The sequence below is a fragment of the Bradyrhizobium ivorense genome, assembly GCF_900696085.1.
GTDB classification, from domain to species: domain Bacteria; phylum Pseudomonadota; class Alphaproteobacteria; order Rhizobiales; family Xanthobacteraceae; genus Bradyrhizobium; species Bradyrhizobium ivorense.
This window is the reverse complement of record NZ_CAADFC020000022.1, coordinates 55842-112499: the sequence shown is the minus strand read 5'-3', so window position 1 is coordinate 112499 and position 56658 is coordinate 55842. Positions and strand designations below refer to the sequence as shown.

53 protein-coding genes (2 of these 53 running past the window's edge) are annotated in these 56658 nt (G+C 65.2%); 12 read left to right on the top strand and 41 right to left on the bottom strand.

Going from position 1 to position 56658, the window contains the following annotated elements:
* A protein-coding gene (locus CI41S_RS28215) for an MFS transporter (RefSeq protein ID WP_139483825.1) crosses the window boundary here: on the top strand, window positions 1-400 show its end. Its footprint begins 929 nt before the window's first position; only the last 400 of its 1329 coding nucleotides appear in the window; its start codon lies off the left edge, out of view; it ends in the stop codon at window positions 398-400.
* A 239-nt stretch (window positions 401-639) separates the two neighbouring features.
* Here CI41S_RS28215 and CI41S_RS28210 read toward each other — a convergent pair whose 3' ends face one another.
* The gene (locus CI41S_RS28210; RefSeq protein WP_172626937.1) at window positions 640-1002 is read right to left on the bottom strand and encodes an SPW repeat domain-containing protein; all 363 of its coding nucleotides are present in this window, start codon (window positions 1000-1002) and stop codon (window positions 640-642) included.
* A gap of 249 nt (window positions 1003-1251) precedes the next feature.
* Between CI41S_RS28210 and CI41S_RS28205 the strand changes: the two genes are divergently transcribed.
* Together CI41S_RS28205 and glnA are read left to right on the top strand one after the other, a co-directional pair.
* Window positions 1252-1434: a hypothetical protein gene (locus tag CI41S_RS28205; protein ID WP_139483827.1), complete on the top strand. Its 183-nt coding sequence runs from the start codon at window positions 1252-1254 to the stop codon at window positions 1432-1434.
* Window positions 1435-1550: 116 nt separating this feature from the next.
* Window positions 1551-2981: a type I glutamate--ammonia ligase gene (gene glnA, locus CI41S_RS28200; RefSeq protein ID WP_139862557.1), complete on the top strand. Its 1431-nt coding sequence runs from the start codon at window positions 1551-1553 to the stop codon at window positions 2979-2981.
* Here the strand turns inward: glnA and CI41S_RS28195 are convergent.
* From CI41S_RS28195 to CI41S_RS28185, 3 genes are all read right to left on the bottom strand, one after another.
* Window positions 2978-3364, bottom strand: a complete 387-nt coding sequence (locus tag CI41S_RS28195; protein ID WP_139862556.1) for a YybH family protein — start codon at window positions 3362-3364, stop codon at window positions 2978-2980. The two genes, glnA and CI41S_RS28195, sit on opposite strands and share 4 nt — an antisense overlap.
* Window positions 3365-3395: 31 nt before the next feature.
* On the bottom strand, window positions 3396-5078 hold the full coding sequence (locus CI41S_RS28190) for a glutamine--tRNA ligase/YqeY domain fusion protein (protein ID WP_139862555.1): 1683 nt from the start codon (window positions 5076-5078) through the stop codon (window positions 3396-3398).
* A 73-nt stretch (window positions 5079-5151) separates the two neighbouring features.
* On the bottom strand, window positions 5152-5739 hold the full coding sequence (locus CI41S_RS28185; protein ID WP_139862554.1) for an NAD(P)H-dependent oxidoreductase: 588 nt from the start codon (window positions 5737-5739) through the stop codon (window positions 5152-5154).
* A gap of 67 nt (window positions 5740-5806) precedes the next feature.
* On the opposite strand from CI41S_RS28185, the gene gltX reads away from it, so the two are divergent.
* Window positions 5807-7231, top strand: coding sequence for a glutamate--tRNA ligase (gene gltX, locus CI41S_RS28180; RefSeq protein WP_139862553.1), 1425 nt, complete (start codon window positions 5807-5809; stop codon window positions 7229-7231).
* Between the two features lie 159 nt (window positions 7232-7390).
* Complete coding sequence (gltA, locus tag CI41S_RS28175; RefSeq protein WP_139862552.1) at window positions 7391-8692, top strand: citrate synthase; 1302 nt, start codon at window positions 7391-7393, stop codon at window positions 8690-8692.
* 33 nt (window positions 8693-8725) lie between these two features.
* Here gltA and CI41S_RS28170 read toward each other — a convergent pair whose 3' ends face one another.
* The 5 genes from CI41S_RS28170 to lpxA form a co-directional block, all read right to left on the bottom strand.
* Window positions 8726-9061 carry an ArsR/SmtB family transcription factor gene (locus CI41S_RS28170; protein WP_139862551.1) on the bottom strand — a complete coding sequence of 112 codons (336 nt, stop codon included), beginning with the start codon at window positions 9059-9061 and terminating at the stop codon, window positions 8726-8728.
* A 6-nt stretch (window positions 9062-9067) separates the two neighbouring features.
* Entirely contained in the window at window positions 9068-9724 is a 657-nt protein-coding gene (locus tag CI41S_RS28165; RefSeq protein ID WP_139862550.1) for an SRPBCC family protein, read from the bottom strand.
* Window positions 9725-10022: 298 nt separating this feature from the next.
* Window positions 10023-11201 carry a lipid-A-disaccharide synthase gene (lpxB, locus tag CI41S_RS28160; RefSeq protein WP_139862549.1) on the bottom strand — a complete coding sequence of 393 codons (1179 nt, stop codon included), beginning with the start codon at window positions 11199-11201 and terminating at the stop codon, window positions 10023-10025.
* Entirely contained in the window at window positions 11201-12058 is an 858-nt protein-coding gene (locus tag CI41S_RS28155) for an LpxI family protein (protein WP_172628218.1), read from the bottom strand. Before CI41S_RS28155 ends, lpxB begins: the two co-directional genes overlap by 1 nt.
* A gap of 19 nt (window positions 12059-12077) precedes the next feature.
* A complete protein-coding gene (gene lpxA, locus CI41S_RS28150; protein WP_139862547.1) occupies window positions 12078-12872 on the bottom strand; it encodes an acyl-ACP--UDP-N-acetylglucosamine O-acyltransferase in 795 nt (264 codons plus the stop codon).
* A 149-nt stretch (window positions 12873-13021) separates the two neighbouring features.
* Here lpxA and CI41S_RS28145 point away from each other — a divergent pair, with 149 nt between their 5' ends.
* Complete coding sequence (locus CI41S_RS28145) at window positions 13022-13345, top strand: KTSC domain-containing protein (protein WP_139483838.1); 324 nt, start codon at window positions 13022-13024, stop codon at window positions 13343-13345.
* 61 nt (window positions 13346-13406) lie between these two features.
* Here the strand turns inward: CI41S_RS28145 and fabZ are convergent, their stop codons facing one another.
* The 13 genes from fabZ to CI41S_RS28080 all read right to left on the bottom strand — a co-directional run bounded on the left by fabZ (window position 13407) and on the right by CI41S_RS28080 (window position 30231).
* The gene (fabZ, locus tag CI41S_RS28140) at window positions 13407-13865 is read right to left on the bottom strand and encodes a 3-hydroxyacyl-ACP dehydratase FabZ (RefSeq protein ID WP_139483839.1); all 459 of its coding nucleotides are present in this window, start codon (window positions 13863-13865) and stop codon (window positions 13407-13409) included.
* Entirely contained in the window at window positions 13865-14926 is a 1062-nt protein-coding gene (gene lpxD / locus CI41S_RS28135; RefSeq protein WP_139862546.1) for a UDP-3-O-(3-hydroxymyristoyl)glucosamine N-acyltransferase, read from the bottom strand. The genes fabZ and lpxD overlap by 1 nt, the downstream gene beginning before the upstream one ends.
* 32 nt (window positions 14927-14958) lie before the next feature.
* Window positions 14959-17499: an outer membrane protein assembly factor BamA gene (bamA, locus tag CI41S_RS28130; protein ID WP_139862544.1), complete on the bottom strand. Its 2541-nt coding sequence runs from the start codon at window positions 17497-17499 to the stop codon at window positions 14959-14961.
* 175 nt (window positions 17500-17674) lie between these two features.
* Window positions 17675-18826 (bottom strand): RIP metalloprotease RseP, encoded by a 1152-nt coding sequence (rseP, locus tag CI41S_RS28125; protein WP_139483842.1) that lies wholly within the window; start codon window positions 18824-18826, stop codon window positions 17675-17677.
* Between the two features lie 43 nt (window positions 18827-18869).
* Entirely contained in the window at window positions 18870-20093 is a 1224-nt protein-coding gene (gene dxr, locus CI41S_RS28120) for a 1-deoxy-D-xylulose-5-phosphate reductoisomerase (RefSeq protein WP_139483843.1), read from the bottom strand.
* Between the two features lie 4 nt (window positions 20094-20097).
* On the bottom strand, window positions 20098-20988 hold the full coding sequence (locus CI41S_RS28115) for a phosphatidate cytidylyltransferase (protein ID WP_244626720.1): 891 nt from the start codon (window positions 20986-20988) through the stop codon (window positions 20098-20100).
* Window positions 20985-21743, bottom strand: a complete 759-nt coding sequence (locus CI41S_RS28110) for an isoprenyl transferase (RefSeq protein WP_139483844.1) — start codon at window positions 21741-21743, stop codon at window positions 20985-20987. The genes CI41S_RS28115 and CI41S_RS28110 overlap by 4 nt, the downstream gene beginning before the upstream one ends.
* A 70-nt stretch (window positions 21744-21813) precedes the next feature.
* Window positions 21814-22377: a ribosome recycling factor gene (gene frr / locus CI41S_RS28105; RefSeq protein ID WP_139483845.1), complete on the bottom strand. Its 564-nt coding sequence runs from the start codon at window positions 22375-22377 to the stop codon at window positions 21814-21816.
* A gap of 51 nt (window positions 22378-22428) precedes the next feature.
* A complete protein-coding gene (gene pyrH, locus CI41S_RS28100; protein WP_139483846.1) occupies window positions 22429-23145 on the bottom strand; it encodes a UMP kinase in 717 nt (238 codons plus the stop codon).
* 71 nt (window positions 23146-23216) lie between these two features.
* Complete coding sequence (gene tsf / locus CI41S_RS28095; protein WP_139862542.1) at window positions 23217-24140, bottom strand: translation elongation factor Ts; 924 nt, start codon at window positions 24138-24140, stop codon at window positions 23217-23219.
* A 127-nt stretch (window positions 24141-24267) separates the two neighbouring features.
* Window positions 24268-25260: a 30S ribosomal protein S2 gene (locus CI41S_RS28090; RefSeq protein WP_139483848.1), complete on the bottom strand. Its 993-nt coding sequence runs from the start codon at window positions 25258-25260 to the stop codon at window positions 24268-24270.
* Between the two features lie 211 nt (window positions 25261-25471).
* The gene (gene dnaE, locus CI41S_RS28085) at window positions 25472-29002 is read right to left on the bottom strand and encodes a DNA polymerase III subunit alpha (RefSeq protein ID WP_139862541.1); all 3531 of its coding nucleotides are present in this window, start codon (window positions 29000-29002) and stop codon (window positions 25472-25474) included.
* Window positions 29003-29484: 482 nt separating this feature from the next.
* Window positions 29485-30231, bottom strand: a complete 747-nt coding sequence (locus CI41S_RS28080) for an outer membrane protein (protein ID WP_139483850.1) — start codon at window positions 30229-30231, stop codon at window positions 29485-29487.
* Between the two features lie 290 nt (window positions 30232-30521).
* Between CI41S_RS28080 and CI41S_RS28075 the strand changes: the two genes are divergently transcribed.
* Entirely contained in the window at window positions 30522-30830 is a 309-nt protein-coding gene (locus CI41S_RS28075; protein ID WP_229178352.1) for a DUF3551 domain-containing protein, read from the top strand.
* 72 nt (window positions 30831-30902) lie between these two features.
* The gene (locus CI41S_RS28070; RefSeq protein WP_139862537.1) at window positions 30903-31169 is read left to right on the top strand and encodes a DUF3551 domain-containing protein; all 267 of its coding nucleotides are present in this window, start codon (window positions 30903-30905) and stop codon (window positions 31167-31169) included.
* Between the two features lie 55 nt (window positions 31170-31224).
* On the opposite strand, the gene CI41S_RS28065 is transcribed toward CI41S_RS28070, so the two are convergent.
* From CI41S_RS28065 to CI41S_RS28020, 10 genes are all read right to left on the bottom strand, one after another.
* Entirely contained in the window at window positions 31225-31926 is a 702-nt protein-coding gene (locus CI41S_RS28065) for an ABC transporter ATP-binding protein (RefSeq protein ID WP_139862535.1), read from the bottom strand.
* Window positions 31927-31935: 9 nt separating this feature from the next.
* Window positions 31936-33216: a lipoprotein-releasing ABC transporter permease subunit gene (locus tag CI41S_RS28060; protein WP_139483853.1), complete on the bottom strand. Its 1281-nt coding sequence runs from the start codon at window positions 33214-33216 to the stop codon at window positions 31936-31938.
* A gap of 73 nt (window positions 33217-33289) precedes the next feature.
* Complete coding sequence (proS, locus tag CI41S_RS28055) at window positions 33290-34609, bottom strand: proline--tRNA ligase (RefSeq protein ID WP_139862533.1); 1320 nt, start codon at window positions 34607-34609, stop codon at window positions 33290-33292.
* 167 nt (window positions 34610-34776) lie between these two features.
* The gene (locus CI41S_RS28050) at window positions 34777-36339 is read right to left on the bottom strand and encodes a copper resistance CopC/CopD family protein (RefSeq protein ID WP_139862531.1); all 1563 of its coding nucleotides are present in this window, start codon (window positions 36337-36339) and stop codon (window positions 34777-34779) included.
* A 4-nt stretch (window positions 36340-36343) separates the two neighbouring features.
* Window positions 36344-36871, bottom strand: a complete 528-nt coding sequence (locus CI41S_RS28045; protein ID WP_139862529.1) for a YcnI family copper-binding membrane protein — start codon at window positions 36869-36871, stop codon at window positions 36344-36346.
* An 8-nt stretch (window positions 36872-36879) separates the two neighbouring features.
* A complete protein-coding gene (locus CI41S_RS28040; RefSeq protein ID WP_139862527.1) occupies window positions 36880-37374 on the bottom strand; it encodes a copper chaperone PCu(A)C in 495 nt (164 codons plus the stop codon).
* A 28-nt stretch (window positions 37375-37402) separates the two neighbouring features.
* Window positions 37403-37873 (bottom strand): TlpA family protein disulfide reductase, encoded by a 471-nt coding sequence (locus CI41S_RS28035; protein ID WP_244626719.1) that lies wholly within the window; start codon window positions 37871-37873, stop codon window positions 37403-37405.
* Window positions 37874-37896: 23 nt separating this feature from the next.
* A complete protein-coding gene (locus CI41S_RS28030) occupies window positions 37897-39123 on the bottom strand; it encodes a sialidase family protein (protein WP_139862524.1) in 1227 nt (408 codons plus the stop codon).
* 11 nt (window positions 39124-39134) lie between these two features.
* Entirely contained in the window at window positions 39135-41549 is a 2415-nt protein-coding gene (locus CI41S_RS28025) for a TonB-dependent receptor family protein (RefSeq protein ID WP_139862522.1), read from the bottom strand.
* Window positions 41550-41635: 86 nt separating this feature from the next.
* Window positions 41636-42007, bottom strand: a complete 372-nt coding sequence (locus tag CI41S_RS28020) for a DUF2946 family protein (protein WP_139862520.1) — start codon at window positions 42005-42007, stop codon at window positions 41636-41638.
* Between the two features lie 458 nt (window positions 42008-42465).
* Here CI41S_RS28020 and CI41S_RS28015 point away from each other — a divergent pair, with 458 nt between their 5' ends.
* The 4 genes from CI41S_RS28015 (at window position 42466) to CI41S_RS28000 (ending at window position 46647) form a co-directional block, all read left to right on the top strand.
* Window positions 42466-42891 carry a globin gene (locus CI41S_RS28015; protein ID WP_139483880.1) on the top strand — a complete coding sequence of 142 codons (426 nt, stop codon included), beginning with the start codon at window positions 42466-42468 and terminating at the stop codon, window positions 42889-42891.
* A gap of 99 nt (window positions 42892-42990) precedes the next feature.
* Window positions 42991-43998, top strand: coding sequence for a sugar ABC transporter substrate-binding protein (locus CI41S_RS28010; protein WP_371815118.1), 1008 nt, complete (start codon window positions 42991-42993; stop codon window positions 43996-43998).
* A 9-nt stretch (window positions 43999-44007) separates the two neighbouring features.
* A complete protein-coding gene (locus CI41S_RS28005) occupies window positions 44008-45510 on the top strand; it encodes a sugar ABC transporter ATP-binding protein (protein ID WP_139483882.1) in 1503 nt (500 codons plus the stop codon).
* A gap of 102 nt (window positions 45511-45612) precedes the next feature.
* Window positions 45613-46647, top strand: coding sequence for an ABC transporter permease (locus CI41S_RS28000; protein WP_139862518.1), 1035 nt, complete (start codon window positions 45613-45615; stop codon window positions 46645-46647).
* A 381-nt stretch (window positions 46648-47028) separates the two neighbouring features.
* On the opposite strand, the gene mtnK is transcribed toward CI41S_RS28000, so the two are convergent.
* The 9 genes from mtnK to nuoL all read right to left on the bottom strand — a co-directional run.
* Window positions 47029-48333, bottom strand: coding sequence for an S-methyl-5-thioribose kinase (gene mtnK, locus CI41S_RS27995; protein WP_139862517.1), 1305 nt, complete (start codon window positions 48331-48333; stop codon window positions 47029-47031).
* Between the two features lie 38 nt (window positions 48334-48371).
* On the bottom strand, window positions 48372-48719 hold the full coding sequence (locus CI41S_RS27990; protein ID WP_139862516.1) for a hypothetical protein: 348 nt from the start codon (window positions 48717-48719) through the stop codon (window positions 48372-48374).
* A 124-nt stretch (window positions 48720-48843) separates the two neighbouring features.
* On the bottom strand, window positions 48844-49122 hold the full coding sequence (locus tag CI41S_RS27985) for a DUF1467 family protein (protein WP_139862515.1): 279 nt from the start codon (window positions 49120-49122) through the stop codon (window positions 48844-48846).
* Window positions 49123-49127: 5 nt separating this feature from the next.
* Window positions 49128-49532: a methylmalonyl-CoA epimerase gene (gene mce, locus CI41S_RS27980; RefSeq protein WP_139862514.1), complete on the bottom strand. Its 405-nt coding sequence runs from the start codon at window positions 49530-49532 to the stop codon at window positions 49128-49130.
* Between the two features lie 161 nt (window positions 49533-49693).
* Complete coding sequence (locus CI41S_RS27975) at window positions 49694-51364, bottom strand: ribonuclease J (RefSeq protein WP_139862513.1); 1671 nt, start codon at window positions 51362-51364, stop codon at window positions 49694-49696.
* Window positions 51364-52170: a biotin--[acetyl-CoA-carboxylase] ligase gene (locus CI41S_RS27970; protein WP_139483889.1), complete on the bottom strand. Its 807-nt coding sequence runs from the start codon at window positions 52168-52170 to the stop codon at window positions 51364-51366. Before CI41S_RS27970 ends, CI41S_RS27975 begins: the two co-directional genes overlap by 1 nt.
* A 52-nt stretch (window positions 52171-52222) precedes the next feature.
* Entirely contained in the window at window positions 52223-53659 is a 1437-nt protein-coding gene (gene nuoN, locus CI41S_RS27965) for an NADH-quinone oxidoreductase subunit NuoN (protein WP_139862512.1), read from the bottom strand.
* 11 nt (window positions 53660-53670) lie between these two features.
* A complete protein-coding gene (locus CI41S_RS27960) occupies window positions 53671-55182 on the bottom strand; it encodes an NADH-quinone oxidoreductase subunit M (protein ID WP_139862511.1) in 1512 nt (503 codons plus the stop codon).
* 4 nt (window positions 55183-55186) lie between these two features.
* Window positions 55187-56658, bottom strand: partial view of an NADH-quinone oxidoreductase subunit L gene (gene nuoL / locus CI41S_RS27955; protein WP_139862510.1) — the 3' portion only. It continues 610 nt past the right edge of the window; only the last 1472 of its 2082 coding nucleotides appear in the window; the start codon falls outside the window, past its right edge; the stop codon is at window positions 55187-55189.

The following is a 56658-nucleotide window of genomic DNA, read 5'->3' as shown; positions in this document are numbered from 1 at the left end:
GCTGCTTGCCGCGATCACCTACTATCCGCTGTATCTGTGGCTCGGCACGGTCACGCAGCCGGGACACATCAACTATCCGGTCGCCATCCTCATCGTCTTCATCCTCGTCTGCTACGTCGGGATGGTGTACGGGCCGGTCGGTGCATTCCTGGCGGAGTTCTTCCCGGCCAGGATCAGGTACACCTCGGTCTCGGTGCCGTATCACATCGGCAACGGTTGGGGCGGCGGATTGGTGCCGTTCATCACATCAGCTGCCTTCGCAGCGACCGGCAGCATAGGCTACGCGCTGATCTACCCGATCGCCGTTCCCGCGGTGTGCTTCATAATCGCGCTCTTCATCATGCCGGAGACACGCGAGACCAAAATTTGGGAGCAGATCGAGGCGCGAACCGCGCCGTGACGGAGTGACCTTGCTGCGGCACAGCTAACCCCGCAGCAAGGTTCATGATCGGCGTTCCACCACGTGCGGGGCGAGGCTTCCGGATCGTCCCGCACTCGCCGTCGCTCGGGCGTGATTTCCTTGCAGAACCGGCATCCGCGATGCGTCAACGCAGCCGGAGGGGATGCAGCGCCAGGCAAATTCAAGCTCTCCGGCCGCCAGTCGCTGGCGGTCAGGCCAACAACCCGGTTCGCTTCCCCTCAGCCAGCTCGGTGATGCCAGCGATCGTGCCACCAGGTGGCGAAATCACGATCTGTCGTCAGCTCCCAGCAAGCGAGCGCGATCACCACGATTCCGCCGAGCACGCTGCTCGTGGTGACCGGTCCCTGTTCGTAGCCGAACGTCCAGGGTGCCAACACCAGAGCCGCTCCCATCAGCATCTCGCCCCACTCCTCCAGATAGGACGGAATGATGAATGCCTCCAAGGCAAACAGCACGACGCCCAATCCGAGTGCGATGGAGATCCAGAGAGCTGCCCCGGAGAAGCCCAGTGCAAACGGCGACGCAATCAGCCAGACTCCCACCAACAGGCTGGCAGCATCCTGCCAGTGTTGAATGCGCATAATCCTCACCTCCCTCTTCCCCGGATATGGTGCGGCGGGAGCAAAAAGCATCTAGCCGGACCTGCGATCTGTTGCCGCTGCTGATCCGTAGCCGACGTCCACCCGGGCGTCCCCGCTACCCGGAAAGGGCTCTTGCAATCGCGCCGCAGCAAGATGCACACTGCGTGCGCTTGACCAGGTGTCAACGTCTGCGGTTCGCGGCCCGACCGGTGTTTACGGTTGCGCTCAGGACGAGAGGAGTATGACGCCATGCGAGAAATCGACATCCACAGCTATGCGCGGCAGTTGCTCGAGGCACATGGCGCCAAGGCCATTGCGGAAGCTGCCCAAAACGCCATCGAGCTTGAAGCAAAAGGCGAGGCCGAGCTGGCCAGAACCTGGCGGCATATCGAAGACGCCATGAAGCTGATGCGCGGGCCGCACCAAAGCTGAGGCCGCCCGCGAGCTGCGCAGAACCTGGAGCGGGATCAGTCTCAAGCTGCCCTATGGCGGCTTGAGAACGGCAGCACAATCTCATCGACGCGGCTCTCCATGACAGGAGCGAAGCCATGTTTCCAAAGTGCGCAACAGCCGAAGATATCGTGAAGGCGATCAAGGACGAGAAAGTGCAGATGATCGATCTGCGTTTCACCGATTTGCCGGGGGTATGGCAACATTTTTCCGTCCCGCCGAGCGCCGCGAGCGTCGAGGCTCTCGGAGAGGGAATTGGCTTCGACGGCTCATCGATCCGCGGCTTTCAGGAAATCCAGGAAAGCGACATGCTGGTCGTTCCGGATCCGACCACGGCCTTTCTCGACCCGTATTCCCCTGCATCCACCCTGGTATTGATCTGCAACATCCGCGACCCCACGACCGGTCAATCCTATAGCCGTGATGCCCGCTACATCGCCCAGAAAGCCGAAACCCACCTGAAGGCCACGGGCCACGCCGATATCAGCTACTTCGGTCCGGAGGCGGAATTCTTCGTGTTCGACAGCGTGCGCTACGGACAGGGCATCAATTACGCTTTCCACGAAATCGATTCCAGTGAGGGCAGCTGGAACACCGGCTCGGAGGAAGCGCCCAATCTGGGACACAAGCCGCGCCCGAAAGAGGGATACTTTCCGGTGCCCCCGACGGACAGCATGCAGGCGCTCCGCACCGAAATGGTGCTGACCATGGAGCAGCTGGGCATCCAGATCGAAGCCCATCACCATGAAGTCGCGACCGGTGGGCAGAACGAAATCGACATGCGCTTCACCACGCTCACGCGCATGGCGGACAATCTGATGATCTACAAATACGTGGTGAAGAACACCGCTCGCCGGAACGGCATGACCGCAACGTTCATGCCGAAACCGTTGTTCGAGGACAACGCGTCTGGAATGCATGTTCATCAGTCGCTGTGGAAAGGCGAGACCAACCTGTTCTACGACAGGGGCGACTATGCCGAACTGAGCCAGCTCGCCCGCCACTATATCGGCGGCCTGCTGACCCACGCCTGGGCGTTGTGCGGGCTTTGCGCCCCGACCACGAACTCCTATCGGCGTCTGGTGCCGGGCTATGAGGCTCCGATCAACCTGGTCTATTCCCAGCGCAACCGGTCAGCCTGCTGCCGCATTCCGATGTATTCGCCGAACCCGAAGGCCAAGCGTGTCGAATTTCGCTCGCCGGATCCTTCCTGCAATCCCTATCTGGCTTTTGCCGCAATGCTGATGGCCGGTCTCGACGGCATCCGCAACAAGATCGACCCGGGTAGCCCGATCGACAAGAACCTCTACGACCTGCCGCCGGCCGAGGCGAAGGACGTGAAGTCGACGCCGGGGTCACTGGACCAGGCGCTGGACGCGCTCGAACGCGATCACGCATTCCTGCTGCGCAACGATGTCTTCACCGCCGACGTGATCGAAACATGGCTCGACTACAAGCGGAAGAAGGAGGTCGATCCCATCAGATTGCGACCTCATCCCTACGAGTTCCATTTGTACTACGACATCTAGATCAACGGCGTCTGCGAGGAGACGTGATGGCAGGCGATCTTCCAGTCGCCGTCCTCGCGCGCAATCACCCAGGTGATCTTGACGGCGAGCGACGGCGCATCGCTGTCGAGGAAGAAGGATGCGATGCCGGCCACGTTGACGAGATCGGGATTCACCCGCTCGCTGCTGACATTGCTGAACTGGACGCGCGGCGCACGCCAGCGCGGCAGGCCTTCAAAATAGGCTTTGACGCCGTCGCGGCCGCGATAGAGGGTCGGGTTCGAGCCGAAGAAGAACGCGCTCCTGGAATAGAGCGCGGCGAGCGTCTCCGCATCGAGCTTGCTGAACGCAGCCGACCATCTGGCGATGATGGCGGAGGCGATCTCGTCGGTCTCGCTTGGCATCGATCGCCTCCGCTTCCGCTTGCCGGACGGCCTAACCCTTGCCGCCGACTTCCTTGGCAAAGGTGTCGCGCAGGCCGATGGTGCGGTTGAACACCAGCTTGTCCGGCGTCGAGTCCGGATCGCGCACGAAGTAGCCCTGCCGCTCGAACTGCATCGCATCCGGCGAATTGCTCTCGGCAATAGCAGGCTCGACGCGCGCGTCCGTCAGCACTTCCAGCGACTGCGGATTGAGGTCGCCGGCGAAATTGCCTGCGTCCGGGCTCGGGTTGGCGAACAGCTGGTTGTAGATTCGGATCTCCGCGGGCTTGGACTGCGCCGCGGAAAGCCAGTGCATCGTCGCCTTCACCTTGCGGCCGTCGGGCGCGTTGCCGCCCTTGGTCGCGGGGTCATAGGTGCAGCGCAGCTCGACGATTTCGCCGGCATCGTTCTTCACCACGCTCGTGCACTTGACGAAGTAGGCGTAGCGCAGCCGCACCTCGTTGCCCGGCGACAAACGGAAAAACTTCTTCGGCGGGTTCTCCATGAAGTCGTCTTGCTCGATATAGAGCTCGCGGCCGAACGCGATCTTGCGGGTGCCGGCCTCCGGATTGTCGGGATGGTTGATCGCTTCGAGCTCCTCGACCTGGCCTTCCGGATAGTTCTCGATCACCACCTTGAGCGGCCGCAGCACCGCCATGCGGCGCAGCGCGGTGCGGTTCAGCTCCTCGCGGATGCAGAATTCGAGCATGCCGACGTCGACCACGCTGTTGGCCTTGGCGACGCCGATGCGCCTGATGAACTCGCGGACCGCCGCCGGCGGCACGCCGCGCCGCTTCAGCCCGGCGATGGTCGGCATCCGCGGGTCGTCCCAGCCCGAGACGTGGCCGTCGCGCACGAGCTGGGTCAGCACGCGCTTCGACAGCAGCGTGTAGGTCAGGTTGAGCCGCGCCATTTCATACTGGTGCGGCTTCGAGGGCACCGGCAGCTTGTCGAGCAGCCACTCATAGAGCGGCCGGTGATCCTCGAACTCCAGCGTGCAGATCGAATGGGTGATGCCCTCGATCGCGTCCGACTGGCCGTGCGCGTAGTCGTAGCTCGGGTAGATCGACCATGTGTCGCCGGTACGCGGATGATGGGCGTGCAGGATGCGGTACAGCACGGGGTCGCGCAGATTGATGTTGCCGGACGCCATGTCGATCTTGGCGCGCAGCACGCGGGCGCCGTTCGGAAACTCGCCGGCCTTCATGCGGCGGAACAAATCGAGGTTCTCCTCGACCGGGCGGTCGCGGAACGGCGAGTTCTTGCCTGGCTCGGTCAGGGTGCCGCGGGAGGTGCGGATCTCCTCCTGCGACTGGTCGTCGACATAGGCATAGCCGGCCTTGATCAGGCCCTCGGCCCAGTCGTAGAGGCGCTCGAAATAGTCCGAGGCAAAAAAGAGATTGTTGCCCCAGTCGTAGCCGAGCCAGTGCACGTCGGCCTGGATGGAGTCGATATACTCCTGTTCCTCCTTGGTCGGATTGGTGTCGTCGAAGCGCAGATTGCACTGGCCGCCGAACTCCTGGGCGATGCCGAAGTTGAGCGCGATCGATTTGGCGTGGCCGATATGCAGGTAGCCGTTCGGCTCCGGCGGGAAGCGCGTCACGATCCGGCTGTGCTTGTGGGAGGAGAGATCGGCCTGGACGATGTCGCGGATGAAATCGCGCCCTGCCTCTGCCGTCGCCGTGTCAGTCGTCATCAAAGGGTTCCCATTGGATTGAAGTGCCTTCTGCCAAATTCGCGCGGTCCGGCCAAGCCCTGCGCGGCGCCAATCATAGCGCGGAGACCCTCGCCCGTACCCGCTCGATGAACGCCGTCCGGGAGGCCGGCGTGGAGCGGTCCATGTCGTAATGGGCCATATAGAACGATTGGGCGCCCGCGCCACACATCGGCTTCAGGGCGCGGAACAGCACCTTGCGGCCTGGATCCTGCATCACGATCCGGGTCAGCCACCAGGGCGAGCCATAGGTCGTCACCACCCCGAACAGGCGGATGTTGGTCAGCAGCGGCTTGATGCGCCCGCCGGCCAGATCATGGGCAAACGCGGTTCCCGGCGCCCAGACCCGGTCGAAATAGCCCTTGAGCATCGCCGGCATGGAAAACCACCAGTGCGGAAAGCAGAAGATGATGCCGTCCGCCCGGCGGAGGTCGCCGATCAGGCGCGACACCGCCTCCTCCGCATGGGGGCCCTGAAAATAGCTCCGCCGCTCCGCCTCGGTCATCACCGGCGAGAACCGCTCGCGGTCGAGATCGGTCGCGATCACCTCATGCCGGCGCCGCAATGTCCCGACGATGGTCTGAAACAGCGCGTGGTCATAGCTGTCCTCGAGCGGATGGCTATGAACGACCTGGATAAGCATTGGCTAAGTCTCCCCCGGCTATGATACACGGTCGCCCGGCTCACTCATTGGGTACCCCATTCTCGAAATGACCTCGTCTTCGATCGTCACGCGCTTCGCTCCGTCGCCGACCGGCTTCCTCCATATCGGAGGCGGCCGCACCGCCCTGTTCAACTGGCTCTATGCCAAGAAGCACGGCGGCAAGATGCTGCTGCGAATCGAGGACACCGACCGCGAGCGCTCCACCAAGGAGGCGATCGACGCCATCCTGGACGGCTTGCGCTGGCTCGAGCTCGATTGGGATGGCGACGTCATCTACCAGTTCAGCCGCGCCGCCCGCCACCGCGAGGTCGCCGAGAGCCTGCTCGCCGCAGGCCGCGCCTATTACTGCTACGCCTCGCCGGAGGAGCTCACCGCGATGCGCGAGAAGGCGCGCGCCGAGGGCCGTACCCGCCTCTATGACGGCATGTGGCGCGACCGCGATCCGTCGACCGCGCCCGCCGGCATCAAGCCGACCATCCGCCTGAGGGCGCCGCAGACCGGCGAGACCGTGATCGAGGACCAGGTCCAGGGCCGCGTGGTCTGGCAGAACGAGAACCTCGACGACCTCGTCCTGCTGCGCGGCGACGGTACCCCGACCTACATGCTCGCGGTCGTGGTCGACGACCACGACATGGGCGTCACCCACATCATTCGCGGCGACGATCACCTGATCAACGCCGCGCGGCAGAAGCAGATCTACGACGCGCTGGAGTGGGAGCTGCCCAGCATGTCCCACATTCCGCTGATCCATGGTCCCGACGGCTCGAAACTGTCGAAGCGCCATGGCGCGCTCGGCGTCGACGCTTATCGCGCGCTGGGCTACCTGCCGGCGGCGCTGCGCAACTATCTGGTCCGGCTCGGCTGGAGCCATGGCGATCAGGAGATCTTCTCGACCGAGGAGATGATCGCCGCGTTCGACCTCTCCGGCGTCGGCCGCTCGGCCGCGCGGTTCGACTTCGCCAAGCTGGAGAACCTCAACGGTCACTATATCCGCCAGAGCGACGATCAATCCCTCGTGACCCAGTTCGAGAGCGTGCTGGATTATGTTCCTGAAGGCGCGGCCCTGAAGCCGAAGCTCAACGACACCACGCGGGCGCAATTGCTGCGCGCGATGCCGAGCCTGAAGGAGCGCGCCAAGACGTTGATCGAGCTGATCGCCGGCGCCTACTTCATCTTCGCCGACCGCCCGCTCGAACTCGATCCAAAGGCGGCGGCGCTGCTGACGCCGGAAACCCGCGCGCTGATCGGCAGGCTGCGCACGGCGCTCGAAGCCGTCAACGACTGGACCGCGGAGACGACGGAGTCCGCGATGCGGAATTTCGCCGAGCAGAACAATTTGAAGCTCGGCGCCGTCGCCCAGCCGCTGCGGGTGGCGCTGACCGGCCGCACCACATCGCCGGGCATCTTCGACGTGCTGGCGGTCCTAGGACGCCAGGAGTGTATTGCCCGTCTCGCCGATCAGGCGGCGTGATCCTGCATGGACCCTGCCAGGGTCCATCTTGCAGCGCACATGGCAATGAGCTACCCATCCTCGGACGCTTTCTCCACAAGCCGTCCCACCCCGCCACGGGTCGTCAATTAGCGACTGGGCAAGGGCGGTTTTCGCAACGATTTCATCGGGGATATCACGATGGACGCAAAATCCAGCAAGACAGCCACACTCACCATCGGCAACAAGACCTACGATTTCCCGATCCTCAGTGGCACGGTTGGGCCTGATGTCATCGACATCGCCAAGCTCTACGGCCAGGCCGGGGTGTTCACCTACGATCCCGGTTTCACCTCGACCGGCAGCTGCCAGTCCAAGATCACCTATATCGACGGCGACGCCGGCGTGCTCGAGTACCGTGGCTACCCGATCGAGCAGCTCGCCGAGCACGGCGACTTCCTCGAGACCTGCTACCTGCTGCTGTACGGGGAGCTTCCGACCCCGAAGCAGAAGCAGGACTTCGACTACACCGTCACGCACCACACCATGGTGCATGAGCAGATGGCCCGCTTCTTCCAGGGCTTCCGCCGCGACGCCCATCCGATGGCGATCATGGTCGCGGCCGTCGGCGCGCTCGCCGCGTTCTATCACGACTCCACCGACATCAATGACCCGAAGCAGCGGATGATCGCCTCGATCCGGATGATCGCGAAGATCCCGACGCTGGCGGCGATGGCCTACAAGTACACGGTCGGCCAGCCCTTCGTGTATCCGAAGAACTCGCTGTCGTTTGCCGAGAACTTCCTCAACATGTGCTTCGCGGTGCCCTGCGAGGAGTACAAGATCAATCCGGTGCTCGCCGACGCGCTGGACAAGATCCTGATCCTGCACGCCGACCACGAGCAGAACGCCTCGACCTCGACGGTGCGCATCGCCGGCTCCTCGGGCGCCAACCCGTTCGCCTGCATCGCGGCCGGCATCGCCTGCCTGTGGGGCCCGGCGCATGGCGGCGCCAATGAGGCCGCGCTCAACATGCTCTACGGCATCGGCAAGGTCGAAAACATTCCGGACTTCATCGCCAAGGTGAAGGACAAGAACAGCGAAGTCCGCCTGATGGGCTTCGGCCACCGCGTCTACAAGAACTACGACCCGCGCGCCAAGATCATGCAGAAGATGTGTCACGCGGTGCTCAAGGAGACCGGCCACGGCGACGATCCGATGCTCAAGGTCGCGCTGGAGCTCGAGAAGATCGCGCTCAACGACCCCTACTTCATCGACCGCAAGCTCTACCCGAACGTCGACTTCTATTCGGGCATCACGCTGAAGGCGATGGGCCTGCCGGTGTCGATGTTCACCGTGCTGTTCGCGGTCGCCCGCACCGTCGGCTGGATCAGCCAGTGGAGCGAGATGATCGAGGATCCGCAGCAGAAGATCGGCCGTCCGCGCCAGCTCTACACCGGCGTCGCCCGCCGCGACTACGTGCCGATCGACAAGCGCAAGTAAGCGGCACGCATCAAGCGATCCGGAACGGCGCCATCACTCCTGATGGCGCCGTTTTCGTTTGCCGCGGGCGACTTCGGTGGCGAGTGCATCCAGCTTCGGCAGCCAGAACGCCCGGAAGCGGTCGAGCCAGTCATCGACCTCGCGCAACCGAGCGGGTTCCACTGCATAGATGCGGCGCGTGCCGTCGGCGCGCACCGAGGCAAATCCGGCGTCGCGCAGGATCCGCAGCTGCTGTGACACCGCCGACTGGGTGATGCCGAATTCGCGCTGCACGACGGTGACGATGTCGCCCGAACTGTGCTCGCCGGTCGCGAGCAGTTCCAGGATGCGCCGCCGGACCGGATCGCCGAGGATATCGAAGGCGTGCACGGTGAGTTAGCTCCCGCCCGGCTCCGGCTCGCCGCAATAGAACGCCGTGGTGTTCGCCGCTGCCCTGCGCGCCGCCGCCTCCTCCGTCCCCGCCGCAATCGAGGCGCGGCACCAATCTGCGCTGCTGCGGCGGATGAAGTCCTTGCCGTCGTCGGAGGCAGGCCATGCCGAGGCGGCGGCGCGGTCGAATTCCTGGCCCGCGGGCGTGGCGAGATAGAGGGCGAGCCCGAGCAACGCGAGATCCCAGCCGACGCCGACCGCTCCGGGTCCGAAGCGATCCCAGAAGTCGCCCTCGACGATCGCCACATGCTCCAATTCCAGACGCGTGCCGCCGGAGCGATCCTCCGCCAGCGTCACGGTCACCCAACTGACGGCGCCCATCGCCTCCCACGTCACGGCGAGCCGGCGCGGCGGTTCGCAGGCGGTGATCTCACCGCCCGCCTGGCCTTCGAACTTGTAGCGGCCGCCAAGGCGCAGCTCGCCGGAGATCGGCAGGAACCAGCGCGGAATCCGCTCCGGATTGGTCAGCGCATCCCAGAGATCGTCGATGTCGGTGTCATAGCGGCGGGTCGCAATTACCGTCCGCGCCGGCTTGCCGTCGCGCTCCCGGAACGCGACTTCGCGAATGACGGCGCCGACATAGGCAATGGGATCGATCTTCATCGGGTGGCTTCCATAATATTAGAGATAGCTAATATTAGTACCAGCTAATTATCCGATGCAAGCGGAACCGCTGCGGCCGGATGCCGCTCGCGGCATGCCGCATCCAGCCAGCTGGTTGCGGGCCCCTGGATGCACGGTTTTCGGAATAGTGGAAGAATACGGCTGACTTGCCCGACGTGTCAAGGCTGCCGTCGAACGCCGCCTTTGTCGAGTGCCGGCGGCCGCCGGCTACCGCTGGGCTACTTTGCATGGGGTTGTTTTCGCCATATTGGCAACGCGCCCCTGCGACACGGGGAGTCTAGCCGGATCGCCGCGCCATCGTCGCCAGCACGATGTCGGCGGCGCGAACGCTCGGCGGCTGGTCGCCGGTCGACATCTTCGCGTCCATCGTCGAAAACGCCACGAGCTGCCGCAGACGCTCGGGCGTGTCGGCGATCACCTCGCCGAGCGCCTGCGCGAGCTTGTCCGGCGTGCAGTCCTCCTGCAGGAACTCGGGAATGATGTCGGCGCCGATCACGAGATTGGCGAGGATCACCGACGACACCCGGATCGCGCGGCGCAGGATGAATGCCTCCACGGCGCCGACCCGATACGCCGTCACCATCGGAATGCCCGACAGCGCGAGCTCCAGCGTCACGGTGCCCGATTTCGCCAGCGCGGCACGCGCGATGCGGAACGCGGCGCGCTTCTCGGCGTCGCCGACCGCGATCCGCGGCACGATCGGCCACGACGCCACGCCCTCGCGCACCATGGCCTCGAGATGCGGCATGGTCGGCAGCACGAGGTCGAACTTCATTCGCTCGCCAAGCGTACCGAGTGCTGCGCCGAACAATGCCAGATGATGCCGGATCTCGCTGCGCCGGCTGCCCGGCAGCACCAGCAGCACCGGCGGCGCGCCGTCGCGGCGCTGCCGTTCGTCAGGATTCGGCCGCAGCGAGCCGAGCTGCTCGATCAGGGGATGGCCGACATAGCTGCACGGCGGCCCCTGCAGCTTCTGATATTCCTCGGGCTCGAACGGCAGCAGCGCCAGCACGTGATCGACATAGCGGCGCATCGCGCGCGCCCGGCCCGGCCGCCAGGCCCAGACCGACGGCGACACGTAGTCGACGATCGGAATGACCGGATTGCGCGCGCGGACGCGGCGGGCGACGCGATGGGTGAAATCGGGGCTGTCGATGATCACGAGCATATCGGGCGCGTCATCGAGCACTGCATCGGCGGTGCGGCGGATCAATCGCAGGATTTTCGGCAGTTGCTTCACCACCGCGGCAAAGCCCACGATCGACAGCTCCTCGATCGGAAACAGCGGGTCGATGCCCTCCTGCGTCATGGCGCGGCCGCCGACGCCGGAGAACTGCACGGCGTCGCCGAGACGCTGGCGCAGCACCTTCATCAGCGCGGCGCCGAGCCGATCGCCGGACTCCTCGGTCGCGATGAGGAAGATCTTGCGGCCGGCGGTGGGGCTGCGTGCCGCCATCAGCTCTCGAGCCCGATGACAAAGAGGCCCTTGGCGTCGGCGGCCTCGATCAGGGCCTGCGGCTCGGCGGCAAGCGTGTTGCCGGCAATCACGGCGATGCCGGCGATCCCTGCCGCCGCCGCGCCCTCGACCGTCCGCGGGCCGATGGTCGGCAGATCGAAGCGCAGATCCTGCCGGCTCTTCGGCGCCTTCACCAGCACGCCTCTCCCGGCCTTGGCGCGGATCCGGCCCTCGGCACGCAGCCGCGCGACGCGCGCCAGCAGCCCGTCAGTGCCCTCGATATCCTCGACCGCGACCACATGGCCGTCGATCACGACGGCCGCCTGCCCGATGTCGAACGGTCCGAGCGCGTCGAGCACCGCACGGCCGCGCGCGATGTCGGCGAGCGCGTCGCCATCGGGAGCCGTGCGCGTGACCGCGCCTTCCGGCATCAGGAGATCGGGCGCGACGTCCTTGATCCCGACCATGCGAAAACCCTGCTGCTCCAGGATGCGGCCGACGCTCGAGAGCAGATGATCGTCGCCGCCGCGGAACGCGCGCAGGACGTGGCCGAGCACGCGCAGCGTGCCCCAGTCGAGCCTGATCTCGGAGAGCGCCGGACGCACCAGGGTGCCGATGAAGATCAGGTCGCGGCAGCCTTCGTCGCGGAACAGCCGCGTCGCCCGCCCGAGCTGGCCGACCGAGATCCAGCGATGGCGAAACCGCTGCGCCCGCGCCGGGTCGCAGGCGCCGCGCAGCGCGAACAGCACCGGCGTGATGCCGCGCGCGGCCAGCGAGTCCGCGACCGCAAACGGCATGGCGCCGCCGCCGGCGATGACGCCGACCGGTGAGGAAAGCGAGGGCGCCGCTGACGTCATGCTGGCGGCCATCCCCTGCTCAGTTGGTGTTGGCGGGAAGACAGAGCGCGCGGTGCTTGGCGCCGTCGATGAAGGCCAGAATCTCCGCGATCGCGGGATCCTCGTCGGCCAGCGGCTGCACCGACGCCAGCCGCTCGGCGAAGACGCCGGGGCCGTGGAACAGCTTTTGATAGAACGCGCGCACCGCAGCCAGCCGCTGCTTGGTGAACTGGCGGCGCCGCATGCCGATGATGTTGAGGCCTTCGAGCACGGCATACTGGCCGTTGGCGAGCCCGAACGGGATGATGTCGCCGCGCACGCCGCAGACGCCGCCGATCATCACCTGCGGGCCGACGCGGGTGAACTGGTGCACCGCCGACAGGCCGCCGATATAGACGAAGTCGCCGATTTCGCAGTGGCCGCCGAGCGTCGCCGAGGTGGCGAAGATCACGTTGTTGCCGACCGTGCAGTCGTGGCCGACATGGCTGTTGTTCATGAAGAAGCCGCGATCGCCGACGCGGGTCAGCCCGCCGCCCTTGACGGTGCCGATGTTCATCGTGACGCCCTCGCGGATGGTGCAGGCCTCGCCGATCTCGAGGCGGGTCGGCTCGCCGCGATAGCTCAGATCCTGCGGCGGGCCGCCGAGCGCGGCAAACGGCGAGATGACGCAGCCGGCGCCAACAGTGGTGTGGCCGTTGACCGTGACGTGTGCCAGGAGCTTGCAATTCTCGCCGAGCACGACATTGGGGCCGATGATGCAGTACGGGCCGATCTCGGTGCCCGCTCCGATCACGGCGCCATCGGCAATGCGCGCAGTGGGATCGATCATGGTCATGGAATTGCGGTCCGGAATTCGTTAACGGCGCCAATGCGCTAGTTGAGGCGCTAGACTGTCGGTTGGGGCGGTCGTTAGCGCGACTTTGCCCGCCCTGTCCAGTGACGTATCATGACCGCCCATTGCAACGAAACGGGTCGCAACCGACCATGGTCCGGGCCGCCACGCTGATCCTCAGCCTGCTCTCTGCGCCTGTCGGCCCGGAGACGGTCGATCTCGGGCGCGGCGGCCGCGTCGATCTCTCGACCTTCGACTGTCGCGACATCAATCGCAGCTCGATCGTGCAGCGCGTCTGCTACGACGCCAGCCAGCGCGCGCTGCTGGTCACGGTCAGGGGCAGCTACCAGCACTATTGCAGCGTCCCGGTTGAGACCTTCGACGCGCTGATGAACGCACCGTCGATGGGCATCTTCGTCAATCGCGTGTTGCGGATCGCAGGCGCCGACGGCCGCTACGCCTGCCGCACGTCGTGACGTGGCTTTTGTTTGAGCATGATCTTTTCGGAAAACCGCTTCACACTTTTCCGGATCATGCTTAATCCGTCAGCATGGCTCCGACATCGGCCTCGGCCACGACCTGGCCGTTGACCTTTGCATCACCGTGAAACCACCACATCGTCTTGCGCCGGCCGAGCGAGCGCATGTGGTATTCGATGGTGTCGCCGGGCATGACCGGCTTCCTGAACTTGCACTTGTCGATGGTGAGGAAGTACACCGCGCGCGGCTTCTCGGTGCCCTCGACCGACTTGATGCCGATCACGCCGGCGGTCTGGGCCATCGCCTCGATCATCATCACGCCGGGATACACCGGCCGCTCCGGAAAATGTCCCTGGAACGGCGGCTCGTTGAAGGTGACGTTCTTGATGCCGATGCCGCTGTAGTCGGCGCGGATCTTGATGACCCGGTCGATCAGCAGCATCGGAAAGCGGTGCGGCAGCGTCTTCAGGATATCGTTGATATCCACGAGCTCGAACCTGACCGGCGACTCCTCCATCACTCCTCGTCCTTACCCTTCGCTTCGTTGTCGCGCACCAGGCGCTCGACCGCGATGATTTCCCTGAACCACTGCTTGGTCGGCTTGGCGAAGTGCCCGCCCCAGCGACCGTTCGGCGGGATGTCGTCCTTGACCGCGCTCATCGCCGTCACCTGGGCGCCGTCGCCGATGTTGAGGTGGTTGTTGATGCCCACCTTGGCGCCGAGCGCGACATTGTCGCCGATCGTCAGGCTGCCCGCGAGCCCGATCTGGGCCGCGAGCAGGCAGTGCCTGCCGATGGTCACATTGTGGCCAATCTGAACCTGGTTGTCGACTTTGGTGCCTTCGCCGATCACGGTGTCGCGCAGCGAGCCGCGGTCGATGGTCGACCCGGCACCGACCTCGACATTGTTCTGGATCAGCACCCGGCCGGTCTGCGGCACCTTCAGGTGGCCCGAAGGCCCGAAGAAGATGAAGCCGTAGCCGTCCTGGCCGATGTTGCAGCCGGGATGGATCAGCACGTTGTTGCCGATCAGGGCGAACTGGATGGTGGTCTTGGCGCCGACATTGCAGTCGCGGCCGATCTTGACGTCGGCCCCGATCACCGCGCCGGCGCCGATGATGGTGCCCGCGCCGATCTCGACCCTGGGCCCGATCACGACCAGCGGATCGACGATGACGCCGTCCTCCAGCCGCGCGGTGGGGTCGATGATCGCCGACGGCGCGATGCCCTCGGTATCGAACCAGGACTGCGGCCGCAGCGCATCGGCATGCCATTCGCGGGCGAGCTGGACGAAGGCGTGGAACGGCTTGGTCGCCCGCAGCACCGCGGTGCCCTTGGGCACCTGCGCCTCGAAGCGCGGGCTGACCAGGCAGGCCCCGGCCCGGGTCGCGGCGAGCTGGTCGGCGTATTTGAGATTGTCGAAGAAGGCGAGGTGCATCGGGCCGGCTTCGTCGAGCGAAGCCAGTCCCCTGATCTGCTGCGCGCCCCTCGCGGGGTCGACCAGATGCGCCTTCGTCAGCGCGGCGATCTCAGCCAGCGTTGACGAAGGAGGCTTCTTGAAGAAGATCGGCTGCGCCATTCTTTCCGTCGCAGTCCGGCCGGCAACCGGTCTTAGAACGAAGTACCGCCGCCAAACCGGAACTCTTGTGTGCGGTCAAACTGGCCCTTGGTCAGCGGGATCGCATAGTCGAAGCGCAGCGGTCCGAACGGCGACTGCCAGATCAGGCCGACACCGACCGAGGTGCGGACGACCTTGCTGTCGTCGAAGTTCAGCCCGAGGCAGGTGCCCGGCGTCGGCGGGTTGTTGGTCGGCCTGACGCAGCCCGGCACGTTGACTTCGCCGGTCGCCGCCCACGACGTTGGTCCCTGGTAGTCGTACAGACCACCGGCGTCCGCGTAGACCGCGCCCTTGAGGCCGACTTCCTTCGGCAGGAACCAGAACGGCATCTGCAGTTCCGCCGACACGCCCCAGTACTTGGTGCCGCCGATCGCGTCCTGCGTGCTGTAGGGGTTGATGTCACGCGGACCGATGCCGTTCGGCGCGAAGCCGCGGACCAGGTTCGGGCCCATCTGGAAGTGATCCAGCATGCGCAGCTCTGTGCTGCCCAGCTTGTTCAGGATACCGCCCTGGGCGTGGATCACGCCGACGAGGTCGGAGACCAGCGGGGTGTAGTACTTCGCATCGATCGCGGTCTTGATGTAGCTGACGTCGCCGCCGACACCCGCGAAGTCCTGCCGGAAGTCGACCAGCAGGCCGTCGGTCGGATTCTTGTTGTTGTCGAGGGTGTTGTAGTTCAGCGTGTAGCCGAGCGCCGAGGTCAGCGTCTTGCCACCCGCCAGTTCCTTGCGGACCGGCAGCGAGGCTTCGCCGTCGTAGAAGCACCCGAGACCGTTGGTCGAGGTCAGGTCGATGCCGTGCAGATTGGCGAAGGCCGGGCTCGGGAAGAACGCGGGATTGGGCGTTCCATCCGGCAAGGTCTGGATGTTGTTACAGTTGTTCAGCGTCGACGGCAGCGAGATTTCCTGCTGATAGATCGAGTAGCGCAGCTGCAGCGAGAGGTCTTCCCGCAGGCTGAAGCCGAGCCGCGGGCTGAAGCCGAGCGTCTTGGTGCCGTAGGAGATGTAGCTGTTGGACAGCTGCTGGCGCTGGTAGAGGTCGAGGCCGAGCGCGACGCGGTAGTCGAGCAGATAGGGCTCGACGAACGACAGCGAATAGCCGCGGGCGTACTGGCCGTAAGTCACCGACGCCTTGGCGAACAGGCCCCGCCCGAGCAGGTTGCGCTCGGAGACCGAGACTTCGGCCAGCGCGCCGTCGGTGGTCGAATAGCCGCCCGACACCGAGAAGTCGCCGGTCGACTTCTCCTCGAGATCGACGATCAGGATGACCCGGTCGCTCGAGGAGCCCGGCTCGGTGGTGATCTTGACGGTCTTGAAGAAGTCGAGGTTCTTCAGCCGGCGCTCGGCGCGATCGACCAGCGCGCGGTTGTAGGCGTCGCCCTCGGAGATGTCGAACTCGCGGCGGATGACGTAATCGCGGGTGCGGGTGTTGCCGCGGACGTTGATGCGCTCAATGTAGGTGCGCGGGCCCTCGTCGATCGCGAAGGTGATCGACACCGTGTGATTCTCGAAATTGCGGTCGCCGCGCGGCCGCACCACCGCGAAGGCGTAGCCGCGGCGCGAGGCCTCGATCTGCATCTCTTCGACGGACTTCTCCAGCGCCTCGGCGTTGTAGAGCGAGCCGACATTGACGCGCGACCACGAGCGCAGCGCGTTCGGATCCAGCGTCGAGATCGACGACGTGAAGTTGACGGCGGCGACGCGATACTGCTGGCCTTCCTCGATCTTGAAGGTGACCAGGAAGCCCTTCTTGTCCGGATCGTATTCGGTCAGCGCGGCCACGACCTGGACGTCGGCATAACCGTTCTTGAGGTAGAAGCGGCGAATCAGGTCGCGGTCGGCCTCGACGCGATCGGGATCGTAGACGTCGTTGCCGCCGAGGAAGCTCAGGATGTTCGATTCACGGGTCTTGATGACGTCGCGCAGACGGGACGCCGAATAGGCGTTGTTGCCGATGAATTCGATCGAGCGGACGCCAGTCTTCACGCCTTCATTGATCTCGAAGATCAGGTCGACGCGGTTGTTCGGCTGCTCGATGATCTGCGGATTGACCCGCACGTCGTAGCGGCCGGACCGGCGGTAGATTTCGGCGATTCGCAGCGCATCCGACTGCACCATCGGGCGCGAGAAGGTACCGCGCGGCTTGGACTGGACCTCGGCCGTCAGCTGCTCGTCCTTGATCTTCTTGTTGCCCTCGAAGGCGACGCGGCCGATCACCGGGTTCTCGACCACGATCACGACCAGGCGCCCGCCGCGCGTTTCGATATGGACGTCCTGGAACAGGCCGGTCTCGATCAGCGCCTTCAGGCCGTCGTCGATCTGGGCCTGCCCGAGCCGACCGCCCGGACCCGGACGGAAGTAGGAACGGATGGTTTCGAGCTCTACACGCCGGTTGCCCTCGACGGCGATCGAATCGACGGTCTGGGCAAGCGCAGGCGCAGACACACTCACGGCCGCCAAGGTGGCAGCCACCGGCACGGCGAACATGACCAGGGCAGCGAACAAGCCCCCCCTCACTCGCATTCCAAACATCATGCGCAACGCGCCCTTATCCTTCCGATGCCGGATCGTTCCCCAACGCCCCGACAGATTCCCAACCTTATGCTCAGCTTGTAACCAAATTTGCCATGGGGGCAAACTTTCTACGGGAGCGTATTTCCAATTCGTTCCAAGACGTTGCCCATTAGCAACGTCACAAAAAAGCCGCGTTTCACGACCCAGCCAATTTGAGGATGTCGTTATAGGTTGCAAACACCATCAGCATCAGGACCAGACCAAGACCGATTCGGAACCCGACCTCCTGCGTGCGCTCCGAGAGCGGGCGTCCGCGCAGCACTTCCGCCCCGTAAAACATGAGGTGCCCGCCGTCCAGCAGTGGGATCGGGAACAGGTTCAGCAGGCCGATCGAGACCGACAGGATTGCGCACAGGTTCACGACGAACTGGAACCCGGCGCTCGCCGCCTGGCCGGAGAGTTTCGCGATGCCAAGGACCCCGCTCACCTCGCCCGGATTGCCGGTTCCGACGAACAGCGACCCCAGGAACTTGAAGGTGCTGGAAATGATGTACCAGACCTGCTCGACGCCGATTCGGAGCGATTCCACGACGCCAACCGGCACGCTGGTCGCCTCGCCGGTTTGGGCCTTGTGCTCGATCCCGAGCACGCCGATGCGATGCGCGTTGCCGAAAGGATCCTTGACCTCCTTGAGCGCCGGCGTCGCATTGAATGAAACGACCTCGCCGTCGCGCTTGACCCGGAATGCAAGCTTTGAACCTGCGCTCGATCCTACGACGCGCTGCATGTCGGCGAAGCTTTGAATCGGACTGCCGTCGATTTCGAGGATGACGTCGCCCACCTTGAAGCCCGCCGCGGCGGCCGCACTGTCGGCGACAATGCCGTCGACCCGGGCGATCGTGCTGGGCTTGCCGTAATAGAGCGCCATGCCGGCAAAGATCAGCGCACCCAGGATGAAATTGGCGACCGGGCCGGCGACGACGATCGCGGCGCGCTTCCCGACGGTCTTGTGGTGGAAGCTGCCTTCGCGCTCCTCCGCCGTCATCGTTGCGAGCTTTTCCGTCGAAGGCGTCGACGCCTCTGAGTCATCGCCGAAGAACTTGACGTAGCCGCCGAGCGGAATCGCGGAGATCTTCCAGCGCGTACCATGGCGGTCGTTGAAGCCCGCGAGCTCCGGCCCGAACCCGAGCGAGAAGGTCAGCACCTTCACCCCGGCCCAGCGCGCGACCAGGAAGTGACCCAGTTCGTGGAAGAAGACGACAATCGTCAGGACGAATAAAAATGGGACAATGTAACCGACGAGCCCATGACTCAACGTACTGAAAGTATGAAGAAAAAATTCGGGCATCCGTGTTCCCTCGACAAGAGCCAAAGGCTCCGTCCCCAACCCTCTAGGTTGCCTTTAAGGCAATTTGAGGCAATAGGGCGGCAGCTTTATTTCGCGCAACATGGTCAACGGAAATCGCATCATCCGCCGAGACCAGCGGTGCCCGATTCCCGGTCCGGATCCAATCGTTCATCGTCGCTTCGACCAGGCGAGCGATCGCGCCGAACTTGATCTTGCCAGCGATAAACGCGGCGACCGCGACTTCGTTCGCGGCGTTGTAGACGGTCGTCGCGCCCTTCCCGGTCCGCAGCGCCTCGTAGGCCAGCCGCAGCCCGGGGAAGCGGGCGAAATCCGGCGCCTCGAAGGTGAGCTGACCGATCTTGGCGAGATCGAGCCGCGCCGACGGGCCGACGATCCGGTCGGGCCAGCCGAGGCAATGCGCGATCGGGATCCGCATGTCGGGCGCGCCGAGCTGCGCCATCACCGAGCGGTCGGAGAATTCGACCATGCCGTGGATGATCGACTGCGGGTGCACCAGCACGTCGATCTCGTCCGGCGTCAATGCGAACAGATAGGACGCCTCAATCACCTCGAGGCCCTTGTTCATCATCGACGCCGAATCGATCGTGATCTTCTGGCCCATGCTCCAGTTCGGATGCTTCAGCGCCTGCTCCAGGGTCGCCTGCTCGATGTCGGCCGGAGCCCAGGTGCGGAACGGGCCGCCCGAAGCGGTGATGATCACGCGAACCAATTCGGCGCGGTCGCCCGAGGCCAGCGCCTGGAACAGCGCGTTATGCTCGGAATCCGCCGGCAGGATGCAGGCGCCGGCCTTGGCGGCGCGCTCCATGAAGAAATCGCCGGCGCAGACCAGGCACTCCTTGTTGGCGAGCGCAACGGAGGCGCCGCGATCGACCGCGGCGAGCGCGGGCTTGAGCCCGGCGGCGCCGCTGACCGCCGCCATCACCCAGTCGGCAGGCCGCGCCGCGGCCTCGATGATGGCGCTCTCGCCCGCCCCGCACTCGGTGCGGGTGCCGGCCAGCGCATCCTTCAGCGCGGACAATTTCGTGGGGTCGGCGATCGCGGCAAACCGCGCGCCGAATTCCCTGGCGAGCTTGGCCAGCGCCTCGACATTGCTGTTCGCGGTCAGCGCCTCGACCCGGTAGCGATCCCGCGCGCCGCGCAGGAGATCCATGGTGCTGTCACCGATCGAGCCGGTGGCGCCCAGGACAGTTACCGACCGCACCGCGGATGCCGCGGCCTTGTTGTTACGCAATGGAACTGCGCTCATCACATCACCAAACCATAAGACCGCGCCCGACGCCATCGGCGCCGCCGCGAACGAAACCTAAAATCGCCGCAACAATCACGGCCGCGACAAACCCGTCCAGGCGGTCCAGGACCCCGCCATGGCCGGGAATGATATGACTCGAATCCTTCACCCCGAACCGCCGCTTCACGGCGGATTCGAAGAGGTCGCCGAGCTGCGACACCACCGACAGCAGCGCGCCGAGCACCAATAGCGGCGCGGTGGAGCCGATCTCGAAGGCGGCAAAGCCGGCCGCCACCAGCAGGCTCGCCGCGAAGCCGCCGATGGCGCCGGCCCAGGTCTTCTTCGGGCTGATCCGCACCCAGAGCTTTGGTCCGCCGATGCTGCGACCGGCAAAATAGCCGCCGATGTCGGTGACCCACACCACCAGCAGCACGAACATCAGCGCGCCAAACCCCTTGGCCGTATCGAGGCGCACCAGCACCGATGCGACCTCGGCGGCCGCTGCATAGAGCAGTCCGGCGGTCGCCCAGTTGCGCCGCTCGCCCGAGGTCAGCGCCACCGCGACCGCGCCGATCGCGAGCACAATCAGCGCCGCATCGATCCGGCCGGCGATCAGGCCGAGACCGGCAAGCAGCAGCGCGGCAACGCCGGGGCCCACCACACGGAGCTCGCGGCCGACGTCCGTGACCATCAGCCATTCCACGAACAGTCCGATCGCGGCCAGCGTCACCAACAAGGTCCAGGCAATGCCGCCGACATAGGCCAGCATGATCGCGACCGGCGCCAGCACGAGGGCCGCGACGACGCGCATCACGAGATTGCGCGAGCCCTGCTCGCTCGCGGCTTCGGAAGCGTGTTTCGCAGGCTCCGGTGCGGCTTCCGCTGCCGCGCGCGCGGCTTCGCCCTCGGTCACGAGCCGGTTTTCGCAGCGAGGCCGCCGAAGCGGCGCTCGCGCCTGCCGTATTCCGCGATCGCGCTCTCCAGCGCCGCCTTGTCGAAATCGGGCCAGAGCACCGGCACGAACACCAGTTCGCTATAGGCGGCCTGCCACATCAGGAAATTCGACAGGCGCTGCTCGCCGCTGGTGCGGATGATCAGATCGGGATCGGGAATGTCGGGCGCATCGAGATATTGCCCGAGCGTGTCGGCGTCGATCGAAGCGGCGTCGCGCTTGCCTTCGGCGACCTCGCGCGCGAGCCGCCGCGCGGCAGCGGCGATTTCGGCGCGCGAGCCGTAGTTGAAGGCGACGACGAGATTGAGCTTCACATTGCCCTTGGTCAGCTCCTCGGCCTCGTTGAGCAGCGCGCAGATGTCGGGGTCGAGCCCGTCGCGCTCGCCGATCACACGCACCCGCACGCCATCGCGATGCAGGCTCGCCAGATCGTTGCGGATGAAGCGGCGCAGCAGACCGAACAGATCGCCGATCTCGGTCGCCGGCCGCGACCAGTTCTCCGAGCTGAACGAGAAAATCGTGAGGTAGTGCACGCCGAGTTCATGGGCCGCGCGCACCGTGCGGCGCAACGCCTCGACGCCGCGGCGATGGCCTTCGGCGCGCGGCAGGCCGCGCGCGGCGGCCCAGCGCCCGTTGCCGTCCATGATGATCGCCACGTGCAACGGACTTCCGGAGCGATCCGGTCCGTCGGTTGCAGGGGCTACGGCGTTCGACATGGCGTGTTCCCATGGCGCTCTCACGCGGACAAGCCGACGTGAAGAAAGCGCGTCAAAGCGAAAGGTCGCGTCAGACCGTCAGGATTTCCTTTTCCTTGGCGGCCAGCAGCTGGTCGATCTCGTGGATCATCCCGTCGGTCGCCTTCTGCACCTCGTTGGACAGGCGCTCCTGATCGTCCTCGGAGATCTCGTGATTCTTTTCCATCTTCTTGATGATATCGAGGCCGTCGCGACGCACGTGGCGGACCGCGACCTTGGCCTGCTCGGCGTATTTGTGCGCGACCTTGACCAGCTCCTTGCGGCGCTCCTGGTTGAGCTCGGGAATGCGCAGCCGCAGCACCTGGCCTTCGGTGGCCGGCGACAGGCCGAGATTGGAATCGACGATCGCCTTTTCCACGGCCTTGACCATCGACTTGTCCCAGACCTGAACGGACAGCAGACGCGGCTCGGGCACGCTGATGGTCGCAACCTGGTTGAGCGGCATGTGCGAGCCGTAGGCCTCGACCTGGACCGGCTCCAGCATGGAGGCCGCGGCGCGGCCGGTGCGCAGGCCACCAAGCTCGTGCTTGAGCGACTGCGTGGCGCCCTGCATCCGGCGCTTCACTTCGTTGATGTCAAAACCAGGTGCGGCCATGACGTTCTCCCTTTTCAAGAAACCGGTTGACGCGGCCCGTAGGCGCCAGCGTCAGCCGGCGACGACGGTGCCGTGTCCGGACCCGCGCAGAATCCCACCGATCGAACCGGGCTCCGCGATCGAAAACACGATGATAGGCAGCGACGTCTCGCGAGCAAGCGCGAAAGCGGTCGCATCCATGACCTTGTAGCCACCCTCGATCGCCTGCGAATGGGTCAGGCGGTCGAAGCGCTTGGCCTTGGGGTCCTTCTTCGGATCGGCGCTGTAGACGCCGTCGACATTGGTGGCCTTCAGCACCACCTGCGCGCCGATCTCGGCCGCCCGCAGCACCGCGGTGGTGTCGGTGGTGAAGAACGGATTGCCGGTTCCGCCGCCGAGCAGGACGATCCGTCCCTCGGCGAGATATTTGTGCGCTGCACTGCGGGTGAACAGCTCGGAAATCTCCGGCATAACGAATGCCGACAGCGTCCGCGCCGCGGTCCCCTTGCGCTCGATCGCCGCCTCCAGCGCCAGGCAGTTCATCATGGTGGCGAGCATGCCCATGGTGTCGCCGGTCGGCCGGGACACGCCGCGCGCGGAGACTTCGACGCCGCGGACGATGTTGCCGCCGCCAATCACGACCGCGACCTCGATGCCGAGCTTTTGCGCCGCGATCAGGTCGTCGGCGATGCGGTCGACGGTCGGCTGGTCGATCCCGAAGGCGTGGGAGCCGGCCAGATATTCGCCGGACAGCTTGATCACCACGCGACGATAGATCGGCTCAGCCATGATGCGATCGCTTTCTTATCCCGCGCAGGCAGGCTTCCGGCGCGTGCGCCGGAGGCCTCGATGTCAGCGGCTTACTTCTTGCCGCTGGCGGCCGCGACTTCGGCGGCGAAGTCGCTTTCCTGCTTCCCGATTCCCTCACCGAGAGCATAGTTCACAAAGCCGGCAATTTTGATCGGCGCGCCGACCTTACCCTCAGCTTCCTTCACGGCCTGGGCAACGGACTTGCCGCTGTCGTGGATAAAGGCCTGATCCAGCAGGCAGACTTCCTTGAAATAGGTCTTCAGGCCGGAATCGACGATCTTCTCGATGACGTTCTCCGGCTTGCCCTGCTGGCGGTATTTGTCGGCCAGCACGTCCTTCTCGCGCTTGACGGTCTCCGGATCGAGCCCGGTCGAGTCGAGCGCCAGCGGCTTCGCGGCGGCGACGTGCATGGCAAGCTGGCGGCCGAGGATCGCAAGCTCGTTGGTCTTGCCGGCGGATTCAAGCGCCACGATCACACCGATCTTGCCGGCGCCGTCGATCACGGCGTTGTGGACGTAGCTCGACACCACGCCCTTGCTGACCTCGAGCGCGGCGGCGCGGCGCAGCGTCATGTTCTCGCCGATGGTCGCAATGGCGTCCGAGATCGCGGTCTCGACGGTGACGTCGCCGACCTTGGCGGCCTTGATGGTCTCGACATCGGCACCGTTGTGCAGTGCGACCTGGGCGATCATCTTGACCAGGCCCTGGAACTGCTCGTTGCGCGCGACGAAGTCAGTTTCCGAATTAACCTCGACCAGCACGCCTTTGGTGCCGGAAGTCACCGCACCGATCAGGCCTTCAGCCGCGACGCGGCCGGACTTCTTGGCAGCCTTGGTGATGCCCTTCTTGCGCAGCCAATCCTGCGCGGCCTGCATGTCGCCGTTGTTCTCGGTCAGCGCCGCCTTGCAATCCATCATGCCCGCGCCGGTCGACTCGCGGAGATCCTTGACCATCGCTGCTGTGATCGTCGCCATCGTTCAATGTCCTTCTTGCCTGTGATGAAGCCGCGGCGCCGGGTGGCGCCGCTTTCAGCAACAGGGAAACCGTTGTTCGTGGAACAGGAGCGGCGGCCGGGACAGGCCCGGCCACGCCGCGTAACGTTTATTCCGCTTCGGCGAGCGTCTTGGCCTGGGCGACCCAGGCGTCGGCGCGGCTCGGCAGACCGACTTCTTCGCCGATCTTGTGCGCGGTGTCATGGTCGAGCTCGGCGAGCTGCCAATAGTGGAAGATGCCGAGGTCGTTGAGCTTCTTCTCGATCGCACCGGACACACCGGTGAGCTTCTTGAGGTTGTCGGCGGTGCCGCGGGGACCCGCGAGGCCCTGGAAGCCGGACGGCGCGGCCGCCGGCAGCTCTTCCTGTACCGGGTCCGCCGACGCGCCGACGTCGATGCCGGACTCACCCTGGGCGCGCGAGATGCCGTCGATGGCGGCGCGCGCCACGAGGTCGCAGTAGAGCGAGATCGCACGGCCGGCGTCGTCATTGCCCGGCACCACATAGGTGATGCCCTTCGGATCCGAGTTGGTGTCGACAATCGCGGCGACCGGAATGTTGAGGCGCTGGGCCTCCTGGATCGCGATGTCTTCCTTATTGGTGTCGATCACGAAGATCATGTCGGGCAGACCGCCCATGTCCTTGATGCCGCCGAGCGAACGGTCGAGCTTGTCGCGCTCGCGCTGCAAGGTCAGCCGCTCCTTCTTGGTGTAGGAGTTGGCTTCGCCCGAGGCGAGCACCTCGTCGAGGTGACGCAGCCGCTTGATCGAGGCCGAGATCGTCTTCCAGTTGGTCAGCGTGCCGCCGAGCCAGCGCGAATTGACGAAGTACTGCGCCGAACGCTTGGCAGCCTCGGCGACGCCGTCCTGCGCCGAACGCTTGGTGCCGACGAACAGGATGCGGCCGCCCTTGGCGACCGTGTCGCTGACCGCCTTCAGGGCGGTGTGGAGCATCGGCACGGTCTGCGCGAGATCGATGATGTGAATGTTGTTGCGGGCGCCGAAGATGTAATCCTGCATCTTCGGGTTCCAGCGGTGGGCCTGGTGGCCAAAGTGAACGCCAGCTTCGAGGAGCTGACGCATGTTGAAATCGGGTAGCGCCATAGGTTTTGATTCTCCGGTTGGTTCCTCCGGAAACGTGTGAGCAAACGCGCCTTGACAGGCCCGGTTGCCACCGGACGGCCTTTGAGAGCCATGTTTCCGTGTGAGATGGCGCGCTATATAGCGCGATTTGCGCCAGAAGCAAGGAAATACGGCCGGTTACGCCGGCCGGAAACGCCGGATTCCGGCCGAAACGGCCGGTTTTGGCCCGGCTTTACAGCGTCTGGACGTCGACGACCCCGGCCACGGCCTTGATCGCGCCGGCGATCTGCGGCGAGACCTTGTAGCGGCCCGGCAGCTTCATCTCCACCTCGGTCTCGAGGTCGAGCATCATCACCAGCGAGACGTCGCCGTCGGCCCCCGCGGGCGGCGGTGCAGGCGCTGCGCCCGGCTTGAGCACCGGCGGCTTTGGCGCGCCGCCTGCGCCCGCGGCGGGCGCCGCGTCCGGCATGTTGAGCCGGCGGGCGATCGAGTCGAGCGGCCTGGTGTCGCGCACGAAGATGCGCAGGCCCTTCTGGGTCTTGGCCGCGGCGTGATCGAGCGGTTCGGCGTGCAGCACCCTCGCCCGCACGTCCTCGCCCTGCAGCTCGGCGCCGAGCTGCAGCAGCACCGCTGCGCCCGGCTCGAGCACGTCGCGGTACTGCGCGAGCCCTTCGGAGAACAGCACCGCCTCGAAATGGCCGGTCGGGTCCGACAGGCCCATGATGCCCATCTTGTTGCCGGTCTTGGTGCGCCGCTCCATGCGCGACACCACGGTGGCGGCGACCTTGCCGGCGGTCGCGCCGGTTTTGACCGCGCGGGAAAATTCCGCCCAGGATTGCACGCGCAGCCGCTTCAGCGCGGTCGCGTAATCGTCGAGCGGATGCCCCGACAGGAAGAAGCCGATCGCGTCATATTCGCGGCGCAGCCGGTCCGCGGGCAGCCAAGGCTCGACCTGCGGCAGCATGATGCTGGGAGCATCCGCGGCGCCGCCGAACATGTCGTTCTGCCCCGACGTCGCGGCCTCGTGGCTGCGCTGGCAGGCGGCGAGGATCGAATCCGCGCCGGCGAACACCCGCGCGCGGTTCGGCTCGAGCGTGTCGAAGGCGCCCGCCGCAGCCAGGCTCTCGATGATCCGCTTGTTGATGGCCCTCGGGCTGACGCGCGAGGCGAAATCGGCGAGCGAGGTGAAGGCGCCCTTGTTGTTGCGCTCCGCGATGATCTGCTCGACGGCCTGGATGCCGACGCCCTTCAGCGCGGCGAGCGCGTAATAGATCGTCTTGTCGCCGACCTCGAAGGTCGCGCCGGAGCGATTGATGTTGGGCGCCTCGACCTTGATGCCGAGCCGCTGCGCCTCGGAGCGGAATTCGGAGAGCTTGTCGGTGTTGTTGAGTTCGAGCGTCATCGACGCCGCCAAGAACTCGACCGGGTAATGCGCCTTCATGTAGGCGGTGTGGTAGGACACCAGCGCGTAGGCGGCGGCGTGGCTCTTGTTGAAGCCGTAGTCGGCGAACTTTGCCAGCAGCTCGAAGATGGTCTCCGCCTGGCCCTTCGTGACGCCGTTCTTGGTCGCGCCGGCGACGAAGACGTCGCGCTGCTTGTCCATCTCGGCGCGGATCTTCTTGCCCATCGCGCGGCGCAGCAGGTCGGCCTGGCCGAGCGAGTAGCCGGCCATCTGCTGCGCGATCTGCATCACCTGTTCCTGATAGATGATGACGCCGAAGGTCTCTTTCAGGATCGGCTCCAGGATCGGATGCAGATACTCCGGCTCCTCGTCGCCGTGCTTGCGCGCGCAGTAGGTCGGGATGTTCGCCATCGGACCGGGGCGATACAGCGCCACCAGCGCGATGATGTCCTCGAAACGGTCCGGCCGCATGTCGATCAGCGCGCGCCGCATGCCCTGGCTTTCCACCTGGAACACGCCGACCACATCGCCGCGCGCCAGCATCTGGTAACTCGCTGCGTCGTCGATCGGCAGCGTCGCGAGATCGACATGGATGTCGCGCTGCTTGAGCAGCTTGACCGCGACGTCGAGCACGGTCAGCGTCTTGAGGCCGAGGAAGTCGAATTTGACGAGGCCCGCGGGCTCGACCCATTTCATGTTGAACTGGGTGACCGGCATGTCGGATTTCGGATCGCGATACATCGGCACCAGCTCGCTGAGCGGGCGATCGCCGATCACGATGCCGGCGGCGTGGGTCGAGGCGTGGCGGGTCAGGCCCTCCAGGCGCTGCGCGATGTCGAAGGCGCGCGCCACCACCGGATCCTCGTCGCGGAACGCCTGTAGCTTCGGCTCACCCTCGATCGCCTGCGCCAGCGTCACGGGGGCCGCCGGATTTTGCGGCACCAGTTTTGTCAGCTTGTCGACCTGACCATAGGGCATCTGCAGCACGCGGCCGACGTCGCGCAGCACGCCGCGCGCCTGCAGCGTACCGAAGGTGATGATCTGTGCCACCTGGTCGCGGCCGTAGCGCTCCTGCACATACTGGATCACCTCGCCGCGGCGATCCTGGCAGAAGTCGATGTCGAAGTCCGGCATCGAAACGCGCTCAGGATTGAGGAAGCGCTCGAACAGCAGCGCAAAGCGCATCGGATCGAGGTCGGTGATGGTCAGCACCCACGCCACCAGCGAGCCCGCGCCGGAGCCGCGGCCTGGCCCGACCGGAATGCCCTGCGCCTTGGCCCATTTGATGAAGTCGGACACGATCAGGAAGTAGCCCGCATATTTCATGCGGGTGATGACGTCGAGCTCGAAGGCGAGCCGCTTGCTGTAGTCCTCCTCGGTCATGCCCGGCGACAGCCCGTGCACGCGCAGGCGGTTGGCAAGCCCCTCCTCGGCCTGACGCTTCAGCTCGGCGGCCTCGTCGGCGGCGGCGTCCACGCTCGATTCGGCGCCGACGGTGAAGAACGGCAGAATCGGCTTGCGCGTCTTCGGCCGGAACGAGCAGCGCTCGGCGATCTCGACCGTCGAGGCTAGCGCCTCCGGAATGTCGGCGAACAGCACCGCCATTTCCGCCCGGGTCTTGAAGCGGTGATCGGGCGTCAGCTGCTCGCGATTGGTCTCGGCGATCAGATGGCCGCCGGCGATGCAGAGCAGCGCGTCATGCGATTCATAGTCGTCGTTGGTCGCGAAATACGGCTCGTTGGTTGCGACCAGCGGCAGGCCCTTGGCGTAGGCGAGATCGATCAGGCCGGTCTCGGTGCGCCGTTCCTTGTCGACGCCGTGGCGCTGCAATTCGATGTAGAGACGGTCGCCGAACCGGCTGGCGAGACGCTCGCAGCGCGCGGCCGCCAGCTGCGCCTGATCGGCGCGCAGCGCCATCGCGATCGGCCCGTCGGGCCCGCCGGTCAGCGCGATCAGATCCTCGGCGTTGTCGGCGAGCCAGTCGAACTTGATGTGCGGGGTCTGGTTGACCGGCGTCTCCAAAAACGCCCGCGAGTTCAGCCGCATCAGGTTCTGGTAGCCGCGCTCGCGCGCCGCCAGCAGCACGATGCGCGTCGGCCCCGCCGCCAGAATGCTGCGCGACGTCGGATCGACGTCGCCGAAATCCACCGCGATCTCGCAGCCGACGATCGGCTGGATGCCATAGCCGGCCATCTTGTCGGAGAATTCCAGCGCCCCGAACATGTTGTCGGTGTCGGTGAGCGCCAGCGCCGGTTGGCGGTCGGCCTTCGCAAGCTCGCCGAGTTTGGCGATCTTGATCGAGCCCTTCAGCAGCGAATAGGCCGAATGAACGTGAAGATGAACGAATCCGGCATTCGACATGGCTGCTCAAAGGTGTCTGCGTCAGGGATGAGCGAGCGCCGGGCCTCGGAGAATGACAGACCCGACTCGCCCTCGCATCGTGAGGCTTGAGCACTGTCGAGTCCACGCGGAACGCTGTGGATTGATCGCTTTAACCGCTTATCCCCAAAGCTCCACAAGGCGCACTATATCCCTGTTCCTGCTCACACATTCTCAGAATTGCGGGATCAGCTGAGCCCACACCGCGATCATCCCGACGAACAGCGTGATCGATGCCAGCGCCGCCGCTTCTTCCACGAAAACCTTCAGCATGTTTGCCTCCCGTGAACTGGAACGTATGCAGAACATTGTTCCTTTTTTGTTCTAGGAGTCAAGCGCGCCCGGCAAGGGTCTCTCTCGCGATCGCGACCGATGGTTAATCCGCGCGTCTCAGCCAACCCGCCAAAGAAAAAAGCCCCGGGCAGAGCCCGGGGCTTTCTGTGTCGCTTGAATTAAGCGAGCGATCAGTAGCGCGCCACGACCGGGCCGCCGAACTTGTAGTTCAGGCGGACGGTGACGAGGTCGACGTCCTGATTGATGCGGTCGCTGGCGACAAGCGCGCCGGCCGGCGAGGTGAAGTTGACGGTACGATCCTGCATGAACAGATGGTCGTACTCGACGCCAGCCGACCAGCCCGGAGCGAACGCCCATTCGAGACCAACACCGACGGTGCCACCCCAGTTGGTGTCATCGTTCGAGCTCGCAAACAGCGCGCCAGTGGCAGCCGAGTTGATGCGATGCTTGTCCGAGGTCACAGCAGCACCACCCTTGAAGTAGAGCAAGGTGGTGTTCCAGGCGTAACCGATCTGACCGGTGAACAGGCCGAATGCTTCAGTCTTCGACGTATTCACGAAGCCGGGGAACAGCAGGCTGTTGTTGCTGCCCTTGAAGTCAGCCCAGTTGCCCTGAGCTTCGAGGCCGAACACCCAGCCGCCGGACTGCCAGCGATAGCCGATCTGACCACCGACCGTGCCGCCGTCCGCATCGTGGCTGCCTTCGCCGCCCACCAGGAACGGCGCAACCGAGTTCCAGCTGCTGCGGCTGGAGCCCCAACCGCCGTTGACGCCGATGTAGAAGCCCGTCCAGTCATACACGGCGGCAACCATCGGCGGTGCCTTGGTGTAAGGGCGAGCCGCGAGATCGGCCGCGGAGGCCGGAGTGACCGCAGCGAGCGCGATCAGGCTGGCCGTGACAAGCAAAACCTTTTTCATTTTTCCCGTTCCAACTTTTTCTACTGGCCCCCAAGGCCGCGAGACATCGTCATAGCAGTCTCGATCCAAATTGCTGTAACTTCGCTGCAACAGGCACTCCCAAACGTGTCAGTTCAAATTGTAAGTTAATGCTGTGTTAGAGGCACTTCTTGCACATTTCGCCACATCGTCGCCGCACATTCTTCACAATTCAAATCGGCATGTGCAATTGCGCGTGAGACCGTGTTGACGGGAACCCGGTTGTCCGGTTTGGATCGTCGCAAGAGAGTCTTCGCGGCAGGGAAATGAAAATGCGAACAATGCTTCTCGCTGCGGCGTCCGTGGTCACGCTCGCAACGCTTGGAACCGGACTTGGAGCCGGCCCCGCGCATGCCGTCGGTGTGCGCTACCCGTTCTGCATTCAGGGCGACCGCTACGAGGGTCTCAGCAATTGCAGCTATGAGACGTATGAGCAGTGCCTGGCCACCGCCTCGGGAATTGGACAGAACTGCATCGCCAATCCCTACTATGCCGGTGACCGCGATCCCCGCTCCTATCTCAACGTTCCTCCGCGCGAGCGCCGCGACGACGGAAATTTCTTCAACCTGTTTTTCCGCTAAAGCGGATGAGATTGGGTTGAATCGTCATCACGCTTTGGCGTTGCGGACGCCCCGATCGACAGGAGATTTCTGATGCGCGGCCTGGTTCTGGCACTGTTGGCGCTGGGCGCTGTCGCATCCACGCCGGCGAGCGCGCAGAAGTACGATACGACCTCGCCGGTCTGCAAAACCAATTACCGCTTTGGCGGCGAGGACACCGACTGCAGCTATACCTCGCTGGCGCAGTGCAAGGCGGTATCGTCCGGCCTTGGCGCGATCTGCTTCGACAATCCCTATTACGCCGGAGCTGCCGCCGGTCGGCCGCGGGGCGCAGCCAGACGGCCCCGCCCAGCCTATTGAGGCGCTCCGGCCTTTCGTGAGGGCACGATCGTTTCGGAATGTTTCCGGATCATGCCTATCCCAGCTCGATGACCTGCCCGTCCGCCAGCGACACCCGGCGATCCATCCGCGCGGCGAGATCCATGTTGTGGGTCGCGATCAGCATCGCGACCCGGGTCGCCTTCACGAGCTGCATCAGCGCATTGAAGACGTGGTCGGCCGTGCCAGGATCGAGGTTGCCGGTCGGCTCGTCCGCGAGCAGCGCCCGCGGCGCGTTGGCGACCGCGCGGGCGATCGCCACGCGCTGCTGCTCGCCGCCCGAGAGCTCGGCCGGACGATGGGTGACGCGGTCGCCGAGCCCGAGATAGGACAGGATTTCGGTCGAGCGCTTCACGGTCTCGGAACGCTTCAGGCCGCGGATCATCTGCGGCAGCATAACGTTTTCCAGCGCCGAGAATTCCGGCAGCAGCCGGTGCGACTGGTAGACGAAGCCGATATCGGTACGGCGAATCTGGGTGCGGTCCATATCCGACAATTGCGAGGTCGGCGTGCCCGCGACATAGACCTCGCCGTCGTCGGGGCTCTCCAGGAGGCCGGCGATGTGCAGCAGCGTCGACTTGCCCGATCCCGAAGGTGCCACCAGTGCCACCGATTGGCCCGGCCACAGCGCCAGCTTGGCGCCGTTGAGGACCGTCAGCGTGGCCTCGCCCTGCCTGTATTCCCGCTTGATATCATGAAGATAGATGACCGGTGCATCTTCCGCCGCCCCCTCCGCCATGTGCACGCCTCACTCGTACCGGAGCGCGTCGACCGGATCGAGGCGCGCGGCGCGCCACGACGGGTAGAGCGTCGCGAGGAAAGACAGCGTCAGCGCCATGATCACGACCGCCAGCGTTTCGCCGAAATCGACTTCCGCCGGCAGTTTTGAGAGGAAATACAATTCCGGCGAGAACAGCTCGGTATTGGTGAGCCACGACAGGAACTGCCTGATCGATTCGATGTTCAGGCAGATCAGCATGCCGACGAAGAAGCCGGTCAGCGTGCCGACCACGCCGATCGAGGCGCCGGTGATCAGGAATATCCGCATGATCGAGCCCTGCGAGGCCCCCATGGTGCGCAGGATCGCGATGTCCTGGCCCTTGTCCTTCACCAGCATGATCAACCCGGAGACGATGTTGAGCGCCGCAACCAGCACGATCATGGTCAGGATCAGGAACATCACGTTGCGCTCGACCTGCAGCGCGTTGAAGAAGGTCGAGTTGCGTTGCCGCCAGTCGACCAGAAACACCGGCCGCCCGGCCGCTTCCGTCACCAGCTTGCGGTAGGTGTCGATGCGGTCGGGGTTGGTGGTGAACACCTCGATCGAGGACACGTCGTTGTTGCGGTTGAAATAGGCCTGCGCCTCGGTCAGCGGCATGAACACGAAGGTCGAATCGTATTCCGACATGCCGATCTCGAACACCGCCGTGATCTTGTAGGGCTTGATGCGCGGCGTGGTGCCCATCGGCGTCACCGCTCCCTTCGGCGCCACCAGCGTGATCATGTCGCCGGCATGCAGCGAGAGCTGGTCGGCAAGCCGGCGGCCGATCGCGACCCCCTGCCCTTCGTCAAAACCCTCGAGCGAGCCCTGCTTGATGTTCTTGGCGATCGAGGTGAGGTTGTTGAGGTCGTCGGAGCGGATGCCGCGGATGAAGACGCCGGCCGCGTTGAACGGCGACGAACCGAGCCCCTGCCCGTCGACGACGGGCGCGGCCAGGCGGATGCCGGGGACCTGGCTGATGCGGTCGGCGACGTCCTTCCAGTCGGTGAGCGGCGACTCCAGCGGCTGCACCAGCAGATGGCCGTTGAGGCCGAGGATCTTGTCCAAGAGCTCCTTGCGAAAGCCATTCATGACCGCCATCACCACGATCAGCGTGGCGACGCCGAGCATGATGCCGAGGAACGAAAAGCCGGCGATGACCGAGATGAAGCCTTCCTTGCGGCGCGCGCGCAGATAGCGTCCGGACAGCAGCCATTCGAATGGCGCAAACGGCGGGGTGCGGACTGGCTCGGTCATGGTCTCATCCATCTGTCGATAATCCCATGATTCGGGGCAAATGTGGCCGCATTACCCCGCGGATAACTGCGTACTGGAATAATCTTTAGCCCGCGAGCTTTGCGACCACGTCCGCCGGGCTCATGTTGTCGCGTGAGCCATCGCTGCGTCGCTTCACCTCGACCTTGCCGTCGGCAAGTCCCTTCGGCCCGACCAGAATCTGCCAGGGAATGCCGATCAGATCGGCCGCTGCGAATTTCGCGCCGGCGCGCTGATCGGTGTCGTCGTAGAGCACGTCGACGCCCTTCGCCGTGAGGTCGCGGTAGAGCTGCTCGCAGGCGGCATCGACCGCGCTGTCGCCTTGCTTGAGGTTGAGGATCGCAGCGCGGAACGGCGCCACGGCCTCGGGCCATTTGATGCCGGCGTCATCGTGGCAGGCCTCGATGATCGCGCCGACCAGGCGCGAGACGCCGACGCCGTAGGAGCCGCCGTGGATCGGTACGTCGACGCCGTCGGGACCGGTGACCAGTGCCTTCATCGTGTCGGAATATTTGGTGCCGAAATAGAAGATCTGGCCTACCTCGATGCCGCGCGTGTTCAGACGCTTGGCCTCGGGCACTTCCTGCTCGAAGCGCGCCGCCTCGTGCACGTCTTCGGTCGCCGCATAGACCGAGGTCCACTGTTTGATGATCGGGGTCAGGTCTCCGTCATAGTCGACGTCCGCGCCCGGCACCGGCAGATCCAGCACGTCGCGATTGATGAAGACGCCGGACTCACCGGTCTCGGCGAGCACGATGAATTCATGGCTGAGGTCGCCGCCGATCGGGCCGGTCTCGGCGCGCATCGGGATCGCCTTCAGGCCCATCCGCGCAAAGGTGCGCAGATAAGCGACGAACATCTTGTTGTAGGAGCGCCGCGCGCCGGCTTCGTCGAGGTCGAACGAATAGGCGTCCTTCATCAGGAATTCGCGGCCGCGCATCACGCCGAACCGCGGACGCTGCTCGTCGCGGAATTTCCACTGGATGTGGTAGAGGTTGAGCGGCAGGTTCCGGTACGACTTGATGTAGGCGCGGAAGATCTCGGTGATCATTTCCTCGTTGGTCGGCCCGTACAGCAGTTCGCGCTTGTTGCGGTCGGCGATGCGCAGCATCTCCGGGCCATAGGCATCATAGCGGCCGCTTTCGCGCCAGAGATCGGCGAGCTGCAGCGTCGGCATCAGAAGCTCCAGCGCACCGGCGCGATCCTGCTCCTCGCGCACGATCTGCTCGATCTTCTTCAGCACCCGGAAGCCGAGCGGCAGCCATGCATAGATGCCGGCCGCCTCCTGCCGCATCATGCCCGCGCGCAGCATCAGCCGATGCGAGACGATCTCCGCCTCTTTCGGGTTCTCTTTCAGGATGGGCAGGAAAAACCGCGACAATCGCATGGGGTTACTCGGAGAATCAGAGGTGGCTCAGAGGAGCTGCAGTGAAACCGGATCGGGTGCGAAAACACAAGGCCGCTTCAGGTCAAAAACCCTTCAAATCAGGCGAATTTCGGCCATTTGAGCGTATTGCGCTCCGCCTGGACGGCCCGGCACGCAGGCCGCAGCCATTAGCGGATATCGACGTCGTCTTCCAGTGTCACTTTCTTGAAGTCGCTCACCAGGGCGCCGATCTGCATGTGCCAGCGGCCCGGGAACGGCAGCGGCGCCTTGTTCACATGCCAGTAGCCGTCGGGACCAAGCGTAGCGCTGCGTTCCATCGGCTCGATGCCGCGCTCCGGCAGGCTCAAGGTCAGCGCCGCCTCCTTGGCGGCAAACGGGCTGGCGTCGCCGTTCATCAGCTGCAGCACGAAGTCGTTCTGCCCGACCTTGCCGGGCGTGATCAGCACCTGGAACATTGCGGCATCGGTGTGAATGTGGACGGCGAGCGGAACGTCTGATGACATCGCCAGCGCGCGCGGCGGCGGCGTGAAGCGCCATAGCGCCACCAGCGAGAGGATGGCGATCATCAGCACGAATTCGAGCGCGATCGAGCGCTGCAGCGGCCGCGTCCGGTGGAATTCGCGCGCGATCGCCGGCGTGAAGACCAGCCGGTTCAGCGCGGCGAACACCAGCAGCAACGACACCAGCACAAGCTTCAGCAAGAGGATGTTGCCGTATCCGGTGTCGACGAGCGCGCGAAAACTTTCCAGCTGAACCACGGCGAGCACCAGGCCCGACACTGCGATCAGCGCGACGATCGGCACCGCGAGCGTCGAGAAATACCTGAGCACCCGGAGCAGCGAATCCTTGCGCTGCCAGGCCAGCACGGCCAGCGGCGCCAGCGCGCCCATCCAATAGGCCAGGCCGACGCCATGGATGAACAGCGCGGTCCGCGTCAGCCATTGCGGCGAGGCGGTGGCGGCATGGCCGCTGATCGCAAATGACAGCCCGACGCAGATCATTGCGATCGCGGTGCGCCGCCATGACGCGCCGATCGACGGGCTGCGCCAGGCGATCGCCGCGATCAGCATGGCGGCAATCGCGAGCAGCAAGGCGGGAAACAGGCTGGTATTGATGGCGGTGGCCCATGCCGCCCGTGTCAGGATCCCCGTGAGCGGCAGGTTCAACAGATCGACGCCCTGCAAGCCGAGCGAGGCGATCGCGCCGACCAGGCCGATCTTCAGCGCCCACATGATCAGGCGTTCACCGGCGGGTCCGTGCGAGATCCAGGCCGCGAAGAACACGCCGCCGACGCCGGCGAGCAGCCCGAAATAGAGCGCGAGCCGCGCCAGCCAGATCAGTGCGTGCAGCACGCCGCCGTCGGGCGCCGCCGTCGCGCCGGTGACGGTTCCAATCGAGAACAGCAGCGAGCCGGCGACAGGATGGCCGTCCTGCGACACCACGCGATAGCTGATCGCCTGCGTGCCCTTCGGCAGGTCGGACGGCAGCGACACCAACACCGACTGGTCGACGGCGCGGATTGCGACGTCGCGGGGCCGGCCTGCGGCATCGAGCAGGCTGACCGCGGTCGGCGCCACCGCCTCGTTGAAGCGGAGCACCAGCATCTTCGGCGCTTCCGCCAGAACGCTGCCGTCGGCTGGCTCGGCGGCGATCAGCACCGCATGCGCATGGGCCGCGGTCGCAAGACACAGCGCCACCAGCAGCGCGGCGAGGCTTGCGACCAGCCGCATCGCGCTACGACTTCGGCAGCAGCCTGACGCCCGGCGCCGGCGTCCTGCTGCCATGACCGTGGCCGCCGTCCTGCCCGGCCGAGGGGATGTCGATCCAGCGGCTGACGCCCTGCTCACATTCCTGCACGACCGGGAAATACAGCACTGTGTTCGGCTTCAGCGTATCGGTGAGGAAGGTCTGCATCACGAACTCGTCGTAGTTCTGGTCGGAAAGCTTGCCGCCGCTCCACGCCACCTCCGTCACCCCCTCCGAGATTTTCGCCCCGTGGTAGTCGTACTCGCTGGCGTATTTGCCGGTGACCATGTCGAGCGTCCAGCCGGCCTTCGGCATCGGCTTCACCCCGATGACGCCTTCCGGAATCTGCACGCGGACCTTGACGGTGGGTGATCCCGCGCAGCCATGCGGCACGGCGAACACGGCCTTGTAGTACGAGCCGACTGCCGCCTGCTTGGCCTCGAGCGTGATGTGCGCTATCGCCGGCGACGCGGCGAGCGCCGCGGCGGCAACGGCGAAGAGCGCATATGTCCGCATGATCAGCCTCACATCTTGTGACCGGAATGGCCGCCGCCGGGCGACTGCGCGCCGACCGACTGCACATCCAGCGACACCGTCACCTTGCCGGCCTTCTCGAACTGCAGCGTGACCGGCACCTTGTCGCCCTGCTTCAGCGGGTTCTTCAGGTCGAACATCATCAGATGAAAGCCGCCGGGCGCGAGTTTCAAGGTCTTGCCGGGCTCGATGGTCACGCCCTTATCGAGCGGGCGCATCTTCATCACGCCGTTGTCCATCGCCATCTCGTGGATCTCCATCCGGCCGGCGACGTCGCCGGAGCCCGAGACCAGGCGATCGGGCGTCGTGCCTTTGTTCTCGATGGTGAGATAGCCGCCGCCGATCTTGGCGCCGCTCGGCGTGGCGCGCGCCCAGGCCTGGGTGATCACGAGATCGCCGGCCTTGACGTCCTCGGCGCGCGCGGATGCGGACACGAGTGCGGTGGCGAGCGCGGTGAGCGCGGTGATACGGGAGAACGTGTTCATGGCAACGGAGTCCTTTCCAGTTATCGTATCATCGTAGCGCGGCAGCCTGCGCCTCGGACCATTTGTTCAGATCGGCGATCTCGGCCGAGCCTTCGATCGTTGTGACGGTTCCGTCGCGGGCCACCAGCATGGTTCGCGGGATATCGCCTTGCCATGCCGGATCGATCTCGAAGCGCAGCCGCTCAGCAAAACCGTCGCCAAAGATCCAGTTCTCGGCCGACGCCAGCCCGGCGCGATCCAGCATCGCTCGGGTCGCCTCCGGCAGGGTGGGAACCAGATCCGCGCTGATCGTCACGACGTCGATGCCGGGGTGATCCTTCATGAACTGGCCGAGCTCCGGCAGCTCGACCTTGCATGGTCCGCAGGTCACACCCCAGAAATGTACCAGAGTCGGATGGCCGGCATGCGCGCGCAGCAGTTTTTGCCAGCTGCCGCGCTCGAACGGCTTTAGCGCGCCCTGCTCCGCCGCCGCGGCGGATGGCAGCGCGGCGAACAGCATCAGTGCAGCGAGCAAATGACGTTTCATGGTTCGCCTCCGATCGCCTGGAAATGATAGCCGTCGGCCTTGGTCATCCAGGACAAATAAACCTGGTGGTTGTCCGACACGAGCAGCGGATGGTCGGAACTGTCGGCGGTGTCGGCGATCACCGACGGCTTCGACCAGGTCGCGCCGTCATCGCGCGACGTCATCAGATTGACCGACGTCTTCTGCCCGTCGAACTCCTTCCAGACCATCGCGAGCCCCTGCGTTCCGGCGATGATCTGCGGCCGTGACGGGCTGTGGTTCGGCTGGCCGATCGGAAACGGCTCGCTAAAGGTTTTCCCGCCGTCGCGCGACTGCGCGTAGAACAATCCCTTGCGCGCCTTACCGTTGGTGTACCAGGTCACGTGGTAGGTGCCGGCAGCCGAGATGGTCAGGCTCGGGCCGTGATGCGGACAGGCCGCGATCTGCCAGTCGTCGCGGCTCACCCGGTGCACCTCGCCGGGCTTGGCGAGATCGCTGAACGTCACGATCGCATGATCGCGCACGCCGCCCTCAAATATGTTGCGGAACACGACCACGGGATGCCCTGCGCCGTCGAACGCAAGTCCGAGCCGGCAGCATTCGCAGGTATTGTCGGCCACCAGCTGCGCATCGGAATACGTCGCGCCGCCGTCCTTCGAGGTCGCAAAGAACAGCGCGGCACCGTCGTATTTCTGGCCGCGCTGCTGTGCCGGCACGCGGTTGCGCTTGTCGAGCCACGCCGCGAACACAGCGCCGGTGGGATCGAAACCGATCGCCTCGAAGCGCTGGCTTTCATTGCTCGCGGTGATCGGCTTCGGCGGATCGAATGTGCGCCCGCCATCGCTCGAGCGCGTGGTGAGCACCTGACCATTGAAGGCCTGATCGCGGAAGGTCGAGAACGCCAGCGCGATGCCGCCCTTTGCATCGATCGCAAGCTTCGGCCGTGCGTCCGGCCCCCAATCCAGATTGAGCCCTTTCTGCGTGACCTGGACCGGCTTGGAGAAGCTTCTGCCCTGATCCTTCGAGCTCGCGACCGAAATCTGGCCGCCCGCCATCCAGGCGAGCCACAACGTTCCGTCCGGACCGAACGCGGGCGTGACCTTGGTCGCGCAGTGCAAATCGGCTTCCTCGCACGCCGCTTCGGAGGCGTGCTGATGGCTCATCTGCGACGACGCCACGCCCGGCAAGGCCGCGAGCATGATCGCCGTCAGCAAGGTCGAGGCCGCAGCTCTGCGATATCCCATCGATGCGGTCCTCATTTGAATGCGACCTTCATGCCGGCGACGAAGGCGCGCGGCGATCCGGCATAGATCGAGCCGGTCGTGTTCGCCAGTACGCTCGCAGGATTTTGAACGCCTGCCGCCGTGACCGAATTCGCGATGTTGTTCGCCGACGCCACGTAGGTGCGGTCGAACACGTTCCGCACCTCGAGGAACAGGTTCACGCTCCGGAAATAGTCGGAAACGAGATCGGTCTTGTAGTGCAGGTTGAGATTGACGAGCTCGTAGCCCGGCGCCTTCAGAAGGTTGGCGTTGTCCATGTAGAAGGAATCCTTCCACTGCACTTCGACGAACCCGCCGAGGCCCTGCAACGGACCCGACAGTTGGTCGTAGCCCAGCCGTGCGGTGAGCTCGTTCGGCGAGATGCCGGGGATCTTGTTGCCGGCGCGATTGAAGCTGAACACCGCGCCGTTGGTGATGTTCTCGGTGTACTCGGTGTAGACCTCGTCGAGATAGGTGTAGGCGGCGGAGAACCGCCAGCCCGGCAGGAACTTCCAGTCGGCGGCGAGCTCGACGCCGCGATGTTCCGATCGCGGCGCATTGAAGGTGTAGCTGATGCCCTGGATCGGCGTGGCCTGCGAGACCAGCTCGTCCTTGAAGAACTCGTAGAAGCCGGTGACGCTGACCTTGAGCGCATTGTTCGGCGTCCAGTCGGCGCCGATGTCGTAGCCGAGATTGGTTTGCGGCTGCAGGCCGGTGTTGTTGCCCGAGAGGCCGGTCGGCAGCACGAACAAGTTGCTGACCTGCGGGGTGCCGTAACCGGTCGCGACCCGGCCGCGCAATTGCCATTCGCCGTTGAGCCGGTAGAGCAGCGCAAGCTCGGGCGCGGTGTTCTGGAATTGCCGGTCCGCCGTGGTGATGGCCGTGGTCGTCGTCCCGGCCGCGCCCGTGTAGGTGTAGGCGGTGTTGCGGCCGCTCAGATTGGTGGTCTCCCAGCCGATGCCGGCAATCGCCGTCAGCGCGGGCGTGAGCTTCAACTCCTCGCGCGCACGAATGCCATAGTTCGTGGTGTCGCTGAACAGATTGCTCTGGAGCCGGCCCAGCGTCGCGTTGCCTCCCGGCATCACATTGCGGGTATCGCTCGACGCGGTCAGCGTGTTGTACCAGGCTCCTACGAACGTCGTGGAATCCATCCCGAGGACTTCACCACGCTTGGTGACGTCGCTCATGAAATTGTAGGACGGAAAATCGCCGATCGCGCTGGTCGATCCGGTCGGTTGGTTGATGTTGCGGTCGTCGAACACGAACTGATTGCGCCAGGTGGTCTGGTTGTCGAAATCGTGCTCCCAGCGCCCCCCGACGATGGTGCGGCGGTCGTCGCGTTCGAGGCCCGCCTGCAGCGCGGTCTCCTTGTCGGTCCCGGCGGCGGTGTTGAAGCCGTTGTTGAACAAGGTCACAGTGCCGCATCCCGGCGCCGCGGTCGCTCCCGTCGTGCAGCCGCGCTGGAACGGATTTAGGTAGAATTGATTCAGGGAGGCGCGGATCGGCAGCCGCGCTGTCAGGTCGTTGTTGATCAGCTTTACTGTGAAGCGGTCGTCCGGCGTCGCCTGCAGGGTGCCGAGGAAGTTGACGGTCTGGGTATTAAACCAGCTGTTGCCGAGATAGCCGTCGCCGCGCGCGTCGCTGGCGAACAGCGAGCCCTCGAAATTGCCGACCTTCTTGCCGGCGGCGAGATAGTTGTTGAGATAGCCAAAGCTGCCGCCGTCGACGCCGTACTCGATGCCGTCGATCGTGCCGCCCGGCCGGGTCCGAAAATTCAGCGCGCCGCCGGTCGCGTAGTTGCCGTAGAGCGCCGATGACGGCCCGCGCACCACGCCGATCGCGCCATAGGCGTGCGGATCGATCAGGTCGCTGCGCGACAGGCCGTCGGGCTGGGTGACCGGAAAGCCGTCGTCGAAGATCACGAGGTTGCGGATGCCAAAACCGTTGCGGGCGTTGGAGCCGCGGATCGAGATACCGAAGTCGCGCGGGCCGTTGCCCTGCTTGATCGAGATGCCCGGACTGTCGCGCAGCACGTCGGCGACCGAGAACGCCGGCCGGTTGTCGAACTGGCTGCGATCGATCGTGGTCGCCGTTTGGCCGGCGGGTGCCCGGTTCAGGCTGTCGCGCGCGGCGCCTGCCGTCTCTGATGGCGTCGCGCTCCGTGCCGGGGCCGTCGTCGCCACGGTCGGCGCCGCCCGCGCCCGCGCCGGCCGGCGGACGGACGCGGTCCGCGCGCGCGGCTTCGCTGCCGCCGGCTTGGCGCGCGCAGCCTGCGGCGCCTCGACCGTGACGGGCGGCAAGGCCGTGCTCTGGGCCTTCGCCCAAGATGGAATCATGGACGGGATCGCGCACAGCGCGGCGCCCAGCACCAATGCGCTTGCCCCGCCCGGCGGATGATAACGGAACATGGATGAATCCTGACACCGGCTCTTCGGCCGGTTTGCTCAAGGGCACTTGCCGGCGTACCAAGGTGACGCCGGCTGCGAGAACGTGGTCAGGAGAACGAGGGTGGTGCGCGGGCCTGTGCGGGAGAGCCGGCGCGCGAATGGGCGAGATCGCGCGCGAAATCGAGCCAGGCGACCTGGGTCGGCGCTCGGTCGACGGCGACATCGGCGACTTCGGGTGTATCAACCGGCGCACCGGTCTGCAGCACGCTGCAGGCGGAGCAGCAGCCGTCATGGGCCCGCTGCCCGGTCTGGTCGCCCTGCCCGGTTCCGGCACCGCCATCGCCATGGCAGATCGTGGCCGCCGCGAGCGGGTCGGACGCGGCAAGGCTCGCCGCCCAGCAGGCCCCGATTGGCGCAAAAATTTGCACCAGCAGGGCAACCAGGACGATCGGCAAGAAATTCTTGAGCCGCCGGCGCATCGCAAAACCCATCCTGCGAGGAACTAATCACCGCCATCGCTGGAAGTCGAGACAAAGCAGCACGCGGTTTATTCCAGCAGGCGGAAATGACCGGGCGTGGCACGTGCGTCACAGCCACTCCAACAACCTGCCGTATCCCCTTACCCCATCGCGCGTTTTCCTCCCGCTGCTGCAACCGTCAGTGGCGTCATGCCGATCATTTCGCAAACTGCTGGAAATTTGAACAATCGTTGCCGAAAATGGTGACAAGCCTGGAAAGATGGTCTACCAATCCGGGCTCAGGCCAGCCGCGAGGCGTGTCCTGGTGGTCCAAGTCTCGGGAGGAGCCCGACGCGCACAAGCAGCGTCACCCCAATAATCAAGATCAAATCTCATTTTTGGGGAAAATAGGGTCGACACAATTTTTGGAGCAGGGCTTTCAGCCCTGCTCTTTTTTTGTGTGATGATCGCAATCCGCCATGACGTCATCGCCGAATCCTATCGAACACAGTTTTGAACTCGCCGCCGCGCGCTGCGATGACCTGACGCCGCAGGTCTATCGGCGTCTGTTCCGCGAGCATCCCGAAGCACAGGCGATGTTTCGCAGCGAAGGCAGCGAATCGGTGAAAGGTTCGATGTTGTCGCTGACCATCGAGGCCATCATCGACTTCGCCGGCGAACGCCGCGGACATTTCCGCATGATCGAATGCGAGGTGTCGTCGCACGATGCATACGGCACGCCACGCGATTTGTTCGTCGCGTTCTTTGCCGTGATTGCCGACGAACTGCGCGAGATGCTCGGTGCGCAATGGTCCGACGAGATCGATGCTGCGTGGCACAAGCTGTTGCGCGACATCGATGCTGTCGTGCTGCAGCAGAAGCATCTTGCCGGTGAGACACCGTAGCGTCGCCGTTCCGATTGTGACACACTCCCATGATCCGCGGCGCGTGCAACTGACGCCGTCGGTCAAAAAATGAAGAGGGAGCAAGCAACCATGCCAGGGATGGACAAATCGTCGACGACGAGGCGCGACCTTCTGCAAATCGCGGCAGCCGGCGGCGCCGCCGCAGCGATGTTCGGCGCCATGGGCCCGGCGCTCGCCGCCGAAATGGGCCGCTCGGAAAAGCCGCTCAAGGCCGCCTTCTCCAACGCCGGACTGCAGGCGACCTGGTGCGCGCAGGGCAAGCAGGCCGCCGAGTTCTGGGGCAAGCTGTTCAACGTCGAGGTCACCTGGTTCGACGGTCAGCTCGACGCCGTCAAGCAGCGCGCCGCGATCGACAACATGGCGTCGCAGAAGTGGGACTTCGTCGCGATCCAGGCGTTCGGCATCGGCACCCTCACCCAGCCGGTGCAAAAGATGATCGACGCCGGCACGCCGGTGATCGACATGGACACGCTGATCGCGCCGCTCGATCAGATCAACGTCCACTCGTTCCTCGCACCCGACAACGAGTTCATGGGCGCTTCGGTGACGCAGGCGCTGTGCAACGCGATGGGCGGCAAGGGCAAGATCATCATGACCCAGGGTGCGCTCGGCCACACCGGCGCGCAGGGCCGCGCCAAGGGTTTCAACAGCGTGGTAAAACAGTTCCCGAACATCGAGGTGCTGGATACCCAGCCCGCCGACTGGGACGTCTCCAAGACCGCCCGGCTCTGGGAAACCTATCTGACAAAATATCCGCAGATCGACGCGGCGTTCTTCCACAATGACGACATGGCGCTCGCCGCCTACAACATCATGAAGGCGCGCAACCGCACCAACATCCTGATCGGCGGCGTCGACGCCATGCCGCCGGCAATCCAGGCCGTCGCGGAAGGCCGCATGTTCGCAACCGTGCGCAATCCGTCCTGCCGCATCCATGGCGGTGCGATCGTCGCGGGCGTCGCCGCCGTGGCCGGCGGCGAGAAGAGCGGCCAGGGCATCCCGAAACACGTCATCACCGACGGTCCGGTCGTGACCAAGGCCAACGCGCCGGGCATGCAGTGGATGGAGGATCACTTCCTGATCTGAGCGGTCCTCATGCAGCAAGGACGCTCCCCGATCCTCGAATTGAAGGAGATCACGAAGGCCTTCGGCGGTGTCGAAGCTCTTCGTGGCGTCGACTTCGCGTTGCGCGCCGGCGAGATCCGCGGTCTCGTCGGCGAGAACGGCGCGGGGAAAAGCACGCTGATGAAGATCATCGCCGGCGTGCACCCCGAATTCTCCGGCCGCTTCATGCTCGACGGCAAGGAGACCCGCTTCCGCTCGACCCGCGACGCGCACGCCGCCGGGATCGGCATGGTGCATCAGGAGCTCAGCGTCGCGCCTGATCTCACCGTTGCCGAGAACGTGTTCCTCGGCAACCAGCCAACCAACCGCCTTGGCCTCGTGCAATGGCGGCGGATGGCGCGAGAGGCCGGCGAGCAGCTGTCCCGGTTCGGCATCGACGTCGACCCGATGACGCGGCTCGGCGACCTGCCGATCGGCTTGCAGCAGCTGATCGAGATCGCCCGCGTGCTGTTCTCCGGCGCCCGCATCATCATCCTGGACGAGCCGACCTCCGCGCTCTCCCCGCCCGAGGTCGAGCGCCTGTTCGCGACGCTGCGCAGGCTGCGCGACCAAGGCACCAGCATCGTCTTCATCTCGCATTTCATCGAAGACATTTTGCGCGTCTCCGATGTCGTCACCGTGTTCCGCAACGGCCGCAAAGTCGCCGAGACCGCCTCCAGCGCCACCAGCAAGGGCGCGCTGATCGAGGCCATGATCGGCCGCGGCGGCGAGGCGCTGGAGCACAGCTACACCGACGACCTGATGTTGCCGGCGCCGAACGGCGGCGCGGTGGTGCTGAAGGCCGATCAGCTCTCGCTCGGCCGCAGCCTGCAGGACGTCTCGTTCGAGGCGCGCGCCGGCGAGGTGCTCGGCGTCTACGGCTTCATGGGCTGCGGCCAGCTCGAGCTGTCGCGCATCCTGTTCGGCAAGCTGAAGCCAGATGGCGGCACGCTCGCGGTCGACGGCGCGGCAAAGATCTTCCGCAGCACCGCAGCCGCCCGGCGCGCCGGCATCGCGCTGGTGCCGGAGAGCCGGCGCGCGATGCTGTTCCACCAGGAGCCGGTCTACAAGAACATCTCGATCAGCGTTCTGGAGCGGATCTCCGCCCTGCTGCTCAAGCCGGTGACCGAGCGCGCGATTGCAAAACGCCAGGTCGAGCAGCTGCAGATCAGGCCGCCGGTGGTCGGGCTCGACCTCGGTATGCTCTCCGGCGGCAACCAGCAGAAAGTGGCGCTGGCGAAATGGCTGACCTATCCGCCGCGCCTGTTGGTGCTGTGCGAGCCGACCCGCGGCATGGACGTCGGCGCCAAGAACGACGTGATCAACATCGTCCGCGACCTCCGCGCCAGGGGGCTTGCGATCATCGTGCTGTCGACCGAGCCGGAGACGGTGCTGTCGCTGGCCGACCGGATCCTGGTGCTGAAGCGCGGCGCGGTGGTGCGTGAATTTGCGGGCGAGGCGGTCAGCAAGGACCGCCTGCTGGAGGCGGCTTAGAGCATGATCCGGAAAAGTGCGAAGCGGTTTTCCGAAGAGATCATGCGCAAACAAGCGAACAAGGCCCGATGACCTGCTCATCGGGCCTGATGGAGAGACGTAATGGCGAGCAGTGACAGCGCGACGAGGCCGGCGGATCACCAGCGGCCGCGCGGGCTGGCGCCGTTCCTGCGCTCGCAGATGCGCAACATTGCGCCGTTCCTGACCCTGATCCTGCTCAGCGGCTTCTTTGCGATCGCCAGCCCCTCCTTTGCGACGCTCGACAACGTCGGCAATATTCTCACGCAAGTCTCGGTCACCGGCATCATCGCCGTCGGCCTCACCTTCGTGATCCTGTGCGCCGAGATCGATCTCTCGATCGCCAGCATCGCCAACGTCACCGGCATCGCCGTGGCGTATTTCACCCTGCAGGAATCCTACGTCAACATCGCCAACGTCCCGATGCCCGGCTGGGCCGCGATCCTGCTGGCGCTGGCGCTGTGCGCGCTGCTCGGCCTCGTCAACGCGCTCGGCCTGACCGTGATCGGCATCCCCTCCTTCATCATGACGCTGGCGATGATGCAGATCGCGGCCGGCGTCTCCGCGCTGCTAGTGCGCGGCCAGATCGCCTACAAGGTGCCGCCGCTGATCACGACGCTCGGCTCCGGCTCGGTCAGTGGCATCCCCTGGATCGTAATCGTCGCCGCCGTGATGCTGCTCGGCGGCCATCTGGTGCTGACCTACACGCGGTTCGGCCGCTACGTCTACATGGTCGGCGGCAACCGCGAGGCCGCCGAATTTGCCGGCCTCAACGTCAAGCTGATCCTCGGCGCCGTGATGGTGATCTCGGCGGTGTGCTCCGGCATCGGCGGCATGCTCGGCGTCGCGCATTTCGGCAGCGCGCAGCAGAACGAGTTCGACACCTATCTCTTGGATTCCATTGCGGCCGTGGTGGTCGGCGGCACCAGCCTGTTCGGCGGCCGCGGCGGCATCGGCAACACCATCGTCGGCCTGTTCGTGCTCGGCGTGCTCAACAACGGCCTCGACCACGTCAACATCGACAGCTTCCTGAAGATCCTGATCCGCGGCCTGATCCTGCTGGCGGCGCTGATCATCAACGTCTACGCCCAACGACTGCGCGAACAGGCGGCGGACTGAGCCGATCGAGGGGGCATTGTTGGACCCGTCATCTTGAGAAGGTGTGAAGCTTTGTCCTCACCCACCGCTGTCATCGCCCGGCTTGACGGGCGATCCAGTACGCCGCGGCCTCTCGGTTCATTCACCACCGCCTCTGGAATACTGGATCACCCACATGCGCGGGTGATGACACCGAGCAAGTTGAGCAAATTAACCCGTCATCCTGAGGTGCGAGCCTCTTCGGCGAGCCTCGAAGGATCGACGGCCACCAGCCGGGCCGATTCATCCTTCGAGGCTCGCCCAGCGGCGCAAGTGCGCCGCAAGGCTCGCACCTCAGGATGACGGAGTGGGTTTCTGGTTCACATGTCAAACGCCGCGCTTTGCCCCCTACGACTACGTTCCCTACCTCGCGAAGTGCGGCTGCCAGTGGCGCAGTTCGCGGGCGGCGTAGGTGACGGTGGCGATTGTGGTGAACGACGGGGCCTCCAGCATCAGGCTGCGCGCCAGCTTGAGGGCGCGCGCCTCGCAGATCGCGCGCTGTTTCTCGTCGGCGATCCACTCGAAGTCGATGTTGTGCGCGAGGCCGAGGATGCGACGGATGGTTTTGGCCGCGGCGAAGCCGACCGTGGCCTGGAATAGGCGCGCCATGTAGGCCTGCCGCTCGGCCTCCAGCCGGGCAGCGCCCGCCTCGCCCGTGAACAGCGACGCCGGATAGCCGTCGCCGCTTGCCTCGCTGCGCCACAGCGCCAAAAATTTCCGGGCGAACTCGGTCCAGACGCCTTCGACCACGTCCAGCAGCCAGGCCTCGAACGCGGCCCGCTCGCCCGGCGTGCGCTCGTGCCCCGCGGACGCCAGATAGGCCATCAGCAAATTGCCGATGACGGCGCCGATATCAAAACCCATCGGGCCGTAGAAGGCGAATTCGGGATCGATCACCCTGGTCTCGCTGTCGGTGACCATGATCGAGCCGGTGTGCAGGTCGCCGTGGATCAGCGCCTCCGGGCTCGCCATGAATTTCAGCTTCAGCCGGGAGATGGCGACATGCAGGTCGAGGTCGTCGCGGAACGCGGCGGCGGTGTCGTCGAGATACGGCGCGGTCCAGCGGTTCTGCTCGGCAATCCGGTAGGGATCGGTGAAGATCAGGTCCTCGGTGATCTTGCAGAGCGCGTGGTTACTGGCGAACGCCGCGATCCCCTCTTTCCGCTCCGCCGCCCCGCGCGCGAGGTCGGAGGAGAAGAACAGCGTCCGCGCCATGAAGGTCGAGATATCATCGACGAAGCGCGGATAGCTGACAGCGCCGATCAGCCCCTTGCGCATGATGATGTGCGGCTCGAGCAGCTGCATCGCGGTCAGCGCCAACGGGCCGTCATGATGCAGCACGGCCGGCACCAGGTCGGGCGCCAATCGCGCCTGATGCACCAGCGCCATGTGCTCGTAATGGGCGCGCGACAGCGGCAACGGCCAGCTCTCGCCGACCAGCCGCACATAGGGCAGCGCCTGCTTGACGGCAACGCCGCCGCTTTTGCCCTTCACGATGAAGACGAGGTTGAGATTGCCGTCGCCCACTTCGCTGATCGACCAGTCGGCCGGCGCGCCGCCGAGCTGGGCGACGATGGCGGGCAGTCCCGCCAGATATTCGCGGAGATCCGTCTCCCGCAGGATGCGATATGGGCTTGGCCCGGAGGCGGATTGCGCCTGCAGGTTCATTTGGTCTCCTCCTCACACTCCCGGGGTGAGGTTGATCCTCACTCCCGTTCCAGGAAGTTCGAACCGATATCGGCCTTCTTCCGGATCGGATCATAGTCACAATAGACGCTGTCCGCGAACAGCGTGTAGCTCGCGCTGACGGCGCTCTTGTCGACCTTGACCGAATGCAGCCCGATCACCGCGGTTGACTGGCCGCCGTTCCACTTGAACGGCGTCGTGCTCTGCGCCCGTTCGCAGGCCGCGACCGCTTCGGCGAAGACCGAGCTCTCGACGAAGGCCTGCACGGTGCGCAGCCGCGTCAGCGTCTTCCAGGAGAAATAGAACGATCCGGCAAGGCCGGCGGCGAGCAGCACGAACAGAACGATCGCGATCCGCTGGAAATTCATTCCTCTCCCCCAAGACCGATAACGACTTCTAACATTCTTCGTAGCCCGGGTGAGCGAAGCGATACCCGGGACTGTTCCCGCATGTCGCTTCGCTCATGCGGGCATGGGCCATCGACAGCCAGTCCTAGAATGGCATCCCCATCAGTTTCGACAGCCGCTCGATCGAAAGATAGCCGGCGTAATAGGCCCACATCCCGATTGCGAAGATCATGGCCGAGATGATCGTGGTCCAGATCAGCTTGCGGCCCATCCGCGCCAGCACCGGCGCGCCGGGGTCGGTGCCGGGCGCGCCGACGCCGTCCTCGTGCTGGCTGCGCACCCCGAACGGCAGCGTCAAGAACAGCGTGAGCCACCAAAGCACGAAGTAGATCGCGAGCCCGGTGGAGATCTGGTACGCGGTCATTGGCCTCAGGCCTGCTCGATCTCGACCAGCGCGCCCGAAAAATCCTTCGGATGGAAGAACAGCACTGGCTTGCCGTGGGCGCCGATCTTCGGCTGGCCGTCGCCGAGCACCCGCGCGCCGTCGGCGATCAGGCGATCGCGCGCGGCGATGATGTCGGGCACGTCGTAGCAGATGTGATGAATGCCGCCGTCGGCATTGCGCTCGACGAATTTGGCGATCGGCGAGGCCTCGCCGAGCGGCTCGATGAACTCGATCTTGGTGTTCGGCAGGGTCACGAACACGGTGATGACGCCGTGCTCCGGCAGCGGCACGGCGTCGGAAATCTCGGCGTTGAACGCGGTGCCGTAGATCTTCGCGGCGCTCTTGGCGTCCTTGACCGCGATCGCGACGTGATTGAGCCGGCCCAGCATGTTCCTCTCCCTTATTCGCTTCACCTCTCCCCGACGGGGAGAGGTCGATTTGCGCAGCAAATCGGGTGAGGGGCCGCAGCCCTATGAGAGACCGTAATCCCTCACCCGGCGCTTCGCGCCGACCTCTCCCAAGGGAGAGGTAAACCACCGTCGCCGCGGCGTCAGACCGTCAGCACATGCACGAAGCAGATCGGCTTCTTGCCCCAGTGCTCGTTGATCACCGCCCGCACCGCACGGCGCACCGATTCCGCCAGCGCGTCCGGATCGCGCCGCCGCGGCTTCGGCAGGCCCTCGATGGTCGATACCACCACATCGAACACGATGTCGTCGAGCAGCTCGCCCGTGGCATTGTTCTCCGGCATGCCGGCGAGATCAACCTCGGGATCGTCGGCCAGCTCGCCCTGCTCGGTCATGGCGACGGCGACGAAGGCGCAGCCGGCAAACGCCATCCGCCGCCGCTCCACCACCGCGCGCGACTTGGAATCTTCCAGGATTGTTCCATCCTTGTAGAGCCGGCCGGCCGGGACCTCGCCGATGATGCCGGGCTCGCCGGGACCGAGCTTGACCAGGTCGCCGTTGCGGCAGGTCAGCACCTTCGGCACGCCGGCGTGGCGCGCCAGCCTGGCGTGCTCGGCGAGGTGCAGCGCCTCGCCGTGGACGGGGATCAAAAGCTGCGGCCGCACCCAGGAGATCATGTCGCGCAGCTCGTCGCGGCGCGGATGGCCGGAGACGTGCACCAGATGCTCGCGGTCGGTGATGATCTCGACGCCCTGCATCACCAGATTGTTGATGATGCTGCCGACCGCCTTCTCATTGCCGGGAATGGTGCGGGAGGAGAAGATCACGGTGTCGCCCTTGTTCAGGGTGACCTGCGGATGGTCGTCATTGGCGATCCGCGCCAGCGCGGCGCGCGGCTCGCCCTGGCTGCCGGTGCACAGCGCCAGCACCTTGTCGGCCGGGAAATGGCCGTAGACGTCGATGCTGCGGAACTTGTGCGAGCTATCGAGATAGCTGCATTCGCGCGCCACCTGCACCACGCGCTCCATGGCGCGGCCGACCACGACCACCTCGCGATCGGCGGCGATTGCGGCCTCCGCCACCGCCCGCACGCGGGCGACGTTGGAAGCGAAGGTGGTGACGGCGACGCGGCCCTTGGCCGCCATCACCAGCTTCTTGATGGTGGCGGCCACCTCGGTTTCCGAGGGCGAACGGCCATCACGCACGGCATTGGTGGAATCGCCGACCAGCGCCAGCACGCCCTCGTCGCCGAGCTCGCGCAGCCGTCGCTCGTCGGTCGGCGGCCCGATGATCGGGGTCGGGTCGATCTTCCAGTCGCCGGTGTGCAAGACGGTGCCGACATCAGTCCGGATCGCCAGCGCATGGGATTCCGGAATCGAATGCGCCACCGGAATGAACTCGACATTGAACGGGCCGATGTCGACCCGGCCGCCGGACGGGATCACGGTGACCGGGATCTTTGGCGGATTGCGCTCGGCGGCGCATTTGGCCTCGAACAGCGCGGCGCTGAATTGGGTCGCGTAGATCTTGCAGCCGAGTTTCGGCCAGAGATCGATGATGGCGCCGAAATGGTCCTCATGGGCGTGCGTCAGCACCAGGCCCATCAGGTTGTTGCGCTCCTTCTCGAGGAAGCGGATGTCCGGCATGATCAGGTCGATGCCGGGCAGATGCTCCTCGTCGCCGAAGGAGACGCCGAGATCGACCGCGAGGAACGAGCGCTGGTGGCGGTTGCCGAGCCCGTAGATCGACAGGTTCATGCCGATCTCGCCGACGCCGCCGAGCGGCGCGAAGGTCAGTTCGTCCGGCCGCGCCATCAGGTTGCCCTCGCCGAGGCTGCGTCGCCAAAATAGACCTCGCCGGCGGTGACCGGCATGCGGCGGCCGTCGGCGGATCGCACGATCAGGCAGCCGGTGTCGTCGATGGTATCGAAGGTGCCTTCAAGCGTCGCGGTGCCGGTCCGGATTGCGACCGGCTCGCCGAGGCCGGCGGCGCGCGCTAGCCACAGCCTTCGGATCTCGGCAAAGCCGCGGCCGTTGTCCCAGATGCCGCGGAAATCGACCCAGGCGTCCGACAGCGCGGCAAACAGCTCCTCGGCGGCGATCTGCACCCCCAGCGCCGCCAGCGACACTGCTGGTGTCGGCGTGCCCTCGGGCGCGGCCACGACGTTGGTGCCGATGCCGACCACCACGGCGAGCCGGCCGGCGATCGCCTCGGCCTCCAGCAGGATACCCGAGAGTTTCTTGCCGTTGGCCAGCACGTCGTTGGGCCATTTCAGGGCGTAGCGCGGGCCCTGCGGCCCGAGCCGCAGTGCCGCCTCGACGCTGACCTTTTGCAGCGCGGCTTCGAGCGCCAGCCCGGCGGCAAAGCCGAGCGTTGCCGCGACCGCGGGCTGGACGTCCATCACCTCGAGGATGCTGCAGGCGAGATTGCCGCGCGGCGCGATCCAGGCGCGCTGCCGGCGGCCGCGCCCCGCGGTCTGCTCCGCCGTCACGAACCAGATCGGGCCGCCCTCGCCGCCGCGCGCGCGCAACATCGCCTCGACGTTGGTCGAGCCGAGCTGGTCGAAGGCGGCGAGCTTGCAGCCGGCCGATATGGCCCGGGGACCGAGCGCGAACGTCATGCTGGCATTCTGCGCATGATCTGCCCCGAAAGCCAGTGGTCTCGCCGTGGGATCAGAACAGCGACTTCGCCGCCGCCGTGGCCACGCTGACCAGCGGGCCCGGATAGGCGAAGAAGAACACGTTGAAGACGCCGGCGACCGCGAGCACGGTGCGCAGCTCGAGGCGCATCGGATCGAGCTTGCCGAGCGGCTGGTCGAAATACATCACCTTGACGATCGACAGATAGTAGAACGCGCCCACCACGCTGGTCAGCACGCCGATCACCGCGAGCGTGAACAGATTGGCCTTGATCGCCGCGACGAACACGTACCACTTGGCGAAGAAGCCGGCGAGCGGCGGGATGCCGGCGAGCGAGAACAGGATCATCGCGAAGAAGAAGGCGAGCAGCGGGTTGGTGCGCGACAGGCCGGCGAAATCGCTGATCTGCTCCACCGCCTGGCCGTTGCGCTTCATCGCCAGGATGATGGCGAAGGAGCCGAGCGTCATCGCGACATAGATCGCGATGTAGATCAGCACGCCCTGGGCGCCCTCGACCGTGCCGGAGGCGAGGCCGACCAGCGCAAAGCCCATATGGCCGATCGAGGAATAGGCCATCAGCCGCTTGATGTTGGTCTGGCCGATTGCTGCGAATGAGCCCAGCGCCATCGAGGCGATCGACACGAACACCAGGATCTGCTGCCACTCGGTGACGATGCCGGGGAATGCGGTCAGCGTCGCGCGGGTGAACACCGCGAGCGCAGCGACCTTCGGCGCCGAGGCGAAGAACGCGGTGACCGGGGTCGGCGCGCCCTCATAGACGTCGGGCGTCCACATGTGGAACGGCACCGCCGAGACCTTGAAGCAGAGGCCGGCGAGCAGGAACACCAGGCCGAACACAATGCCGACGCTGCCCTTGGTCGCCGCCGCCGCGATGCCGGCAAAGCTCACCGTGCCGGTGAAGCCGTAGATCAGCGAGGCGCCGTACAGCAGCATGCCGGACGACAGCGCACCGAGCACGAAATATTTCAGGCCGGCCTCGCTGGACTTGGCGTTGTCGCGCTGGCTCGCGGCGACGACGTAGAGCGCAAGGCTCATCAGCTCGAGGCCGAGATAGAGCGCGATCAGATCGCCGGCCGAGATCAGCACCATCATGCCGAGCGTCGACAGTAGCACCAGGATCGAGAATTCGAAGGTCCGTTGCGACGGGACGGAGAGGAATTCGGTCGCCAGAATCAAGGTCGCGGCCGAGCCGATCAGCGCCAGGACCTTCAGGAAGCGGGCGAAATCGTCGACGATGAAGCTGCCGCCGAAGGTGACGAGCTTGCCGCCCGGCAGCCACAGCTCGAGCACGCCGGTCAGCACCAACAGACACACCGCAAGCGCGGTGACGAGCCGCGTCGTGCCCTGCCCGCGGTAGGCCCCGATCATCAACAGCACCATGGCGCCGACCGCGAGCACCAGCTCCGGCAGCACCGGCTGCAACTGATAACCTGCACTGGAAAAGCTCATGGGCTAAGGCCTTACTGGGTAACCAACGCGGCGGCCTTCACGGCCGTCACGGCGGTATTGTAATTATTGACGAGCTGCTGCACCGAGGCCGCCGACATGTCGAGCACCGGCTTCGGATAGACGCCGAACAGGATGGTCAGCGCGATCAGCGGGAACAGTGTCACGCATTCGCGCAAAGTGAGATCCTTCATGCTCATCAGCGCCGGCTTGACCAGCGCCCCGAACACGATCTTGCGGTAGAGCCAGAGCGCGTAGCCCGCCGACAGGATCACGCCCGTGGTGGCGAGCACCACCGTCGGCAGCGACACCTTGAAGGTGCCGAGCAGCGTCATGAACTCGCCGATGAAGCCGGAGGTGCCCGGCAGGCCGACATTGGCCATGGTGAACACCATGAAAGTCAGCGCATAGAGCGGCATCCGGTTCACCAGGCCGCCATAGGCCGCGATCTCGCGGGTGTGCATGCGGTCGTAGACCACGCCGACGCAGAGGAACAGCGCGCCGGAGACGATGCCGTGCGAGATCATCTGGAACATGCCGCCGGCGACGCCCTGCGTCGTCACCGCGAAGATGCCCATGGTGACGAAGCCCATATGCGCGACCGAGGAGTACGCGATCAGCTTCTTCATGTCCTCCTGCATCAGCGCCACCAGCGAGGTGTAGATGATGGCGATGACCGAGAGCGTGAACACGAACGGCGCGAAGTCGTGCGAGGCCAGCGGGAACATCGGCAGCGAGAAGCGCAGGAAGCCGTAGCCGCCCATCTTCAAGAGGATCGCCGCCAGGATCACCGAGCCGGCGGTCGGCGCCTCGACGTGGGCGTCCGGCAGCCAGGTGTGCACCGGCCACATCGGCATCTTCACCGCGAACGAGGCGAAGAAGGCGAGCCAGGCCCAGGTCTGCAGGCCGCGCGGCACCGCGGTGTGCATCAACGTCGGGATGTCGGTGGTGCCGGCGTTCCAGTACAGCGCCATGATGGCGAGCAGCATCAGCACCGAGCCGAGCAGCGTGTAGAGGAAGAACTTGAACGAGGCATAGACCCGGCGCGGGCCGCCCCAGACGCCAATGATCAGGAACATCGGGATCAGGCCGCCCTCGAAGAACAGATAGAACAGCACGAGGTCGAGCGCCGAGAAGGTGCCGACCATCAGCGTTTCCAGGATCAGGAATGCCATCATGTATTCGCTGACCCGGGTCGTGATCGCGTTCCAGCTCGCGATGATGCAGAGCGGCATGATCGCGGTGGTCAGGATGATCAGCGGCAGCGAGATGCCGTCGACGCCCATGTGGTAGGTGATGCCGGTGGCGAGCCAGGACGCCTTCTCGACGAACTGGAAGTCGGACTGCGCCGGATCGAACCGCGCGACCAGGATCAGGGAGATCACGAAGGTGATCAGCGTGGTCCACAGCGCGATCCAGCGCGCGGTGCGGTCGGCGGTCGCGTCGCCGCTCCTCGCGAGCAGATAAACCAGGATCGCGCCGACCGCCGGCAGGAAGGTCGTGACCGAAAGGATTGGCCAGGTCATCGCTTTACTGGCCTCCCAAGCCGAACATGAACCAGGTGATCAATCCGGCAGCCCCGATCAGCATCGCAAACGCGTAGTGATAGAGGTAGCCGGTCTGCAGTTTGACGACGTTGCGGGTGACGTCGAGCACGCGGGCCGAGACGCCGTCCGGCCCAAAGCCGTCGATGACGAAGCCGTCGCCCTTCTTCCAGAGCTGGTAGCCGATCCACTTCGCGGGTCGCACGAAGATCAGCTCGTACAGCTCGTCGAAGTACCATTTGTTGAGCAGGAACTGGTACAGCATCGGCTGCTGTTGCGCGAGCTCGACCGGCAGGTAAGGCCTGGTGATGTAGAAGATGTAGGCGACGAACAGGCCAAGCAGCATCATCACGGTCGGCAGATAGCCGAGCAGCGCCGGCATATGCTCCATGTCCTCGAGGATGTGCGGGTTCATCGTCACGGAGTGGCGGAAGAACTCCTCGACGCCGTGCGGGGTGGCGAACACCTCCTTGAACAGGAAGCCGGCGGCGAACGAGCCCACGGCGAGCACGCCGATCGGGACCAGCATCCACAGCGGAGCCTCGTGCGCCGCCTCGTAGTGCTTCTGGTCGTGCGGCTCGCCGCAGAAGGTCTTGAAGATCAGACGCCACGAATAGAACGAGGTAAGGCCGGCGGCCACGACCGTCAGCAGATAGGCGTAGATCGCGAACGGGTTGTGCGCCGCATAGGCCGCCTCGATGATCGCGTCCTTCGAGTAGAAGCCGGCGAACACCGGGAAACCGGTCAGCGCCAGGGTGCCGATGCACATCACGTAGAACGTGTACGGGATCCTGTGCCGGAGGCCGCCCATGTTGCGGATGTCCTGCTCGTGGTGCATCGCGTAGATCACCGAGCCGGAGCCCAGGAACAGCAGCGCCTTGAAGAAGGCGTGGGTGAACAGATGGAACATGCCGACCGAATAGGCCCCGGCGCCCATCGCCACGAACATGTAGCCGAGCTGCGAGCAGGTCGAATAGGCGACGATGCGCTTGATGTCGTTCTGGACGAGGCCGATGGTGGCGGCGAAGAATGCCGTGGTGGCGCCGAAGAACATCACGACGGCCTGAGCGGTCGGCGCCAGTTCGAACAGCGGCGACAGCCGCGCCACCATGAAGACGCCGGCGGTGACCATGGTCGCGGCGTGGATCAGCGCCGACACCGGGGTCGGGCCCTCCATCGCGTCCGGCAGCCAGGTGTGCAGCAGGAACTGCGCCGACTTGCCCATCGCGCCCATGAACAGGAAGATGCAGGTCAGGGTCAGGGCGTCGGCGTGCCAGCCGAAGAAGTCGATGGTCTTGCCGGTCAAGCCGGGCGCGGCGTGGAAGATGGTCTCGAGATCGACCGAGCCGACCAGCATGAAGACCGCGAAGATGCCGAGCAGGAAGCCGAAATCGCCGACGCGGTTGACCACGAAGGCCTTGATCGCCGCGGCGTTCGCCGACGGCTTCTGGTACCAGA

Excerpts from the sequence above, each read along its gene's own strand:
- CI41S_RS28210 (WP_172626937.1), bottom strand. The coding sequence starts at position 1,002 with ATGCGCATTCAACACTGGCAGGATGCTGCCAGCCTGTTGGTGGGAGTC.
- CI41S_RS28205 (WP_139483827.1), top strand. The coding sequence starts at position 1,252 with ATGCGAGAAATCGACATCCACAGCTATGCGCGGCAGTTGCTCGAGGCA.
- glnA (WP_139862557.1), top strand. The coding sequence starts at position 1,551 with ATGTTTCCAAAGTGCGCAACAGCCGAAGATATCGTGAAGGCGATCAAG.
- CI41S_RS28195 (WP_139862556.1), bottom strand. The coding sequence starts at position 3,364 with ATGCCAAGCGAGACCGACGAGATCGCCTCCGCCATCATCGCCAGATGG.
- CI41S_RS28190 (WP_139862555.1), bottom strand. The coding sequence starts at position 5,078 with ATGACGACTGACACGGCGACGGCAGAGGCAGGGCGCGATTTCATCCGC.
- CI41S_RS28185 (WP_139862554.1), bottom strand. The coding sequence starts at position 5,739 with ATGCTTATCCAGGTCGTTCATAGCCATCCGCTCGAGGACAGCTATGAC.
- gltX (WP_139862553.1), top strand. The coding sequence starts at position 5,807 with ATGACCTCGTCTTCGATCGTCACGCGCTTCGCTCCGTCGCCGACCGGC.
- gltA (WP_139862552.1), top strand. The coding sequence starts at position 7,391 with ATGGACGCAAAATCCAGCAAGACAGCCACACTCACCATCGGCAACAAG.
- CI41S_RS28165 (WP_139862550.1), bottom strand. The coding sequence starts at position 9,724 with ATGAAGATCGATCCCATTGCCTATGTCGGCGCCGTCATTCGCGAAGTC.
- lpxB (WP_139862549.1), bottom strand. The coding sequence starts at position 11,201 with ATGGCGGCACGCAGCCCCACCGCCGGCCGCAAGATCTTCCTCATCGCG.
- CI41S_RS28155 (WP_172628218.1), bottom strand. The coding sequence starts at position 12,058 with ATGACGTCAGCGGCGCCCTCGCTTTCCTCACCGGTCGGCGTCATCGCC.
- lpxA (WP_139862547.1), bottom strand. The coding sequence starts at position 12,872 with ATGACCATGATCGATCCCACTGCGCGCATTGCCGATGGCGCCGTGATC.
- CI41S_RS28145 (WP_139483838.1), top strand. The coding sequence starts at position 13,022 with ATGGTCCGGGCCGCCACGCTGATCCTCAGCCTGCTCTCTGCGCCTGTC.
- fabZ (WP_139483839.1), bottom strand. The coding sequence starts at position 13,865 with ATGGAGGAGTCGCCGGTCAGGTTCGAGCTCGTGGATATCAACGATATC.
- lpxD (WP_139862546.1), bottom strand. The coding sequence starts at position 14,926 with ATGGCGCAGCCGATCTTCTTCAAGAAGCCTCCTTCGTCAACGCTGGCT.
- bamA (WP_139862544.1), bottom strand. The coding sequence starts at position 17,499 with ATGATGTTTGGAATGCGAGTGAGGGGGGGCTTGTTCGCTGCCCTGGTC.
- rseP (WP_139483842.1), bottom strand. The coding sequence starts at position 18,826 with ATGCCCGAATTTTTTCTTCATACTTTCAGTACGTTGAGTCATGGGCTC.
- dxr (WP_139483843.1), bottom strand. The coding sequence starts at position 20,093 with ATGAGCGCAGTTCCATTGCGTAACAACAAGGCCGCGGCATCCGCGGTG.
- CI41S_RS28110 (WP_139483844.1), bottom strand. The coding sequence starts at position 21,743 with ATGTCGAACGCCGTAGCCCCTGCAACCGACGGACCGGATCGCTCCGGA.
- frr (WP_139483845.1), bottom strand. The coding sequence starts at position 22,377 with ATGGCCGCACCTGGTTTTGACATCAACGAAGTGAAGCGCCGGATGCAG.
- pyrH (WP_139483846.1), bottom strand. The coding sequence starts at position 23,145 with ATGGCTGAGCCGATCTATCGTCGCGTGGTGATCAAGCTGTCCGGCGAA.
- tsf (WP_139862542.1), bottom strand. The coding sequence starts at position 24,140 with ATGGCGACGATCACAGCAGCGATGGTCAAGGATCTCCGCGAGTCGACC.
- CI41S_RS28090 (WP_139483848.1), bottom strand. The coding sequence starts at position 25,260 with ATGGCGCTACCCGATTTCAACATGCGTCAGCTCCTCGAAGCTGGCGTT.
- dnaE (WP_139862541.1), bottom strand. The coding sequence starts at position 29,002 with ATGTCGAATGCCGGATTCGTTCATCTTCACGTTCATTCGGCCTATTCG.
- CI41S_RS28080 (WP_139483850.1), bottom strand. The coding sequence starts at position 30,231 with ATGAAAAAGGTTTTGCTTGTCACGGCCAGCCTGATCGCGCTCGCTGCG.
- CI41S_RS28075 (WP_229178352.1), top strand. The coding sequence starts at position 30,522 with ATGCGAACAATGCTTCTCGCTGCGGCGTCCGTGGTCACGCTCGCAACG.
- CI41S_RS28070 (WP_139862537.1), top strand. The coding sequence starts at position 30,903 with ATGCGCGGCCTGGTTCTGGCACTGTTGGCGCTGGGCGCTGTCGCATCC.
- CI41S_RS28065 (WP_139862535.1), bottom strand. The coding sequence starts at position 31,926 with ATGGCGGAGGGGGCGGCGGAAGATGCACCGGTCATCTATCTTCATGAT.
- CI41S_RS28060 (WP_139483853.1), bottom strand. The coding sequence starts at position 33,216 with ATGGATGAGACCATGACCGAGCCAGTCCGCACCCCGCCGTTTGCGCCA.
- proS (WP_139862533.1), bottom strand. The coding sequence starts at position 34,609 with ATGCGATTGTCGCGGTTTTTCCTGCCCATCCTGAAAGAGAACCCGAAA.
- CI41S_RS28050 (WP_139862531.1), bottom strand. The coding sequence starts at position 36,339 with ATGCGGCTGGTCGCAAGCCTCGCCGCGCTGCTGGTGGCGCTGTGTCTT.
- CI41S_RS28045 (WP_139862529.1), bottom strand. The coding sequence starts at position 36,871 with ATGCGGACATATGCGCTCTTCGCCGTTGCCGCCGCGGCGCTCGCCGCG.
- CI41S_RS28040 (WP_139862527.1), bottom strand. The coding sequence starts at position 37,374 with ATGAACACGTTCTCCCGTATCACCGCGCTCACCGCGCTCGCCACCGCA.
- CI41S_RS28035 (WP_244626719.1), bottom strand. The coding sequence starts at position 37,873 with ATGCTGTTCGCCGCGCTGCCATCCGCCGCGGCGGCGGAGCAGGGCGCG.
- CI41S_RS28030 (WP_139862524.1), bottom strand. The coding sequence starts at position 39,123 with ATGGGATATCGCAGAGCTGCGGCCTCGACCTTGCTGACGGCGATCATG.
- CI41S_RS28025 (WP_139862522.1), bottom strand. The coding sequence starts at position 41,549 with ATGTTCCGTTATCATCCGCCGGGCGGGGCAAGCGCATTGGTGCTGGGC.
- CI41S_RS28020 (WP_139862520.1), bottom strand. The coding sequence starts at position 42,007 with ATGCGCCGGCGGCTCAAGAATTTCTTGCCGATCGTCCTGGTTGCCCTG.
- CI41S_RS28015 (WP_139483880.1), top strand. The coding sequence starts at position 42,466 with ATGACGTCATCGCCGAATCCTATCGAACACAGTTTTGAACTCGCCGCC.
- CI41S_RS28010 (WP_371815118.1), top strand. The coding sequence starts at position 42,991 with ATGGACAAATCGTCGACGACGAGGCGCGACCTTCTGCAAATCGCGGCA.
- CI41S_RS28005 (WP_139483882.1), top strand. The coding sequence starts at position 44,008 with ATGCAGCAAGGACGCTCCCCGATCCTCGAATTGAAGGAGATCACGAAG.
- CI41S_RS28000 (WP_139862518.1), top strand. The coding sequence starts at position 45,613 with ATGGCGAGCAGTGACAGCGCGACGAGGCCGGCGGATCACCAGCGGCCG.
- mtnK (WP_139862517.1), bottom strand. The coding sequence starts at position 48,333 with ATGAACCTGCAGGCGCAATCCGCCTCCGGGCCAAGCCCATATCGCATC.
- CI41S_RS27990 (WP_139862516.1), bottom strand. The coding sequence starts at position 48,719 with ATGAATTTCCAGCGGATCGCGATCGTTCTGTTCGTGCTGCTCGCCGCC.
- CI41S_RS27985 (WP_139862515.1), bottom strand. The coding sequence starts at position 49,122 with ATGACCGCGTACCAGATCTCCACCGGGCTCGCGATCTACTTCGTGCTT.
- mce (WP_139862514.1), bottom strand. The coding sequence starts at position 49,532 with ATGCTGGGCCGGCTCAATCACGTCGCGATCGCGGTCAAGGACGCCAAG.
- CI41S_RS27975 (WP_139862513.1), bottom strand. The coding sequence starts at position 51,364 with ATGGCGCGGCCGGACGAACTGACCTTCGCGCCGCTCGGCGGCGTCGGC.
- CI41S_RS27970 (WP_139483889.1), bottom strand. The coding sequence starts at position 52,170 with ATGACGTTCGCGCTCGGTCCCCGGGCCATATCGGCCGGCTGCAAGCTC.
- nuoN (WP_139862512.1), bottom strand. The coding sequence starts at position 53,659 with ATGAGCTTTTCCAGTGCAGGTTATCAGTTGCAGCCGGTGCTGCCGGAG.
- CI41S_RS27960 (WP_139862511.1), bottom strand. The coding sequence starts at position 55,182 with ATGACCTGGCCAATCCTTTCGGTCACGACCTTCCTGCCGGCGGTCGGC.